49 protein-coding genes (1 of these 49 cut by a window edge) are annotated in these 48,645 nt (G+C 71.6%); 12 read left to right on the top strand and 37 right to left on the bottom strand.

Annotation, left to right across the window (positions count from 1 at the left end; all coding sequences use genetic code 11):
• Nucleotides 1-206: 206 nt before the first annotated feature.
• Nucleotides 207-494 carry a hypothetical protein gene (locus tag FV234_RS05835; protein WP_147813417.1) on the top strand — a complete coding sequence of 96 codons (288 nt, stop codon included), beginning with the start codon at nt 207-209 and terminating at the stop codon, nt 492-494.
• 79 nt (nt 495-573) lie between these two features.
• On the opposite strand, the gene FV234_RS05830 is transcribed toward FV234_RS05835, so the two are convergent.
• The 7 genes from FV234_RS05830 to FV234_RS05800 form a co-directional block, all read right to left on the bottom strand.
• Nucleotides 574-1,908, bottom strand: coding sequence for an IS1182 family transposase (locus FV234_RS05830; RefSeq protein ID WP_147813419.1), 1,335 nt, complete (start codon nt 1,906-1,908; stop codon nt 574-576).
• Between the two features lie 486 nt (nt 1,909-2,394).
• On the bottom strand, nt 2,395-2,574 hold the full coding sequence (locus FV234_RS05825; protein WP_147813421.1) for a hypothetical protein: 180 nt from the start codon (nt 2,572-2,574) through the stop codon (nt 2,395-2,397).
• Nucleotides 2,574-4,718 (bottom strand): AAA family ATPase, encoded by a 2,145-nt coding sequence (locus FV234_RS05820; RefSeq protein ID WP_147813422.1) that lies wholly within the window; start codon nt 4,716-4,718, stop codon nt 2,574-2,576. Before FV234_RS05820 ends, FV234_RS05825 begins: the two co-directional genes overlap by 1 nt.
• A gap of 455 nt (nt 4,719-5,173) precedes the next feature.
• Nucleotides 5,174-5,629, bottom strand: coding sequence for a hypothetical protein (locus FV234_RS05815; RefSeq protein WP_147828355.1), 456 nt, complete (start codon nt 5,627-5,629; stop codon nt 5,174-5,176).
• Between the two features lie 59 nt (nt 5,630-5,688).
• Nucleotides 5,689-6,309, bottom strand: coding sequence for a lysozyme (locus tag FV234_RS05810; RefSeq protein WP_147828354.1), 621 nt, complete (start codon nt 6,307-6,309; stop codon nt 5,689-5,691).
• A gap of 50 nt (nt 6,310-6,359) precedes the next feature.
• Nucleotides 6,360-7,955 (bottom strand): DUF2793 domain-containing protein, encoded by a 1,596-nt coding sequence (locus FV234_RS05805; RefSeq protein ID WP_147828353.1) that lies wholly within the window; start codon nt 7,953-7,955, stop codon nt 6,360-6,362.
• 57 nt (nt 7,956-8,012) lie between these two features.
• Nucleotides 8,013-11,903 carry a glycoside hydrolase/phage tail family protein gene (locus tag FV234_RS05800; protein WP_147828352.1) on the bottom strand — a complete coding sequence of 1,297 codons (3,891 nt, stop codon included), beginning with the start codon at nt 11,901-11,903 and terminating at the stop codon, nt 8,013-8,015.
• Between FV234_RS05800 and FV234_RS05795 the strand changes: the two genes are divergently transcribed.
• Nucleotides 11,902-12,180, top strand: coding sequence for a type II toxin-antitoxin system RelE/ParE family toxin (locus tag FV234_RS05795; protein ID WP_306422406.1), 279 nt, complete (start codon nt 11,902-11,904; stop codon nt 12,178-12,180). The two genes, FV234_RS05800 and FV234_RS05795, sit on opposite strands and share 2 nt — an antisense overlap.
• Nucleotides 12,181-12,284: 104 nt before the next feature.
• Nucleotides 12,285-12,566 (top strand): addiction module antidote protein, encoded by a 282-nt coding sequence (locus FV234_RS05790; RefSeq protein WP_147828351.1) that lies wholly within the window; start codon nt 12,285-12,287, stop codon nt 12,564-12,566.
• A 60-nt stretch (nt 12,567-12,626) separates the two neighbouring features.
• On the opposite strand, the gene FV234_RS05785 is transcribed toward FV234_RS05790, so the two are convergent.
• The 10 genes from FV234_RS05785 to FV234_RS05740 form a co-directional block, all read right to left on the bottom strand.
• Nucleotides 12,627-13,079 carry a peptidase P60 gene (locus FV234_RS05785; protein WP_147761754.1) on the bottom strand — a complete coding sequence of 151 codons (453 nt, stop codon included), beginning with the start codon at nt 13,077-13,079 and terminating at the stop codon, nt 12,627-12,629.
• Nucleotides 13,080-13,090: 11 nt separating this feature from the next.
• A complete protein-coding gene (locus FV234_RS05780) occupies nt 13,091-13,966 on the bottom strand; it encodes a DUF2163 domain-containing protein (RefSeq protein WP_147828350.1) in 876 nt (291 codons plus the stop codon).
• 13 nt (nt 13,967-13,979) lie between these two features.
• Complete coding sequence (locus FV234_RS05775) at nt 13,980-14,621, bottom strand: DUF2460 domain-containing protein (RefSeq protein WP_147761756.1); 642 nt, start codon at nt 14,619-14,621, stop codon at nt 13,980-13,982.
• A 29-nt stretch (nt 14,622-14,650) separates the two neighbouring features.
• Nucleotides 14,651-15,226 carry a phage tail tape measure protein gene (locus FV234_RS05770; protein WP_147761757.1) on the bottom strand — a complete coding sequence of 192 codons (576 nt, stop codon included), beginning with the start codon at nt 15,224-15,226 and terminating at the stop codon, nt 14,651-14,653.
• 28 nt (nt 15,227-15,254) lie between these two features.
• Nucleotides 15,255-15,473 carry a phage tail assembly chaperone gene (locus tag FV234_RS05765; RefSeq protein ID WP_147828349.1) on the bottom strand — a complete coding sequence of 73 codons (219 nt, stop codon included), beginning with the start codon at nt 15,471-15,473 and terminating at the stop codon, nt 15,255-15,257.
• Nucleotides 15,470-15,790 (bottom strand): gene transfer agent family protein, encoded by a 321-nt coding sequence (locus FV234_RS05760; RefSeq protein ID WP_147761759.1) that lies wholly within the window; start codon nt 15,788-15,790, stop codon nt 15,470-15,472. The genes FV234_RS05765 and FV234_RS05760 overlap by 4 nt, the downstream gene beginning before the upstream one ends.
• A 297-nt stretch (nt 15,791-16,087) precedes the next feature.
• Complete coding sequence (locus FV234_RS05755; RefSeq protein WP_147761760.1) at nt 16,088-16,498, bottom strand: phage major tail protein, TP901-1 family; 411 nt, start codon at nt 16,496-16,498, stop codon at nt 16,088-16,090.
• The gene (locus tag FV234_RS05750; protein WP_147828348.1) at nt 16,495-16,941 is read right to left on the bottom strand and encodes a DUF3168 domain-containing protein; all 447 of its coding nucleotides are present in this window, start codon (nt 16,939-16,941) and stop codon (nt 16,495-16,497) included. Before FV234_RS05750 ends, FV234_RS05755 begins: the two co-directional genes overlap by 4 nt.
• Nucleotides 16,938-17,285 carry a head-tail adaptor protein gene (locus FV234_RS05745; protein WP_147754761.1) on the bottom strand — a complete coding sequence of 116 codons (348 nt, stop codon included), beginning with the start codon at nt 17,283-17,285 and terminating at the stop codon, nt 16,938-16,940. The genes FV234_RS05750 and FV234_RS05745 overlap by 4 nt, the downstream gene beginning before the upstream one ends.
• A 55-nt stretch (nt 17,286-17,340) precedes the next feature.
• Entirely contained in the window at nt 17,341-17,898 is a 558-nt protein-coding gene (locus FV234_RS05740) for a phage head-tail connector protein (RefSeq protein WP_147828347.1), read from the bottom strand.
• 52 nt (nt 17,899-17,950) lie between these two features.
• Between FV234_RS05740 and FV234_RS05735 the strand changes: the two genes are divergently transcribed.
• From FV234_RS05735 to FV234_RS05725, 3 genes are all read left to right on the top strand, one after another.
• The gene (locus FV234_RS05735; RefSeq protein WP_147828346.1) at nt 17,951-18,694 is read left to right on the top strand and encodes a S1 family peptidase; all 744 of its coding nucleotides are present in this window, start codon (nt 17,951-17,953) and stop codon (nt 18,692-18,694) included.
• Between the two features lie 103 nt (nt 18,695-18,797).
• A complete protein-coding gene (locus FV234_RS05730) occupies nt 18,798-19,673 on the top strand; it encodes a trypsin-like serine protease (protein WP_147754206.1) in 876 nt (291 codons plus the stop codon).
• 182 nt (nt 19,674-19,855) lie between these two features.
• On the top strand, nt 19,856-20,431 hold the full coding sequence (locus FV234_RS05725; protein ID WP_147761765.1) for a PAS domain-containing protein: 576 nt from the start codon (nt 19,856-19,858) through the stop codon (nt 20,429-20,431).
• 30 nt (nt 20,432-20,461) lie between these two features.
• Here FV234_RS05725 and FV234_RS05720 read toward each other — a convergent pair whose 3' ends face one another.
• The 5 genes from FV234_RS05720 to FV234_RS26595 all read right to left on the bottom strand — a co-directional run bounded on the left by FV234_RS05720 (nt 20,462) and on the right by FV234_RS26595 (nt 25,607).
• The gene (locus tag FV234_RS05720; RefSeq protein WP_147828345.1) at nt 20,462-21,745 is read right to left on the bottom strand and encodes a phage major capsid protein; all 1,284 of its coding nucleotides are present in this window, start codon (nt 21,743-21,745) and stop codon (nt 20,462-20,464) included.
• 7 nt (nt 21,746-21,752) lie between these two features.
• Complete coding sequence (locus tag FV234_RS05715) at nt 21,753-22,247, bottom strand: HK97 family phage prohead protease (protein ID WP_147828344.1); 495 nt, start codon at nt 22,245-22,247, stop codon at nt 21,753-21,755.
• A 50-nt stretch (nt 22,248-22,297) separates the two neighbouring features.
• Nucleotides 22,298-23,458: a phage portal protein gene (locus FV234_RS05710; RefSeq protein ID WP_147828343.1), complete on the bottom strand. Its 1,161-nt coding sequence runs from the start codon at nt 23,456-23,458 to the stop codon at nt 22,298-22,300.
• Between the two features lie 126 nt (nt 23,459-23,584).
• Entirely contained in the window at nt 23,585-24,862 is a 1,278-nt protein-coding gene (locus FV234_RS05705; RefSeq protein ID WP_238270918.1) for a terminase family protein, read from the bottom strand.
• Nucleotides 24,807-25,607 carry a hypothetical protein gene (locus FV234_RS26595; protein WP_238270920.1) on the bottom strand — a complete coding sequence of 267 codons (801 nt, stop codon included), beginning with the start codon at nt 25,605-25,607 and terminating at the stop codon, nt 24,807-24,809. Before FV234_RS26595 ends, FV234_RS05705 begins: the two co-directional genes overlap by 56 nt.
• A 106-nt stretch (nt 25,608-25,713) precedes the next feature.
• On the opposite strand from FV234_RS26595, the gene FV234_RS05695 reads away from it, so the two are divergent.
• A complete protein-coding gene (locus FV234_RS05695) occupies nt 25,714-27,018 on the top strand; it encodes a leucine-rich repeat-containing protein kinase family protein (RefSeq protein WP_147828341.1) in 1,305 nt (434 codons plus the stop codon).
• 355 nt (nt 27,019-27,373) lie between these two features.
• Here FV234_RS05695 and FV234_RS05685 read toward each other — a convergent pair whose 3' ends face one another.
• The 11 genes from FV234_RS05685 to FV234_RS05635 form a co-directional block, all read right to left on the bottom strand.
• A complete protein-coding gene (locus FV234_RS05685; RefSeq protein WP_147761771.1) occupies nt 27,374-28,942 on the bottom strand; it encodes a SpoVR family protein in 1,569 nt (522 codons plus the stop codon).
• A 94-nt stretch (nt 28,943-29,036) separates the two neighbouring features.
• Nucleotides 29,037-30,338 (bottom strand): YeaH/YhbH family protein, encoded by a 1,302-nt coding sequence (locus FV234_RS05680; RefSeq protein ID WP_147828340.1) that lies wholly within the window; start codon nt 30,336-30,338, stop codon nt 29,037-29,039.
• 101 nt (nt 30,339-30,439) lie between these two features.
• Nucleotides 30,440-32,392: a PrkA family serine protein kinase gene (locus tag FV234_RS05675; RefSeq protein ID WP_147828339.1), complete on the bottom strand. Its 1,953-nt coding sequence runs from the start codon at nt 32,390-32,392 to the stop codon at nt 30,440-30,442.
• Between the two features lie 229 nt (nt 32,393-32,621).
• Nucleotides 32,622-33,092, bottom strand: a complete 471-nt coding sequence (locus FV234_RS05670; RefSeq protein ID WP_238270922.1) for a 4-aminobutyrate aminotransferase — start codon at nt 33,090-33,092, stop codon at nt 32,622-32,624.
• Between the two features lie 140 nt (nt 33,093-33,232).
• Nucleotides 33,233-33,652 carry a hypothetical protein gene (locus FV234_RS05665; RefSeq protein WP_238270925.1) on the bottom strand — a complete coding sequence of 140 codons (420 nt, stop codon included), beginning with the start codon at nt 33,650-33,652 and terminating at the stop codon, nt 33,233-33,235.
• Nucleotides 33,653-33,720: 68 nt separating this feature from the next.
• Nucleotides 33,721-34,212, bottom strand: coding sequence for a MerR family transcriptional regulator (locus FV234_RS05660; RefSeq protein WP_147828338.1), 492 nt, complete (start codon nt 34,210-34,212; stop codon nt 33,721-33,723).
• 56 nt (nt 34,213-34,268) lie between these two features.
• Nucleotides 34,269-34,586 carry an integration host factor subunit alpha gene (locus tag FV234_RS05655; RefSeq protein WP_147828337.1) on the bottom strand — a complete coding sequence of 106 codons (318 nt, stop codon included), beginning with the start codon at nt 34,584-34,586 and terminating at the stop codon, nt 34,269-34,271.
• A 119-nt stretch (nt 34,587-34,705) separates the two neighbouring features.
• A complete protein-coding gene (locus tag FV234_RS05650) occupies nt 34,706-35,683 on the bottom strand; it encodes a beta-ketoacyl-ACP synthase III (RefSeq protein ID WP_147828336.1) in 978 nt (325 codons plus the stop codon).
• A 130-nt stretch (nt 35,684-35,813) separates the two neighbouring features.
• The gene (gene plsX / locus FV234_RS05645) at nt 35,814-36,848 is read right to left on the bottom strand and encodes a phosphate acyltransferase PlsX (protein WP_147753190.1); all 1,035 of its coding nucleotides are present in this window, start codon (nt 36,846-36,848) and stop codon (nt 35,814-35,816) included.
• 129 nt (nt 36,849-36,977) lie between these two features.
• Entirely contained in the window at nt 36,978-37,481 is a 504-nt protein-coding gene (locus FV234_RS05640) for a DUF177 domain-containing protein (protein ID WP_147828335.1), read from the bottom strand.
• Nucleotides 37,478-38,038, bottom strand: a complete 561-nt coding sequence (locus tag FV234_RS05635; protein ID WP_147828334.1) for a ubiquinol-cytochrome C chaperone family protein — start codon at nt 38,036-38,038, stop codon at nt 37,478-37,480. The genes FV234_RS05640 and FV234_RS05635 overlap by 4 nt, the downstream gene beginning before the upstream one ends.
• Before the next feature lie 224 nt (nt 38,039-38,262).
• On the opposite strand from FV234_RS05635, the gene bamE reads away from it, so the two are divergent.
• Nucleotides 38,263-38,760, top strand: a complete 498-nt coding sequence (bamE, locus tag FV234_RS05630) for an outer membrane protein assembly factor BamE (RefSeq protein ID WP_147753187.1) — start codon at nt 38,263-38,265, stop codon at nt 38,758-38,760.
• 75 nt (nt 38,761-38,835) lie between these two features.
• On the opposite strand, the gene FV234_RS05625 is transcribed toward bamE, so the two are convergent.
• From FV234_RS05625 to FV234_RS05615, 3 genes are all read right to left on the bottom strand, one after another.
• Nucleotides 38,836-39,486: an HAD hydrolase-like protein gene (locus tag FV234_RS05625; RefSeq protein WP_238270934.1), complete on the bottom strand. Its 651-nt coding sequence runs from the start codon at nt 39,484-39,486 to the stop codon at nt 38,836-38,838.
• Between the two features lie 5 nt (nt 39,487-39,491).
• Nucleotides 39,492-41,348: a PAS domain S-box protein gene (locus FV234_RS05620; RefSeq protein ID WP_246686123.1), complete on the bottom strand. Its 1,857-nt coding sequence runs from the start codon at nt 41,346-41,348 to the stop codon at nt 39,492-39,494.
• 232 nt (nt 41,349-41,580) lie between these two features.
• On the bottom strand, nt 41,581-42,672 hold the full coding sequence (locus FV234_RS05615) for an alkene reductase (protein WP_147761778.1): 1,092 nt from the start codon (nt 42,670-42,672) through the stop codon (nt 41,581-41,583).
• A 255-nt stretch (nt 42,673-42,927) separates the two neighbouring features.
• Here FV234_RS05615 and rlmN point away from each other — a divergent pair, with 255 nt between their 5' ends.
• Entirely contained in the window at nt 42,928-44,247 is a 1,320-nt protein-coding gene (rlmN, locus tag FV234_RS05610; protein ID WP_147761779.1) for a 23S rRNA (adenine(2503)-C(2))-methyltransferase RlmN, read from the top strand.
• Between the two features lie 197 nt (nt 44,248-44,444).
• On the opposite strand, the gene FV234_RS05605 is transcribed toward rlmN, so the two are convergent.
• The gene (locus FV234_RS05605) at nt 44,445-44,843 is read right to left on the bottom strand and encodes a DUF3775 domain-containing protein (RefSeq protein WP_147828332.1); all 399 of its coding nucleotides are present in this window, start codon (nt 44,841-44,843) and stop codon (nt 44,445-44,447) included.
• A 174-nt stretch (nt 44,844-45,017) separates the two neighbouring features.
• Here FV234_RS05605 and FV234_RS05600 point away from each other — a divergent pair, with 174 nt between their 5' ends.
• The 3 genes from FV234_RS05600 to FV234_RS05590 all read left to right on the top strand — a co-directional run.
• Nucleotides 45,018-46,181, top strand: a complete 1,164-nt coding sequence (locus FV234_RS05600) for an MFS transporter (protein WP_147828331.1) — start codon at nt 45,018-45,020, stop codon at nt 46,179-46,181.
• 64 nt (nt 46,182-46,245) lie between these two features.
• The gene (locus FV234_RS05595; RefSeq protein WP_147828330.1) at nt 46,246-48,417 is read left to right on the top strand and encodes a primosomal protein N'; all 2,172 of its coding nucleotides are present in this window, start codon (nt 46,246-46,248) and stop codon (nt 48,415-48,417) included.
• An 80-nt stretch (nt 48,418-48,497) separates the two neighbouring features.
• Nucleotides 48,498-48,645, top strand: the 5' portion of a protein-coding gene (locus FV234_RS05590) for an STAS/SEC14 domain-containing protein (protein WP_147754169.1). The gene runs 212 nt beyond the window's last position; only the first 148 of its 360 coding nucleotides appear in the window; its start codon is at nt 48,498-48,500; its stop codon lies beyond the right edge, outside the window.

The raw sequence follows: 48,645 nt of genomic DNA, 5'->3' as shown, positions 1-48,645 counted from the left end.
GCCTTTAAAAGGTGGGGAGTAACTAGCCTGTGAGGCGAAGGGACGGATAAAGCGCAAAATAGCCAAATATTTAATTAATAAATTAAAATTAAAAGCGAGTATTTTACTTTAGCAATCAAATGTTTATTCGATTGCCTGATCAGGGTTTGTTAGCCACCGTTCTCCGTCGCCGCCGGCTTGGCAGGCTTGCGCGTTCGGAGTTCCCGATGTCGAGACAGCCCATCCGCGTCCTCGCGGCTCTGGCGATCCTTTCGCAATGGGCCACTTCTGCTCTGGCCCGGAACGAACAGCCAGCGGGCGGTGCCTTCATGAGCAGTTACACGAGCGATCCATATTTCGATCCGCGCTCCCGCTATTCGCAGGAACATTCCCTGGGCGACATTGGCGGTCAGCCGATGCTGACGGAGCCCAACGGCGAGAGGCCCCCCTGCGCCCTGTTCGATCAGGCCTGCGAGCAGGCCTTCGAACGGAACCGGCGGCACGCCTATCCTTGAAGACTAGTAGCCCGTCTGAGTAACGGGTTTGCGAATTGAGATTGGGGTTGAGATCAGGGCGATCCAGCCTGTGTCATGCTCAGCGGCCGACCTCGGCCAGCTTGAGGAGGTTGTGGGCGGTGCAGATCATCGCCCATTCGCCCTGGACTTGATCGAGGCCCCGGAGCAAGAACTGCCGGAAGCCTCTGGCCTGCTTGATCTGCCCAAACACCGGCTCCACGACCTGCTTCCTCAGGCGGTAGCGGCTCCGGCGGCCAGCCTGCTTCAGCCGCGCGGCCATCGCACGCATCAGGGGCGTCTTTGTCAGCGTCCGACGACCGGCCGCATCCGCCTCGCCGTGACGCGCCCGTCCCGGAGCCAGATAGGCGGTGATCCGCCGCTGCTTCAGCGCGGCCAGGTTCGCCTCGTTGGCAAAGCCTGCATCGCCCGAGACCTCGCACGGCTTACGCCCGAGATGAGCGCGGACGTCGTCGATGAGCGGCACGAGGGCGCGGGCGTCGGCGGCGTTCGTCACGAGGCGATGCGCCACGATGATCTGATGCGCGGCATCGACGGCGATCTGCCCGTTGTAGCCCTGCACGAACCCGTCGCGCGTGGGCAGGATGCGGCTGTCCGGGTCTGTGAAGTTGCGCTGCGCCCGATCTGGCGGACCGCCGTCCTCACCACGTAGGGGTCGACCCTGCCAGCGCATGCCCGAGGACGCACCCGGCCCGCTCTCGTCCTCCGGGGTGGGCGGATCGACCGCTTCCGCTTCCAACGCGGCCTTCGCGGCGCGGATCGTCTCCAGCCGTCGCTGCTTGTCGGCCATCCAGTCCGGTGTCTCGTCGCCCCGTCGGTTCGCGCCCTGCACCGCATCCTCGGCCGCGTCCGCCTCGCGCGCCTGCTCCAGCCAGGCGTCGACCTCGGCGGCCAGCGCCGGCTCGGCCGTCTTCATGCGTCCGTAGCTCATCGCCTTGTGGCGAGAGGCGTTGGCCTTCACCTTGGTCCCGTCCACCGCCACGTGGGCGAACTGCACCAGACCAGCCGCGCGGCACAGGCGCAGCACCTGCACGAACAGGTCCGACAGGGCCACGAGGTGGCGCTTGCGGAAGTCGGCGATGGTGCGGAAGTCTGGCCGGTTCAGGCCGGTCACCGCCATGACGTTGACCCGTTCCTCGCGGGCCCGAGCGAGTTGACGCGACGAGTACAGGCCGCGGCTGTAGCCGTAGAGCAGCAGTGCCACCATCATCCCCGGATGGTAGGGTGGGTAGCCTCGCTCCTCGGTGTAGGTGTCGAGGATGGCCGAGAGGTCGAGCGCTTCCCGCACCGTGTCGCGAACGAAGTGCGCCATGTGCCCGGGCGGCACGAACTCGTGCAGCGAGGGCGGCAGCAACCAGCCCTGATCCACATTCCAGGATCGAAACACCTTGGACATGAGCCGAGTGAATCACCCTCTGGCCTCGCCGTCGAGAGCATTACTCGGACGGGCTCTTATGAGGGGACGGTCATCGGCATCCAGGCCCTTCGAAGTCTCTCCCAGCGCTCAATGGGTATGAGCCCCTACGCTCACGCGCATCCCCATCTTGCCGGCGAGGTCAGCCCTCATGGATCGAGGAGACTGGTAGAACGGATCTACCTCCGGAGGCCCTGGGAGTAACTCAGCTGGACTTTGGCCAATCAAGCTACTTAGCAGAGGGCTTAGGCCTAAGGTGGCGACAGACTGTGGATCGGCGTCCAAGCTGTCCCCGCGCTCCATTGCCATCCTACATGCTGCAATTTTTTAAGAATTAATCATGCAGCGGGTACCTATTGGGCACCAATCAGTGCAGAGACGGAACCCAAATCGGTCAAATAAATACTGACTGACGCAAATACTTAGCTGCGAATGACGGGTGGGTCCGCCTTGCGCACCGATCTACACCTATGGCGAGCTCATGCGCCGCTTCAAGGCCTCGAACTCGATGCGCCGCCGCAGGATGTCGGCCAAGCCTTCGATGACGGCCTCGCGATCGCCATCCAGGATCTCGCAGAGGTCCGCGATGGCCGCGACCAGAGGCTGGAGGTCCCCGAGATCAGGTTCGTCGGGAGGCAGCGAGAACATCACGCAACTCCTCGGTTTAGGGCCGGAACAGGCATGCGCTCGGTTTGCGCAGAAGCGGCGTGGATCGGCATAATCCGGTCAACGTCCACGACGGAGAGGTATCCGGCTTCCGCAAGCTCCGAGGCGATAGCCCGCAGTTCTATTGCTCGTGCCTCCAGCACAGCGCGGGATCGATCGCGAGCTCGTCGTAGGCGATCGGTTACCGCCTCGAGAAGGCCGTTCACGAGAAAGAGGTGGCTGTCCGAGGGCTCGACGTAGAACGGTCCGAGCCTGCCGAGCCCGAACCGAAGTTCGATGTCCCGCGCGATCGTCGTCGCCTGGGCGAGATCAGAGCCTGGGCCGGATCCACTGCCGATGCAGGCAGCGCCAAGCTCGATCTCCTCGGCAACGCCTCCAGCCAGCAGCATCGCGAGGACCGCCTCGAGCTGCGGCAGCGTCGCGGAGCCATCCATCTCGAACTGAGCTTCCCCTCCGCCATCATGAAGCGACAGGTCGACGATCGCTCCATAGCCGAGCGCCCGACCTACGATCGCATGACCTGCCTCGTGGATCGCGGTGCGCCACCGCGCCTCCGGGGCCATCGTGAGTCGCCCCTGACGAATCTCAGCCAAGACGTCGTCGAGACCGATCCGGCGCCCGGCGCGACGTGCCGAGCCCTTGGCGCGGCGCACGAACGCTTCGACATCGGCGCCCGTCTTGCCGCGAGCGGCCAGGGCGAGCGGCATTAACGATTCGTCGGCAAGTTCGTCGGCACCGAGATGATGCCGGAAGATTTTGGCGAGGCTCGTCGTGTCCGGCCGCTCGATCGCGATCTCCCGATCGAGCCGTCCTGCCCGCTTCACGGCCGGGTCGATCCTGTCGGGATGGTTGGTGGCCGCGACGACGACCACGCCCGGCCGCTCCTCGACGCCGGCGAGCAGCTCGAGGAACAGGTTCACGATCTGTGTCCAGTACTGGACGTGATCGCCGCGGATCTGTGCACGGTCGGAGATGCCATCGAGCTCGTCGATGAACAGGATGCAGGGAGCCTGGGTTCGAGCTTGCGCAAATACCCGGCGGATCGCCTGCAGGGTGCCGGAGAGGTAGTCCGATGCGCACCATTCCGCGACCGATGTCGCCACAAGCGGAATACGGGCGGACTTCGCCAGAGCGCGGGCAAAGCTGGTCTTGCCGACGCCGGGAGGGCCCGACAGCAACAGGCCCCGATTGTCGATGTCGGCCCAGGCGAGGCGACCGACACGATAGGCCTGCAGATCGGTCGCGAGTGCGAGGCCCCAATCCTTGGCCGCACCATACCCGTCGAGGTCTTCCAGCGCAGGCCCCGTCTGGAGGTAGTCGGCCTTGGCTGCCGTCACTCTGGCGAGCGCATCGATACAGGCATCGGGCGAAGCGGCTCCTCGGAATGCGATCGGCAGATCGGCGATGTCGAGGGTGCGAACAAGCTCGGGATCAATGCGCCGGGTCGGGCATCCCCCGGTGACCGCTTCGATGACGAGGTCGAGTGCGCTCTGATCGAGGCAGGGCAGCACGATCCGATGCTCTGCAGCGCGCATAAGATCACGCGGCAGCTGGCGTATCGGATCGGGGGCGCATCCGACGATAGGAACGCGCGCGTGGAGTGCCGAGGCCATCGTGAGGTTCCCGACATCCGGTCTGTGTTCTTTGTACGAGCCGTCTCGGATGAGCAGGCCAGCCTGCGTCGATTTCAGAGCGACAGCCCTGCTGCCGCTCAGGTCCATCGCTTTGACGCCCGGCCGGAAGGCGCACTTCTCGAGGACGTCTCGAACCGGCTCGACGAGATCGGGCAGGTGGGTGGTGATCACCACGACCGGCGCCTCTCGCCGCAGGCGACGAACGAGCCCGACTTCCGCCTCGATCGCCCGAGCGACGAGGACGGCTACCGCCGCGAGATCCGCGGGGATGGGCACGTGCTCAGTTTTCTTCTCGCCCTCAGTCTTGGCGAGGATCCGCTCGACCGGATCGTCGGCCTCATCGTCGTGGCCGAGACCGAACCCGACATCGCGGAGAAGTTTGAGATTTCTGCGCTCTTCCTGGGTGAGGGTTCGAAGGAAGGCGCGCGCGAGCGTGTCTGACGGCTTGGCGTCTCGATGCTGGTCGTTCAAAGTTGTCGAGGTCGGCGACATGGCATGATCTCCCACGGCCGGGCAGCGGCGCCGGCCGTCAGCGTGATGGCTGGATCGGATGCAGCGACGCGGCTGGCTCGACGGAGTCGGAGCGCTCGGCGGGCGTCGGCTTCAGGAGATCGCCTGCTTCATAGGCGATAAAAAAGAGGTAGAACGAATCAGGAACAAACCGCAAGCTCCCTTTCGAATCCTATCGGCTTGCCTGTGGATGAACTCGACGGTCCCCCGCTGGGCTGTCTCACGCCCCAACTTTGGTCAAGGCAGACTGGCAGCCTGATCCTCCCGGCCCGAGCCGATGATCGTGGTGGCTTCCAAAACGCTACACCACGCTGTGGGACACGGCCATCACTCCTCAAAGTGCGCAGCTGTTTGCAGGCAGAAACTGAACCTATAACTCAACCGAAAATCTCGTTTTGAATTATTCGTCGCTGTCACAATCATGGGAGGAAATAGAATTATGGCTCCATTGGAGCAATGAAATTGCGAAAAGAACCAAATTTTTGAGTCATACTACACACGACGAAGCCCGGCGCCTGGTCGGACGCGCGCTGGACGGCGGCCGCGATCACGGCCGAGCCCACCGGCACGGTGAGCACCTGCCCCTTGGCGGCCCCGGATACCGCGTTCAGCGCATAGTCAGTGACCCGCCGGACCATGCCCTCGACCACGGATTTCGACAGCACGTAGCTCAGGAGCGGCGCGAACCGGGCGATCAGGCCGGTCGCCAGGGCGACGAGGAGCGGCATCAGCACCGCCTGCGCCGTGGTGGCGAAGGCGACGACCCACTCGCCCCAGGGCAGGACGACGGCGGGGGCCGCCGCGGCGAGGGCGGGCGACGCGACGAGGCAGGTCGCGAGGCAGGCGGTAAGCGAGACACGCGCGCGCGGGGGCGCCGCAGGGAAGCGGGTCATGGTTTCAAGTCCTCTGGCTGGGGATGCGCGGCGGAGCCCGGCCGGCACGGGAACTCGGATCAGGCTCGGCCGGCGGCCGGCGTCGCGGCGAGCCAGGCGCGGATCGCGTCGCGGAGCCGCGCGAGCCGGGCGGGACGTGGGGCGGTCGGGACCAGGACCGGGGTCGCGACGCGCGGGTCCGCCACCGCCGCGAGGGGGGCCGCGATCCGAATTCGCGCCGCGGCGTCGGTCGGGCGCGGCAGGGCGGCGGCGTAGGGGGTGACGAACTGCTCGGCCTCGGCGCGGCGGCGCCCGAGGATCGTCGCGGGCCTGGCCCACATCAGCATCGCCTCGGCGCCGCCGGCCGCGTCCCCGGCGTTGATCCGCCGCAAGGCGGTCGAGCCGGCGAAGGCCGACGGCCCGATGTTGTAGCAGAGCGAGACCAGGGCATCGAAGGCGTGCGGCCCGACCGGCGCCGTCAGCCCGCTCCGGACGGCGGCGACGTAGGCCGCGACGTCGCGCGCGAAGATCGCGTCGCACTCGGCGGCGGTGATCGCGAGGCCCGGCGCGACCTGCGGCGGCCCGGCGGCGGAGGTGTGGCCGACGCCGATCGTCCAGACCCCGACGGAACCGCGGTAGGCCCGCAGGCGCCGGCCCTCGCGCGCGATGAGGCACGCCTCGCCGATGGGGGAGAGGTTCATGGCAGTCTCCGAGAGGGAAAAGGTCGATCGACGCGGCGGGTGCTCGGGTCTCACCCGAGCTGGTGGGCGCCGAAGAACGAGTCGGCCGCCGCGACGTAGCCGTCGGCACCGGTGAAGCGGACCCAGACCTCGACGCCGTCGCCCGCCGCGAGCTTCAGGGTCGAAGCGAGCGACAGGGCGGTGATCCCGTCCACCAACGCGCCGGTGGCGGCGGCGCGCCCGCGCCCGGCGGCCGCTCCGTTCCGGTAGAACTGGACCTCGAAGGCGGTCGGCGCACTGGCCCCGTTGCGCTTGTAGGTGAGCATCGCCGAGACCCGGTAGAGCCCGGCCTCGGGGGCGGTGAAGCGGTTCGTCCCGGCGGCGAAGGCGCCCTGGTCGTTGCTGTCGGCGACGTTGAACTGCACCTTCGTCCAGGCGCCGGCCGGAACGTAGTTGTCGAAGCTGGTGCCGGCGGCGGCCTTCGCGAAGTTGCTGATCCGCGCCCAGCCCGCGCCGGTGTACCATTTGAGCGCGGTGGCGGTGCTGCTGGCGTAGAGCTGCCCGAGGGCGAGACCGGCCGCGGGGTCCGCCGCCAGCGGCGCGAGCCGCACCGCGCCGTTGGCCTCGACGGCCAAAACCTCGGCGCTGGCCGCGGTGCCGGCGGGCGTCGTGCGCAGGCTGATCCGCGTCGGCTGCGACGCGTCCGACCAGGCATCCGTGGCGAGGAAGGCGAGCTGCGCCCGGGGCGTCGCCGCGTAGCTCGTCGCACCGTAGCCGAAGGCCGAGACCTGGCCGATCATGGAACCCGACTGCAGGGCGACGGGTGCGGCGGCGTTCCCCGCCGCGGCCCGGAAGGCGAGATGCCCCGAGGCGCCGGCGCCGAAGCCGTCGAGGACGAGCCGCGGCGGCGTCCCGTCGGCGCCGGAGACCCGCAGCACCGTCTGGGGCGGCGCGTCGGGCAGCGCGCCGGCGTTGGCGCTGACCTCGAGCGGGCCGGCGACCCGCCCCAGCGCGAGCCGGCCGGTGGCGGCCGAGACCGCGAGCGGGGTCGTGAAGCGCGCGCCGTCCGGGCTGACCTTCAGGGCGAGGTCGTCGGCGCCGAAGGTGCCGAACAGCGCGCGCGTCGAGAACCCGGTCTGGAACGCCAGCCCGGCGTCGCGCGCCGCCGCCTGCTTGTTGAGGGTGAGCCGCACGCTGCCCGAGCCGGGCGTGACGTCGTCCCAGGAGAACAGCGCGGCCTCGGACTTCACCGCGAGGCGGTTCACGGCGTCGGCCGCAGTGCCGATTCCGAGGCGGGCGAGGTTCTGGAGGGTCGTGAAGGCAGCCCGCAGGCTCGTCCAGGCGCCCCCCGCGAAGGTGTAGAGGTCGGCCTCGTCGGCGACGTAGGCGAGCCAGCCCGGCCGGGGCGCGAGCCCGATCCAGACCCCGTCGCGGAAGCAGGCGACCTGACCCGACAGGGCCGCCCAGGCCCCGGTGGGCGCTGCCGCGACGACGAGGTAGCGGTCGCCTTCGGCCGGGGCGGCGGGCGGCGCCGCGAGGTCCTTGTCGAGGCAGGCGAGCTGCACCAGCGCATCGAGCTGCACCAGGGCCTCGTTGTGGGTGACGTGCTTCTGCGCCTGGTTGGCCGCGATCAGCGGCAGCGCGAGGTTGTGCGTGGCGTCCGACATCGTCGGGCTCCTTTCCGAGGTTCTTCCAGTGCGTCTTGCGAACGAGGTTTCCCGGCGTCAGGCCCGGGCGACCGCCAACCGCGCGCGGGCCGCCGCACCCGGCCCGAACGCCGCCCCGACCTGCGCGACGGCCACGTCGAGTATTGCCTGCGGCCCGCCGAAATCCGCGGCCTCGTCGGCGTAGAGCAGGCTCGGCCCGGAGGCGGTCAGCGTGCGCAGGCCGCTCCCGTCGGAGGAAAAGACCGTGACCGCGTAGGCCTCCACCGCCTCGTCGAGGGGGATGTCGGCGGCCTCCCAGCCGTCGGCGTCGCGGCGGGCCCGGCGGATCCACGAGAGGCGCACGCCGCCGGGCTCGCGCCGGGCGCGCAGGTGGACCGGGCGCAGGGGCGCCAGCGCCGACAGGCCGGCCGCGGCGAAGACCTCGACGAAGGACGGGTCGCCCGGATCGCGGGCGGCCGGGCCGATCCGGTAGCGGAACCGGCGGCCGGCCTCGTCGAGGCGGTCGATCAACGGGACCACCGCGCCGTCGTCGAGCCGGACGATCAGGCTGCCGGCCGGAGCCGGGCGCGTCGCCGCCGCCTCGCTGCCGGCGAGACCGCGCAGCAGCCCGCCGAGGCGGAACGTCTCCGGGCCGGTGAGCACGGCGTCCTGCGCCGCAATCATCTCCACGGTGCCGTCCGGCGCGATCACCGCGAACAGGTTGGCGCCGGAAAGCATCGCGGCCAGGCCGACGCTACCCAGCGCGCCGGCGTTGCGGAGGGTCGTATCGAGGCGCGCCGCGCGGTCGAGGCGCCAGAGCGGCCCGGGGGGCAGCGGCGTCAGGGTGCGGCCGAGGCAGGCCGGGTAGTCCACGCTGCCGTGGAGCGCCAGCGGCGCGCCCTCCCCGTCCGAGCGCCAGACCGCCAGCGCGCCGGGCCAGGGCTCGGCGGTGGCCGCGAGAACTTGCAGCGCCGTCGGCGCGCCACGGTCGGCCGGCAGGTCGAGGGCGAGCGCGAAGGGCGCGCCGGCCAGCACCGGCGGCCGGACCGGCCGGGCTACCGGGGCGGGCCGCGCCGGCCGAGAGCCCGGGCCGTGCAGCGGCACGCCGAGGGTCTCCAGCCGGCGGCCGGCCGGCCCGTCGTCGATGCGGACGATGCGCTGGAGGCCGGCCGGGGTGCTGAGCAGGTCGCCGGGCTCGAGGTCGAGGCGGCGCGGGCTGAGCGTCATTCCGGCGGTGTCGCGGCCCGCGATGGCCCGGTCGAGGAGCGCCTCCGCGAGGTTTTCGGCGGTCTCGCGCCGGGTGACGATCGCGGCCTCGATCCGGGTCTCGCGCCGCCGGCCGCCGGCCGGCCGGATCGCGGCGGCCGAGGCGCGGCGGTAATCCGGGTTCTCGACATCGGTGAAGCCGATTTCGACCGAGCGCGGCAGGCCGCTCTCCTCGGCGCGCACCCGGCGCAGCGGCGCCTCGTCGTCCGAGACGCGCACGAGGTCGTCCTCGGCGATGGCCGCCGCCTCGCGCCGCGGCCCGCGCAGCCGCAGGGTGCCGGCGACCGCCGACACGTCGAGGCCGTAGAGCTGCGCCAGCGGCTCGAGGGCGGCGCGGGCCGAGAGCGGCCGGTCGATCACCGTGCCGTCGAGGTAGGCCGCGGCCTCGATCGCCACCGGCACGTCGACGCCGAGGTCGGCGAGAACCCGCAGGATCAGCCGGTCGAGGTCGCAGCCCTCGATCCGGCCGGTGATCCAGTGGCCGACCCGCCAGTTGCCGGCATCCGCCCAGACCGAGCCCTGGTCGGGAAAGGCCGGGTAGGGCCGCGCGTCCCAGGCCCAGACGAAGACCGCGCGCGGATCGACCATCGGCCCGCCGTAGACCGGCGAGCGCGGGTTGTCGGCGGCCGTGAACCCCGCCGCGGCGGGGTTGAACCGGGACAGGATCGCCTCCAGGCCGCGGAGCTGAATCAGCTCGTCGCGCAGGCCCCGCGAGGCCGGCGGGTAGGCGTTCTCGGAGGATTTCGGGTCGGGGAAGACGTTGGGGCCGTTGGTACCCTTGTCCACCGCCGGCACGCCGACCTCGGTGAGCCAGATCGGCTTTCCGCGCGGCACCCAGGCGGTGGCGCGGGTCTCGACCCCGCCGTCGCGCTCGACATGGGCGTTCGACCACCAGCCGACGAGGTCCTTGGCCCGGAACGTCCAGGGTCTGGCGTAGGCGCCGTCGGTGATCGGGGTGCGGACCTGCGCGGCGCGGGCGGCCGCGTCGGCGTAGTACCAGTCGAAGGCCTCGCCGGCCCCGAGGCGGGCCTTGAGATAGCCGCGATCGTCGATCGCGTCGGCCTCCGCGAGGTCGGCGTGGCCGGGGGTGTCGCGAAAGTCCGAGATCGGAGGGTAGTAGTCGATTCCGACCGCGTCGAGGCTCGGGTCGGCGAACAGGGCGTCGAGGGGGAAGCGTACGCGCGCGCCGCCGTCGCGGACGTGGGCGCCGTACTCGGTCCAGTCGGCGGCGTAGACCAGCGTCTCGCCGTGGGTGAGCCGCGTTCGCACCGCGCGGGCGAGGTCGATCAGCGCCGCCACCGCCGGGTAGCCCTCGCCGGCGCCGCGCACGCGGGTGAGGCCGACGAGCTCGCTCGCCAGCACGAAGCCGGCGAGCGGCGTGCCGACGGCCGCCCAGCCGGCCGCGAGGTCGGCATAGTGCAACGCCTGGCGGCGGTAGCCTTCCGCACCCGTGAAGTAGGCCAGCACCTGCGCTTCGGCCGCCGCCGTCCCGTCGGGCGAGCCGGGCAGGTCGGGGGCGGGATCGCAGGTGATGCGGCCGCGCCAGGGGTAGGCCGCCTGGCCGAGCGCACCGGGCCGGTAGGGGTCGGGCAGCGCGTTGCCGACCGCGACGTCCATCATCACGAACGGGTAGAGCACCACCGCGAGGCCGCGGCGGGCGAGTTCCGCCACGAGGCGAGCGAGGCCCGCATCCGAGGGCGTGCCGCCGTAGGCCGGGGTTCCGTCCGGCGCGGTCGAGACCGACCGGGCCTGCGCGCGGTCGAGGCCGGCCACGTGCCAGGTGTCGCCGACGGTCGCCTTGGTGCCGATCTCGACCCGCGGGGCGACCGTGCACTGTCCGGCGCGCAGGTCGTCGCCGAACCACGTCACCACCACCGCGACGCGGACGAGGTTCGGGCACAGCGCCTGAAGCGCGTCCAGCGACGCGACCACGTCGCTCGCCGCCTGCAGCTGGAACCGGTTGGCGGCCTGCGTCCGCCCGAGGCCGAGGTCGACGGTGACGCCGGTGGGATCGAGGCCGAACTCGGACGCGCCGGGGATCAGGTTCACGGCGCGGACCAGCGGCGCGACGCCGTTGACCGGCCGCACCACCTCGAAGGCGAATTGCGGGATGCGGTTGCCGTAATCGGCCAGCGGCAGCCCCTCGAACACCACGTAGGCGAGGCCGCGATAGGCCGGCGCGTCGGCGCCCTCCTTGGCGACGATCAGCGGATCGGGCGCTTGGGTCGCCGCGCCGACGTGGACGCGGCAGGTGATCGCGGTGCGGTCGAGCTCGGTCCCGTCCGCCCAGATCCGCCGGACGAGGGCGATCTCGCCCTCGCACAGGCCGACCGCGAGGTTGGCGAAGTAGGCGTAGCTGGTCCGCACCGTCTTCTGCCCGCCGCCGCCCTTCGACGGGGCGGCGGCGCGCTCGACGGCGGTGTTGGCGACCTCGAGCGGTCGCGTCGCCCAGATCAGGGTGCCGCCGAGCTTCGCCCGGCCGTAGACGCGCGGCACCGGGTCGCCCTCCGTCGAGGACAGGCCGGCGACGTCCGACAGCCGCGGGCCGGCAACGTACCGCGGGCTCGCGCCCGCCCCGAACAGGGCGCCGTCGAGGCCCGCCCCCGCCGCAGCGCCGACCGCCTGTCCGACCACGCTGCCGATCGGCCCGCCGAGCGCGGTCCCGACCGCCGCCCCCGCCGTGGACAGGATCAGCGTGGCCATGGCGGGCTCCGTGGTGGAGATGTGGGGCGGGCACATTCGAAGGCTTGAGGGATCGTATCCGGTCGGATACGATCCAGACTGTGGCGACGATCCTGATGCCGACGCGTTCAGGGGCTGGCTGAGCGGATTGCGAGATGCCCGGGCGAAGGCCCGCATCGCCTCACGCATCCGGTCAGCGACGCTGGGCGATTTCGGAGATGTCGAACCGGTGGGGGATGGCGTCGACGAGATGCGCATCCATCATGGTCCGGGCTACCGCCTCTACTATCTCCGTTGAGGAGCGGCTCTCTACCTGCTCTTGATCGGCGGCGACAAAGCCAGCCAGAGTCTTGATGTTCAGAAGGCGAAGGTGATGGCCGGCGACCTTGATCGGATCTCCTGATGCGCTTCACGCCTTTCGACGCCTCCGAGTTCCTCGACGACGAAGAGGCCATCGCCGAATACCTCGCCGCGGCTCTGGCCGACCCCGATCCCGACTTGTTCGTCGCAGCGCTCGGCGATGTCGCCAAGGCGCGGGGCATGAGGCAGATCGCGCGCGAGGCGGGTGTCGGGCGAGAGAGCCTGTACAAGGCTCTGACACCGGGGTCGAAGCTCCGCTACGAGACGATCCGCAAGGTCATGGATGTCCTCGGTGTCAAGCTGACGGTCGCGTCGCGGGTTTGAGCGCGTCGGAAGTGCCCGCGGCAGCCGAAGCGAGGGCGCGGGGCGCTTCCCGTCGCATCCTCACTCCGCCGGGAACCGGAACACGCCGACGAGGTGCCGCCGCCACCACGGCGTGAAGGCCACCTCCGTCACGGCGGCGTGGTCGTGGGCGTGGATCATGCCGGCACCGGTCGCGATGGCGCAGTGGCGGGCGGGCAGGTGCGCGCGGAAGGCGAAGAGCAACACCTCGCCGGGAGCGGGCGCGTGGCGTGCGAGGTCGGCCGCGACGGGCAGGAGGTGGCGGGACGCGGCCTCCAGGAACGGGTCGGTGCCGGAGGCGGCCGATTCCGCCCAGGTGCCGGCATAGGGCGGGGGCGCCTCGGGCTCGTCGCCCAGAAGGCCGCGCCAGACGCCGCGCAGCAGGCCGAGGCAATCGCAGCCGACGCCGAGCAGCGAGGCCTGGTGCCGGTAGGGCGTGCCGAGCCAGCGCCGGGCCTCGGCCTCGACCGCGGCGCCGTCGAAACGGTTGCGCATCGGAGATTCCTTCAGCGGAACAGCGAGCCGCCGTCGAGGCCGGGGCCCGCGCCGGGGGCGTAGCGCACGACGAAGTCGTTGCCCGGCATGTGCGGAAAGCCCTGGAAGTTCAGAGCGTTCGCGAAGGTGCCGCGGCAGGTGGACAGGCGCTTGTCGCAGCCGGCGACGAGGGTGAAGGCGTCGCCCGGCGCGACGCCGCGCGGCGGCGCCTCCCACAGCTCGACCAGCGCGCCGAGATGCGTGCGCACGTCGCCGGACAGACCAAGGTTGGCGCCGCCGGTCCAGGTCAGGCGACCGCCGGTGAACAGCCCGTCGGCGACGATGCCGGCGAACGACACGGCGAGCGTGCCGGGTTCGGCCAAGCGATCGACCGTGCCGGCCGTGCGGAACCGCGCCACGTCGACGCCGCAGCGGGCGTCGCCGAGGTCCGCGCCGCAGGTGGCGCGGTAGGTGCGGCCGCGCTCGGCGTCGAGCCGGTCGGCGAGGCCGCGGACCTCTGCCACGAAGGCGTCGCCGGCCCGGCGGATTTCGCCCAGCGTGCCCACGTCGAGGAGCAGGCGGGTGTCCGGGTCGGTCCAGTCCACCAGCCAGGTCTCGACGGCGGCGCCGTCGTAGAGCCCGCCGGCGATGTCGGCCTCGGTCAGCCCGAGCCCGGACAGCGCGCCGGAGACATCCCCGCCGGAGACGGCGAAGCCGAGCTCGGCCGCGGCCTCCGCCGCCTCCAGGCCGGTGCGGGCGGCGTAGGTCAGGCCGGCGATCGTCATGTCGCGGTCGTGGTCGGTGAAGCCGAGGGCGACGCCGTCGCGGCGGCGCAGGGCCCAGCAGCGGCAGAGGGTCGTCACGCCGCCGGCGAGATGCGCGGCGAAGGCGGGCGGCAGGTCGCGCATGGTTGCAGTTTCCCTAGGGCACGATCTCGACCAGCGGCACCTTCGGGATCTCGCCCGCGGTGAAGGCTTCGAGGTTGATCACGAGGTCGTCGGCGTCGAACCGGACCGGCACGTCGAAGGCGAAGCCCGCGGTGACGACGGCGCCCGCCGGGGGCACGGCGCCGGCGGCGAAGACGACCTGCCCGGTGGCGGGATCGCAGGCGAAGCGTTGCGCGGGCGTCTCGACGCCGGCCACCGCCACCCGCACGCTGCCGGCCACCGGCTTGGCGATCGCCCGCCGGTAGGGCGTCGGCCCGGTGCCGTAGGTCTTCAGCAGGGCGAACGCCCGGGACGCCCCGTCGCCGATTCCGAGGCGCTGGTCGGTCGGCGCCGGCACCCGGCCCGGCGGCCCGGAGCGGAAGTCGACCCGGTCGCGATAGCGGAAGCCGTAGAGGCGCCCGCGCCGCTCCTCGAAGAAGCTCAGCACCGCGTGGAGCGTGTCGAGCGAGCGGATGCCGAAGCCGGCGTCGTAGCGGCGCCGGGAATCGGCCCAGCGGCTGTTGCGGTGCTCTCGCCCCGAGGCGAGCGTGACGATCTCGGTCAGCCGGGTTGGGCCGCCGCTGCCGCGCAGCGCGACGTCGAGGGGAAAGGACACCTCGTGGAAATCGTCCGGCATCGGTTCTCCTCCGGTCGTGGCGTACGCTCTCACAGCGCGCGCTGGCCGCGGGCCACGGCGCGGGCGAGGCTCGCGGTGACCTGCGCCTCGGACTTGCGGAACGAGGCCGCGTCCGGCGTCGCGATGTTGACGGTGACCGCGACCGGCCGCCCGCCCGGTCCGGCGCCGACCCCGAGGCGGCCGTCGGAGCCTCGCCGGAGCGGCAGGATCGCCTCCGGCCCGGCCTCGCCCATCAGGCCGGTGCCGCCGCTCATCGGGAAGTAGGTCGGGGCCGCGACCACCCCGCCGCCGGCGAAGGCCCGCACCCGGCCGCCCTGGAGCACGCCGCCCCGTGCGAAGGCCGCGTCCGCCCCGACGGCGGAGCCGAGCAGGCTGTTGACCAGGCCGGTGATGCCGGTGCGGACCGGCTTCAGCGCCGCCCGGACCGCGGTTCCGGCCAGGCGCGTCCCGAGGGAGCCGAGCACCCCGTCGAGCTGGCGCCCGGAAGTGAGGCTGCGCGTCAGGGCCGTCGACAGGCTCTGCCCGAAGCGCTGGGCGAGCTTGTCCAGGGTGTCGAGCTGCTTGATGCGGGCGGCGTTCGCCCGGTCGAGGTCGGTCTCCGCCATGGGTCTCTCCTGCAAGCGCGGACCGGCCTCACGCCGTGTCCGGATGGTCCTGGATCAGCCGCGCCAACCCGTCGAGGCCGAGCCCGGCGCCACTGGCTCGGAGCCCGGCGGCGAAGAGCAGCTCGCGCGGCGTGGCGCGCCAGAGGTCGCGCGGCCGCCAGCGCAGGCGCCCGAGCGCCAGCGACAGCGCGTCGTCCCACGGGAAGGCGGGCGTGGTGCCCGGCGCCGTCCCGCCCGTGGCGCTCAAGGGTCCGGCGGCGCTCCGAAGGCGGCGAGCAGGGCCTCGCCAAGGGCCGTGGTGACGGGCTCCAGCCCGCCGGCCAGCGGCAGGGCCGCGACCGCCGCGTCGTCGAGGGCGTGGCCGCCGCCGCGAAGCGCCGCGCCGAGCAGCGCGATCAGGTCGCGTGCCGCGAGCCGGCCGGCGGCGAAGCGCTCGGCGAGGCCGGCGAGGTCGCCCGCCTGCAACGCGTCCTCGAGCTCCGCCAGGGCGCCGAGGGTGAGGCAGAGGGTGTAGCGGGTCCCCCCGAGATCGAGCGGCACCTCGCCGCGCCTGCGGTTGGCCATGGATGGGTGTCTCCTTGGGTGGCCTTCGACCGGCTCGGTCGAAGGCGTCCGCCGCACCGGCGGCGGCGCGCGGTCGCGCTGGCCGACTGCCGTCGGGATGGTTCCTTCCTGGTGGCCTTCGACCGAAACCGGTCGAAGGCGCCCGCCGCACCCGCGGCGGCGCGCGGTCGCGCTGGCCTCCCAAGGTCGGGATGCTCGGCTTGGTGGCCTTCGACCCAAACGGGTCGAAGGCGTCCGCCGCACCGGCGGCGGCGCGCGGTCGCGCTGGCCGACTGCCGTCGGGATGTCCGTGCTGGATCAGAGCGCGGTGAAGGCGACGGCGCCGGCCGATTCCAGGCTCATGTCGAAGGTGACCTCGCCGGCGTGGTCGCCGCGATATTCGAGCGCGGTGATCTGGAACGGACCTTCGAGGGTGCCGAAGGCCGGCACCACCACCTGGAAGGTCTCGATCACCCCGTCGAAGAACACCTGCCGCAGCCGCAGGTCCGAGGCCTCGTCGCGGAACACGCCGGAGCCCGAGATCGCGGCGCGGCGCACGCCGGCGCCGGCGAGCAATTCGCGCCAGCGCCCGGCGGAATCGGCGTTGGTGACGTCCACGGCCTCGGCGTTGAAGGCGACCTGGCGCGCGCGCAGGCCCGCCACGGCGACGAAGCCGCCGGCGCCGTTGCCGGCGCGGATCAGCAGGTCCTTGCCCTTCTGAGCGGTCATGGTGGGTTCCTTTCGGTGACGGCCTGGAGCGTGAGGGTGGCGCGGGCCTCGCCGGTGCGCTCGTCGCGCCGCGCCGCGATGGCCTGGACCCGCAGGGTCACGAGGGCGTGGCCGGTCAGCGCCAGGGCCGGGTCGGCGACCAGCGCCGACATCCGCTCGGCGGCGTCGAGCGCGGTGCGGACCGAGCCCGGCCGGGCGAACACCACGAGGGCGTGGCTGTGCTGGTGGCGGACGGCGCCGTCGACGGAATCGTCGCGGATCTCGGCGTCGCCGAACAGGGCGTAGACCGGCTGCGCGCCGGCCGGCGGCTCGTCGTAGAGGCGGAACGCCCCGCCCATCAGACGGGCGAGCGCCGCGTCGGTGGAGAACCGCGCGATCAGCGCCGCCCGCATGGCGATGAGCGGGCTCGGCGCTGGCGGCATGACGGAGGGGATGCCGCTCATGCGCTCGCCTCCGGCAGGGCCTCGACGTGGCAGACGAGGTCGCGGCCGCGGTCGTCCGGGTCGAGGATCGCCCGGATGGCGAACCGGCGCGGGCCGGCGGCGAGCCGCATCGCCGCGGTGAGGCCTGCCCGCGCCCTCAGGGTGATGCGGTGGGTCGCGACGCCGTCGTCGCGGCCGCCGCGCAGGCGATCGACGATGCCGACCGGCTCGATCGCCCCCCACAGCACCGGCCCGGCGACGTAGCGCCGGAGGGTGCCGCCGAAGCCGTCCGGCTCGTCGATCGGCAGCTCCAGCACGAGCCGGCGGCGGCGCGCGCCGATCGCCGGCGGAACGGTGGCGGGCATGGCGGGCTCCGGAAAACGCGTGCTTGGAAGCGGGAGGCGGATGCGGCGGCGCGGGTCACAGCCGCAGCCGGCGGAAGGGCGCGGCGCAGGCCGCGAGGTCGCCGCCATCCGGGGCGGCGTCGTCGCCGCGGTGCTCGTAGCGGGCGGCGGCCCGGCGCAGGACCGCGAGCCTGAGCGGCGGCGGCAGCGGCGGGCCGTCGCCGCCGTATCCGGCAGCGACCTCGACCAGGAGGGCGCGGCCGGCCGCATCGGGAAGGGCGCCGAGCTGCAGCCCGGGCGCCTCGATCCGGTCGGCGCCGAGGGCGACGAGGCCGGGGCCGAGTGCGACGAAGCCGCCATCCGCGGCGGAGAAGCCCGCGCGTACCAGGTCGACGAGGGGGCTCAGCGGTACCGGCACCCGGCCGTCCGCGGGCGGGCGGTCCAGCACCAGCCGCCAGGTGCCGGGCACGAGGATGCGCCGCGTCTCGGTCTCGAGCTCGGCGCGGGCGGCGGCGATCAGGGCGGCGAGCAGGTCGTCCTCGGCCGCGTCGTCCGGATCGAGGCGGAGGTAGCCGCGCAGCTCGGGCACGGTCACCGGCTCGACGACGGCGCCGGCCACGCGTATCGGCATCATCGCGCATCTCCATGAATCGGGGATCGAGGGGTTGGTGGATCGAGGGGTCTCGATGGTGTTCCGAGCAGGCGTTCCGCGCCCGGCCGCGATCGGCCTGGCGTGGCTCGCGACCGTGGCCTTCGCCGGCGGCCCGGCGGGCGCGGTGGTCGGCGGCGCCGAGGCGACGCCCGAGGGCGCGGTGATGGTCCTGTCCTCGAAGGGCGGCGTCTGCTCGGCCGTGGTCGTGGCCCCCGACGCGGTGCTCACCGCCGGCCATTGCGCGGCCGCGGGGCTGGAGCACCGCGTCCACTTCCGCGACGCCTCCGGGCAGCCGGTCCTCGTCGCGGTCGCGGCCCGGGCGGTCCATCCGGGCTACGATGCCGGGGCGATCGCCGGCCGGCGCCGGTCGATCGACCTCGCGCTCCTGCGCACGGAAACGCCGCTGCCGTCGCGCTTCGCCCCGGCGACGTTCAGCGCCGCGAGCCCGCGGGCCGGCGAGACCCTGACGCTCTCCGGCTACGGCGCCGACACGCCCGGCGACCCACGCTCCACCGGCACCTTCCGCAGCGTCGCGCTGCCGGTGATCGAGCCGCACGGCCCGAGCCGCATCCTGGTCTGGCTGAAGGGCCCGGGCCGCGCCGGCGGCTGCCAGGGCGATTCCGGCGGCCCGGTCTCGGACGGATCGGGCGTCGTCGCCGTCACCGCCTGGATCGGCGGCGCCTGCGGCGGCCTCACGCAAGCCGTGCTCGTCGCGCCGCAGCGGGACTGGCTCGACCGCACGCTCGCCGGCTGGGGCGGCGCGGCGCGCTGGCGCTGAGCGGACCCACTCCCTCAAGGAACGGAACCTTGGCCGACGGATTGGTTTACGTTACGCTTGAGTCCCACCGGGCCGAGTGCGCCTTCGGCCCCCGGAGTGAACGATGCTCGCCACTGTCCTCCGCGGCGCCCTCCTCGGCGGTTTGTCCCTCGGCCTGCTGAGCTTTCTGCCGGCGCCGGCCTCGGCCGTGATCAACGGCGCGGTGACCCGCGACCCCAACGGCACGCGCAACTTCGTCGTCCGGATCGAGAGCACGCTCGGCGAGATCTGCTCGGGCACGTTGATCGCACCCGACCTCGTGCTGACGGCCGCCCACTGCGTGATGCAGCCGGCCGGCTACAGCATCGTGGCGGTCGACCGCGGCTTTCGCCAGCGCCGGGTCTCCGTGATCGCCGCCTCGATGCATCCCGACTTCGTGCCCGGCACCACGCCGGAGGACCAGCCGGGCATCGACCTCGCCCTGCTCAAGCTCGAGCAGCCGCTCGGGGCGGACTACGCCCCCCTCGATCCGCGCGGCGCCGGGACGATCGGCAACGGCGACGCGGTCGACATCGCCGGCTTCGGCGTCGTCGCCGAGAACCGCCGCAACAGCGCACGCACCCTGCGCCAGGCCCACCTTGTCTCGATCGGCTCGCTGCAGGTCGCCAACCGCGTCACCGTCGTCACCGACCGGCGCCGCATGGCCGAGACCGCCGGCGCCGGCGCATGCCTGGGCGATTCGGGCGGCCCGATCCTGTCGGGCGGCCCCGGCGGCTACCAGATCGTCGGCGTCGTGAGCTGGTCCAGCGGCGCGATGCGCCAGGACGCCCGCCACCGTACCGCCTGCGGCGGCTTCACCGCGGTGACGCCGGTGGCCGAGCACACCGGGTGGATCGCCGCCCGCTCGGCGGAACTCGCGCGGATCGAGGTCGGCCAGGCGATGCCGGCCGGCCGCGGCAACCGCTCGGACTGGATGGCCCGGCCCGGCCGCGCCCGCTGAGACCCACCATCTGATCTTGGAATGGCGGCGAAACACACGGTCGTCGTACCGGCTGCGGGTCGATCGCCGGGAGTGGCGGCGCGATTGTATTTTCAATTCAGTGGATGATACCGCTGGCGGCATCGGCATCGGCGCATCCGGGCCCCGCAAACCCGATGCGCCTTCGTGCAAGGGTATCGTTCATGTTCGACGGTTCGACACCCGTCACGCCTTCGCTCGCCTCGGCGCTGAACGCCTTCGGGTTCGTCGGCGTCTGGGAGACGAACGTCGCGTCGGGGCGGTCGGTGCTGGATGCGGGGGCCTCCAGCGTGATGGCGGGCGACGCGTCGTTGGCCGGAAAGCCGCTCACCCTCGACGAGGCGCTGGCCCGCATCCATCCCGAGGATCGCGATTGGGTCTTCGCACAGATCAAGCGGGTGCGCCGGACAGGCGGGACGTTCGCCGCCGAGTTCCGCATCCTGACGCAGGCCGGCGAAATCCGCTGGATCCGGAACCGCGGGCATCTGGTGCCCACGGCAAACGGGATGCACGGCCACGGCGCCTACGTGGACATCACGGACACACGTCCGAATTTCAGCGTGCTGTCCGGGCCGAAGCTTCGCGTGCTGCCTCCGTCCGACCCGCTGGAGCAGGCCGCCGACCAGATCCTCGCCGCGCGCCTGGCGATCGACCGCACCGGGCAGACGCGGCTGCGGACGCTCGTCGACACGCTCCTCCTCGAAGTCGGCCGGGCGCTGGCGAGGCGCCCGGACGCGTGAGGCCGGCGCGAGACCCGCGCCGCCCTGCCCTCAGGCGAACTTCAGCAGCTTGATCGCGGCGAAGTCCTGCACGCCGCCCCCGACGCGCTTGGTCGTGTAGAACAGCACGTAGGGCTTGGCGGAGTACGGGTCGCGCAGCACCCGCAGCCCGGTGCGGTCGACCACGAGGTAGCCGCGGCGGAAGTCGCCGAAGGCGACGGCGAGGCTGGCCGGCCCGATGTCGGGCATCGCCTCGGCCTCCGTCACCGGGAACCCGAGCAGGGTCGCGGCCCGGTCGGAGGCGGTCGGCGGCAGCCATAGGTAGTTGCCGTCCGCGTCCTTGAACTTGCGGATCGCGCTCTGCGTGCGCCGGCTCATGACGAAGCCGGCGTTCTGGCGGTAGCCGGCCTTGAGGCCGTAGACGAGGTCGAACAGCACGTCCGCGGGGTTGGCCGCCGGGAACGCGCCGGCCGCGCCGGTGCCGACGATGCCGACCTTGCCCGGCACCCAGGCGTCGTTGGCCACGGTGTCGTAGCTGAGGAAGCCGCGCGGGCGGCTCACGCCGTTGCCGGTGACGAAGGCGACGCCCTCCTGCTCGGAGAACGCGGTCTCGACCTCGTCGGCGAGCCAGGCGTCGAGGTCGACGACGGCGTCGTCGAGGAGCGTCTGGGTCGCCGCCGGCATGGCGTAGAGCTCCATCGCCGGGAAGTTCAGCTCCGACAGCACCGGCCCGTCGGTGGCCGGTCGCGGCGCGGCTTCGCCGATCCAGCCGGCGGACGGGGCGCCGGTCGCCACCGCGCGCTTGTACTGCCCGCCCGAGATGGTGCGGACGCTGGCGATGGCGCGGATCGGCGACAGGGCGGACAGGCGCTTGAGCACCTCGCGCTCGATCGTCTGCGGCACCAGGTAGCCGCTGTCCGGGCCGGAGCCGGCCGAGAGCGCCTTGGCCTCCAGGCCCTTCAGGCCGCCGCTCTCGCCGGCCCGGACGTAGAGGTCGAAGGCTGCCTTGTGCTCGTCGGTCATCGCGTCCCGCGGCTGCTCGGGGCGGCCGAGCGGCGGGCGGGCGCGGTCCAGGGTGATGCGGTCCAGCCGCGTCCGGGCGCTGTCCAGGGCCGCGTCGATCCGCGCCAGCTTCTCCTCGGTGAGCACGTCCGGCCCAAGGCGGCCCTCGATCTGGCCGAGCCGGATGTCGTTCGTTTCCTTGAACGCCTCGAAGGCCTGGGTCAGCCCGTCGAACGCGTCCCGCGCGGTGCCCGGATCGGAGGCGGGCCGCCCGGCCTTGTTCTCCAGGAGCGCGAAGTCGGACTTGGTCTCGAAGGTATCGTGACGGGTCATGGGAACCTCACCGTTGGAAAGCGAAGGGAAATGGAGGGCGGCGGACGCCGCCGCCGGGTGCCAGCCGCCGGGCGAAGGCGCGCAGCTCCGCCGGCAGCGGCGCTTGCGCGACGCGGGCGCCCGGCTGCAGCGGGAAGGTGACGAGCGAGATCTCCCAGAGGTCGACCGCGTGGAGCTGGCGGAAGCCGCCGCGCGGGCGGGCCGCCACGGTGCGGAAGCCGATCGACAGCCCGTCGAGGGCGCCGTCGCGCATCAGCGCGTCGACCTCGCGCGCCCGCTGCACCGCGAGGTTGAGGCGGCCCTCGACGCGCAGGCCGCGCGCGTCCTCGGCCAGCGCCTGCCAGCGGCCGATCGGCTCGGCGGGATCGTGCTGCCACAGCATCCGCACCCTGGCGGCGCCGCGCTGCCGCAGGCTCGCGGCGAAGGCGCCCGCCTGCACCACGTCGCGCCCGAGGTCGGGCACGCCGAACAGGCTGGCATAGCCGGTGAAATGGCCGTCCATGGGCGGTCTCCGAAGCGAACACGGGCAGAAGGCAGGCGTGGCCCGCCCCGTCAGGCGGGCTCGGGCGGGTAGCCCACCGCCTCGCGCTTCTCGGCCGTCGTCAGGAAGTCCGCCGCCTGCACCCGGCGCCAGAGCGACTCGCGCTCGGTGGCCAGCGCCTCGATCGCGTCGAGGTCGGGTTCGAGGCGGAGGTCGCCGAAGGCCGGCGCGAGCCAGTGGGCGAGCGCCTCCGCGGTGCGGCGGGCGAGCGGCACCAGGGTCTGCCGGTAGAAGGCGCGGTTGGCCTCGGCGTAGTTGGCGTGGGTGTTGTCGCCCGGAAGCCCGAGGAGCAGCGGCGGCACGCCGAAGGCGAGCGCGATCTCGCGTGCGGCCGCGGCCTTGGCCTCGACGAAGTCCATCTCCTTCGGCGAGAGCGCCAGCGGCTTCCAGTCGAGCCCGCCTTCGAGCAGCAGCGGCCGCCCGGCGTTGCCGGCGCCCTGGTAGTTCGCCTCGAGCTCGGCCTTCAGCCGCACGAACTGCGCCTCGCTCAGGGACGCCCCGGCCCCGGCGAAGACCAGCGCGCCGGAGGGGCGCGCGGCGTTGTCGAGCAGCGCCTTGTTCCAGGCGCCGGCCGCGTTGTGGATGTCGAGCGAGACGGCCGCCGCCTCCATCGGCGACAGGCCGTAATGGTCGTCGGTGGGGTGGAACAGCGCGAGGTGCAGGATCGGCGGCACGGCGCCGGACTGGTCGTAGACGACGCGGCGCCCGCCGACCTCGTAGACGTAGCCGGCGGGCCAGCCGTCGGCGCCCGGCACCACCCGCATCCGGTCGGGGCGGAGCGCGAACAGCTCGCGCGGGATCCCGTCCAGCGACACCGCCTCCAGGTAGGCGTTCCCGGACACCATCAGGTGCCCGTACAGCGTCTCCAGCAGCCGGGTGCCGCCCTCGCGCGGGTTCGGCCGCGCCAGCAGCGCGGCGATCGGGTGGTCGACGGCCTCCGCGCCGGTGACGACCAGCGGGATCGTCGCGGCGCCCTCGGCGACGAGGCGCACGGCGCGGTGGACGACGGCGTTGCGCTGGTAGCCCTCGCGGGCGAGCGCGGTGCCGTCGCGGGCGGTCCAGACGGCGCGGGCGTCGCCGTACAAGGCGACGCTCGCCCCCCCGAGGGGCGCGGCCTTCACGGCCGGCACGTAGCCGGCGGCGCGCGCCAGCCGGGTGAGCAGGGTCGGCATAGGCGGCTCCTCGGAATGGAAGTTTTCCTATGTCTCATGGGTCGAAACCCATGAGGTCCGGCGGATCGCCGCCGCCCCGCAGTCGCAGGGGCAAGACCTCGATGAGCCGGGCTCATCGAGGCTTGTTCAAAAGCTTCGGATCCGCGGCTCGGCGCGGGGGGCGAGCAGTAGGTGCGTCACCGCCCAGACCAGGGCGTCGAGGCGGTCGGGCGAGGCGCCGGACGAGAGCCCGTCCGGCCCGAAGTCGCAGAGCTCGTCCTCCAGCGCCGGCAGCGCGCCGACGTGGCGGACGCGGCCCTGCGCATAGAGCAGCGAGACCGGCTCGGCCCGCAGGTATTTCCCGCGGGTGGCGCGCACCGGCGTCACCGGCACCGCGGGATCGCACTGGGCGAGCACCGCGGTCGCCATCTCGCCGCCCTGGTTGACCTCGACCACGAGTCCGTCGGCGCCGAGCCGGTGGTAGAGCGCCAGCGCGGCGTTGGCCCAGGCCTGCGGGCCGGCCCGCGCCAGGGTCGCGTCGGCGAGCACGTAGGCGGTGTCGCCGAGCGCGCCCACCGCGACGATCCCGCAGGCGTCGGCCGAGCGGCCGGAGCTCGCCGGCGGATCGACCGCGACGACGATGCGGGGCAGCTCGGGCGCTGCGGCGACGCGGGTCGCCTCGATGATGTCCCGCGTCCACAGGGCGTCGGGCCGGTCGTCGATCAGTTCGCCGTCGAGTTCCTGCCGCCCGAGGCGGGTGCCGGCGTAGCGCCCCACCACCGCCTCCAGGAAGGCGGGGGCGAGGTTCTGGGCGTTGTCGGCGGTGCGCGCCTGGGTAACCACGGTGCGCGGGTCGGCGATGAGGCGTCGGATCAGCGGGATCGGCCGCGGCGTGGTGGTGACGAGGTTGCGCGGGCGGGCGCCGAGCCGCAGCCCGAATTGCAGCATGTCGAAGGTGGCCTCCGGCCGGCGCCACTTGGCGATCTCGTCGGACCATGCGGCGCCGAATTGCGGGCCGCGCAGGGAATCCGGCTCCTCGGCCGAGAACGCCGTCGCCACCGCGCCGTTGGCCCACTCGACGCGGCGCCGGCTCGGCGACCAGCGCGGGCGGGCGCCGCGTTCGGGCAGGCCGAGGAGGCCCGACGGCCCCTCGACCATCACGTCGCGCACGTCGGCGAAGGTCTCGCCGACCAGCGCGATCCGGCCGATCGCCGCGTCGGTGAAGGCCGGGTCGCCGCGGGCGAGCGCGTCGACCCATTCGGCCCCCGTCCGCGTCTTGCCGCAGCCGCGGCCGCCGATCACCGCCCAGGTGGTCCAGTCGTCCTCCCAGGGCGGCGGAAGCTGGTCGGGCCGGGCCTGGTGGAGCCAGTCAAGCGCCAGCGCCCGCAGGAGCGGCGGCGGCAGGCTCGCCAGGAAGGCCGTCATCCGGCCGCTCGTCGCGGCATCGTCCATAGCGGCCCGCGATCTCCGCGCGGAGGCCCGCAAGGTCGAGGGCGGAAGGGTCGGGTGTGCGGCCATCCCCCTCCCCTTCGATCGTGAGGTCGTCGAGCAGGCGCTTGAGGCCGCCGAGGTCGCGCAGCACCCGTGCCGAATCGATCACCGCGGCGCCCTCGCCCCGCAGCGCCTCGTCGAAGGCCGCGATCTGCCGGCCGATATGGGCGCGCAAGGCCGCCCGCAGCGTCGGCAGGTCGGCGGCGGCCAGGCCATGTTCGGCCAAGGCGTGTTCGGCCAAGGCGTGCTCGTCCAAGGCGTGTTCGTCCAAGGCGTGTTCGGCCCCGGCGTGCTCGACCGCGGGCCGCACGACCGCGTCGGGTTCCGTGCTGGCTGGCGTGACGCCCTTGGGTTGAAGGTCCGGACCGCGCCGTGGGCGGGCGAGACGATGCAGGGCGGCCAGCCTCGGCGGCGACGCGTCCCAGTCCCGCCGCCGCTTCCGTATCGGGCGCCAGTTCTCCGCGCGGTTCCACTTGCACAGCGTACCGAGCGACAGGCCCGTTGTGAGGGCGATCGCGCTGAGGGTGAGGTCGCTCTCGCGCATCAATCGCGCGGCGGCCTCGCGCAGCTCCGGCGGCACCCGGTAGTTCGGACTGCCCATCGCCGCCTCCCGAGCCGTCTCGTCACACTTCTGGAGCGTGCGGTTCTTATGCCGGAGGAGCGTGCCGATGTCAAGCACATAATCCTTTTACCGGCCTTTTATCCTTTATCCGGTGTTTGCCCAGAGCCTGCGCTTCGTGCGACGACCCCGGTTGACCAAGCGGGCTGGAGCGCAGATCCCGAGAATGCCGGACGCGACGCACGACACCCTCGCCGCCCTCCGCCGCGGCGACCTCGCGGGCGCCCGCACCTTGCGCCTGCCGGCCGCCGGACTGACTGCGTTTCCACCCGAGATCTTCGGGTTGGCCGACACGCTGGAGCTGCTCGACCTCTCGGGCAACGCGCTCTCCGCCCTCCCGGACGATCTCGGCCGCCTCAAGCGGCTGGAGGTGTTGTTCTGCTCCGGAAACCCGGTCTCGCAGCTTCCGCCGGGCCTGGGGAATTGCACCGCGCTGAGCCAGGTCGGGTTTCGCGGCTGCGGGCTGACGGACGTGCCGGGCGAGGCGCTGCCGCCGCGCCTGCGCTGGCTGACGCTCACCGACAACCGGATCGCGCACCTGCCGGACGAACTCGGCGCGCGCCCGAGGCTGCAGAAGCTGATGCTCTCGGGCAACCGCCTGCGCACCCTCCCGGACAGCCTGGCGGGTTGCGAAAACCTCGAGCTGATCCGGCTTGCGGCCAACCGCCTCGACGCCCTGCCCGCCTGGCTCACCGCCCTGCCCGGCCTCGCCTGGACCTCGTGGGCCGGCAACGCGTTCGAGGGCGACGCGCCCCGCTCCGCGGCGGCCGCGATCCCGTTCGCCGACCTCGATCTAGGCCCGCTTCTCGGCGAGGGCACGTCGGGCCGGGTCCACCGCGCGCTCTGGCGTTCGGGGGCGACGCAGCAGGCCGTCGCGCTCAAGCTGTTCAAGGGGGCGATGACCAGCGACGGCCTGCCCGAGCGCGAGATGGAGGCGTGCCTCGCGGCCGGCGCGCACCAAAACCTCACCGGGGCGCTTGGGCGGATCACCGACCATCCGGACGGGGCCGACGGCCTCGTGATGCCGCTGCTGCCGCCGGGCTGGCGGGTGCTCGCCGGGCCGCCGAGCCTCGCGAGCTGCAGCCGCGACGTCTACGACCCGGCGCTGCGCATCGCCCCGGCGGCGCTGCTGCGCCTCGTCCGGGACGTCGCCGCCGGCCTCGCCCACCTCCACGCCCGCGGCCTGCTGCACGGCGACGTCTACGGCCACAACATCCTGTGGGACGCCGCCACCGGCGCGGCGGCGCTCAGCGATTTCGGCGCCGCCTCGGTGCTGCCGGACGGCCCGGCCGGCGCCGCCCTGCAACGGATCGAGGTCCGCGCCTTCGGGCTGCTGCTCGGGGAAGCGCTGGACCGGTCGGACGCGGATTTCTCGGACGCGGCGGGCTTGCGCGACCTGGAGCGGGCCTGCGTCCAGGCCGACGTGGGCGCCCGCCCGGCGATGGCGGAAGTTTTGCGCGCGCTGTCGTGAGGCGTGGGGACGGCGCTGCTTTGGACTTCCGGGCGTCCTGACGGCGGCAGCGCATCCCCTCGCCCCGCACGGATCTCGGGCTTGCCCGAGATCCGAACCTGCCTGCCGAAGTCGGGCAGGCCCGACTTCGGTGGGGGAGAGGACTTTGCCGACCTCGTCGTCGGCAAAGCGAGGCGGCAGCCGAAGGTGAGGGGGCGCGAACGGAGGAGCCTCACTCGGCACCTCCCCCTCACCGTCGCTTCGGCTTCGCCTCCCGCACGGACGACGAGGTCCGTGCGGGCCTCTCCCCGCCCGCGGGGAGAGGGGAACTCCGCGGTTCACGGTCGACCGGATTGCGCCTCGCGCGTCGGCGATCTCAGAAGAAGATCGGCCGTGCGCTCGCGTGGTGCTCGCCGAGCACCGTGCCGGTGCCGGGCTCGATCTCCTTGAGCACCACGTCGTAGCCCCAGAGGTCGGCGAGGTGCTGCAGCACGCGGCGGGCGTCGTCCTTCTGCAGGGTGATCTTGTTCAGCGCCTTGTGGTGGAGGATCAGGCGGCGGTCGCCCTCGAGGTCCACGTCCACCACCTCGATGTCGGGATCGAGCCATGCCACGTCGTACTGGCGCGCGAACGACCGGCGCATCTTGCGGTAGCCGCGCTCGTCGTGGATCGCGGCGACGTGCAGTTCCGGCTGGTCGGGGTCGTCGGCCACGTGGAACAGGCGCATGTCCCGCATCAGCTTCGGCGACAGGAACTGGGCGATGAAGCTCTCGTCGCGGTAGTTCTCCCAGCAGTCGCGCAGCACCGCCATGCCGTCGCCGGTGCCGGCGATGTCGGGGAACCATTGCCGGTCCTCTGCGGTCGGCTGCTCCACGATGCGGGCGATGTCCTGCATCATCGCGAAGCCGATCGCGTAGGGGTTGTGGCCGCTATAGCTCCGGTCGTCGTAGTTCGGCTGGCGGATGACGTTGGTGTGCGACTGCAGGAACTCGAGGTAGGCCGCCTCGCCGATGAGGCCCTTCTCGGAGAGCGCGTTCATGATCCGGTAGTGGCAATAGGTGGCGCAGCCCTCGTTCATCACCTTGGTCTGGCGCTGCGGGTAGAAGTACTGCGCCACCAGCCGGACGATACGCAGGATCTCGCGCTGCCAGCGCTGCAGGCGCGGCGCCGCCTTCTCCAGGAAGTAGAGGATGTTCTCCTGCGGCAGCTCGAGCAGCGCCTTGCGCCGCTCGATCGCGAGGTCCGGGCGGGCGGCGCCGGCCTTGGCCGGCAGGGTGCGCCACAGGTCGTTGTAGATCTGCTCGCCGTGCTCGACCCGCTCCCGCTCGCGCCGCTGCTCGGAGGCGAGGTCCGGCCGCTTCTTGCGCGGGTAGCGGTGCACCCCCTGGCTCATCAGGGCATGGGCGGCGTCCAGCACCTGCTCGACGGCCTGGTGCCCGTAGCGCTCCTCGCAGCGCGAGATGTAGGTCTTGGCGAAGTCGAGGTAATCGAGGATGCCCTCGGCGTCGGTCCACTGGCGGAACAGATAGTTGTTCTTGAAAAAATGGTTATGCCCGAACGCAGCATGGGCAATAACCAATGTCTGCATCGTCGCCGAGTTCTCCTCCATGATATAGGAGATGCACGGATCGGAGTTGATGACGATCTCGTAGGCAAGACCCATCATGCCGCGGCGATAGCCAGATTCGTGTTGGGCGAAGTGCTTGCCGAACGACCAGTGTTTGTAGAACAAGGGCATGCCGATCGAAGCATAGGCGTCAAGCATTTGCTCAGCGGTGATGATTTCGATCTGGTTCGGATACCACGACAACCCGAGCGCACGCGCCTCGACCTCGCAGGCGTCGTGGATGCGCCGGATGGTGTCGAAGTCCCAGTCGTTGCCGGTGAAGAGGGGCTTGGCGCCACCGGAGATGGTCTGGGGCGTGCGTGCCTCGACGAGTGTCATGCAACCTCCCGATCGATCGGACGATGTCCCGGATAGGCTCGGGACGGGCATTCCCCTCTCCAGCGATGGAGGGACGGACGCGGCGCGGCGCGCATCAACCCTCCGCCTCCGCCCGCGCGTCCTTGCGGCCGAACAGGTCGCGGAAGACCGCGTAGATCTCGCGGCGGTGGTTGACCTTGCGCATCGCGATCGGGCCGCCGGCTTTGGCAATGGCCTCGTAGGTCCGCCACAGGGTGGTGCGGTGCTCGACGAAGCCGGCGCGCGGGCCGTTCTCGTCGCCCACCTCAAGGTAGGCGAAGTGCTGGCAGGCCGGCAGGATGTGGGCGCGCAGCAGGTCGGTCGAGGTCGGGCCGTCCGAGGAGACGTTGTCGCCGTCCGACGCCTGGGCCGCGTAGATGTTCCAGTCGTCGGGCGAGTAGCGCTCGGCGATGATGCGCTTCATCTCCACAAGTGCCGAGGAGACCAGCGTGCCGCCGGTCTCGCGGGAGCCGAAGAAGGTCTCCTCGTCCACCTCCGTCGCCCGGTCGGTGTGGCGGATGAACACGATCTCCACGTGCCGGTAGCGGCGTGTGAGGAAGATGTGCAGCAAAATGTAGAACCGCTTGGCCAGGTCCTTCATATGCTCGGTCATCGAGCCGGACACGTCCATCAGGCAGAACATCACCGCCTGCGCCACCGGGCGCGGATAGGGCTCGAAGCGGCGGTAGCGCAGGTCGATCGGATCGACGTAAGGGATGCGCCGCGTACGCTCGAGCAGGGCCGCCAGCGCCTCGGAGAGGCCGGGAAACGCCGGGTCGCCCGCGGGCAGTTCGGCGATGCGCGCCTCAAGCGCCGCGACCTCGTCCGGCTTCGGCCGCTTGAGGGCGATGCGCCGCGACATCGAGTTGCGCAGCGTCCGGGTAAGCGCGAGGTTGGCGGGCGAGCCGGTCACCGTGTAGCCCGCCCGGCGAAGCGCCTCCGTCTCGACCACGGCGAGCCGGCGCTTGGCGAGGTCGGGCAGCTCCAGGTCTTCGAGGAAGAGCTCCAGGAACTCCTCGCGGGTCAGGACGAAGCGGAAGGCGTCCTCGTTGTTTTCGCCGCCGTCGCCGCCTTCGCCGGAGCCGCGGCCGCCCCCGCCACCTGGCGGTCGCTCGATGCGGTCGCCCTCCACGTAGGTCTTGTTGCCGGGCAGGATATGGTCCTGGAGGCCGGTGCCCGGCTGCCGGGAGAAGCGCGGCTCGCGCACCCCGTCGGCCGGCACGGCGACGCGGCCGTCCTTGCCCAGGTCCTTGATGTCCTTCTCGCGCGCCGACTCGCGCACGGCCCGCTGGGCCACGTCCTTGACCCGCCTGAGGAAGCGCTGCCGGTTGGCGAGGCTCTTGCCCCCTGGATTCAATCGACGGTCGACGATGTGCATTCGGTGATCAAATCCCCGCCCGCAAGATCCGGCGGCGCTTCCGCGCCGACCGGTCGTCCGAAATCACGGCGGATCCCGATCGCGTCCCCCGAGGGGGCGGATCACCCCGCCTGCTTCACCCGCATGTACCACTCGACCAGGCGGCGCACCTGCCGCTCGGTGTAGCCGCGCGCGACCATCCGATCGACGAACTCGCCGTGCTTCTTCTCGGTCTCGCCGTCCTTCTTCGAGCCGAAGGAGATCACCGGCAGCAGTTCCTCGACTTGCGAGAACATCCGCCGCTCGATGACCTCGCGCAGCTTCTCGTAGGAGGTCCAAGAGGGGTTGCGGCCCCCATGCTGCGCCCGCGAGCGCAGCGCGAACTTCACCACCTCGTTGCGGAAGTCCTTCGGGTTGGCGATGCCGGCCGGCTTCTCGATCTTCGTCAGCTCCTGGTTCAGCAGCTCGCGGTTGAGCAGCTGCCCGGTCTCGGAATCCTTGAAGTCCTGGTCCTCGATCCAGGCGTCCGCATAGTCGATGTAGCGGTCGAACAGGTTTTGGCCGTAATCGTGGTAGGATTCTAGGTAGGCCTTCTGGATCTCGTGGCCGATGAACTCGGCGTAGCGCGGCGCCAGCTCGCCCTTGATGAATTCAAGGTAGCGCTTCTCGGTCTCGGGCGGGAGCTGCTCGCGGCGCAAGCTCTGCTCCAGCACGTACATCAGGTGGACCGGGTCGGCCGAGACTTCGGTGGTGTCGTGGTTGAAGGTCGCGGCCAGCACCTTGAAGGCGAAACGGGTCGAGATCCCGTCCATGCCCTCGTCGACGCCGGCCGAATCCTTGTATTCCTGCATCGAGCGGGCGCGGGGGTCGACCTCGCGCAGGGATTCGCCGTCGTAGACCCGCATCTTCGAGAACGCGTTGGAGTTGGCGTGCTCGCGCAGCCGCGACAGCACCGAGAACCGCGACAGCATCTCGAACGTGCCCGGCGCGCAGGACGCCTCCGAGAGCTCGGAGCTCGAGATCAGCTTCTCGTAGATGTGCTGCTCCTCCTGCACGCGCAGGCAGTAGGGCACCTTGATCACGTAGATGCGGTCGATGAAGGCTTCGTTGTTCTTGTTGGTCTTGAAGGTCTGCCACTCGGACTCGTTCGAGTGCGCCAGGATGATGCCGGTGAAGGGGATCGCACCGATGTTCTCGGTGCCGACGTAGTTGCCCTCCTGCGTCGCCGTCAGCAGCGGATGCAGCATCTTGATCGGCGCCTTGAACATCTCGACGAACTCGAGGACGCCCTGGTTGGCGCGGTTCAGGCCGCCCGAATACGAGTAGGCGTCCGGGTCCGCCTGCGACAGCGTCTCGAGGCGGCGGATGTCGACCTTGCCGACCAGCGAGGAGATGTCCTGGTTGTTCTCGTCGCCGGGCTCGGTCTTGGCGATGGCGATCTGGCGCAGGCGCGACGGCCGGACCTTGATCACCTTGAACTGCGAGATGTCGCCCTCGAACTCGTCGAGGCGCTTCAGCGCCCAGGGGCTCATCAGCCCAGTCAGGCGCCGGCGCGGGATGCCGTAGCGGCTCTGGATCTCGGCGCCCATGGTCTCGGGGTCGAACAGCCCGAGCGGGCTCTCGAACACCGGGGAGACCTCGTTGCCGGCCTTCAGCACGTAGACCGGGTGGACCTCCATCAGCGCCTTGAGGCGCTCGGCCAGCGAAGACTTGCCGCCGCCGACCGGGCCGAGCAGGTAGAGGATCTGCTTGCGCTCCTCCAGTCCCTGCGCGGCGTGGCGGAAGAACGAGACGATCCGCTCGATCGTCTCCTCCATGCCGAAGAATTCATGGAAGGCGGGATAGGTCCGGATCGTCCGGTTCATGAAGATGCGGCCGAGGCGGGCATCCTTCGACGTGTCGATGAATTCCGGCTTGCCGATCGCGTCGAGGATGCGCTCGGCAGCGCTCGCGTACATCAGCGGCTCGTCGCGGCACGCCTCAAGAAATTCGGAGAGCGTCATCTCCGTGTCGCGGCGCGCTTCGTACCCGCGGGCGAAGCTCTGGAAAAGGTCGTTGGTCGCATGCATCGGCATTCGATAACCCTCTCAGACCGTCAACAGCTTCATCCTGTCCTGCCGCGAACGCAACCGACAGACCCGCATTTGTCGCAGTGCGGCGAACGCGGTGACGCTGCGTGTGCCGAATGCAACACCTGTCGGGCCGAATTGCGGCATCCGTCAAGCTTCTCCTCGTTGGCTCGGCCGGACTCGAAGAACGATCCGGCCGAAAAAACATGCACGTAAAGGTTTCGACTGCCTGCGATCAGAGATCGCTGCTGTCTTTCTTGGCATCGCCATCCTTCTTGGCCGAAGCGGCCTCGACGGTTATTTTGATGTTCTGGGTCTGGACTTGGCCGTCTGAATTTTTGATCTCGAACGTCACCTCGTCGGCTCCGGTGTAGCCAACCTTCGGTTGGTAGAACAGACCCTGAACTGCGGTCTCCTTGTTCGGGCAACGATAGGACGCGGGAGTCTTCTGCTTGCCGACCTTGGTGATCAGGGCACCGTTCTTCGGCGCGCCCGAGACCTTGAACTCCGGCATCGGCCCGGCCGAGCAGTCCTTCTTCAGGTTCGGGACGATGGCGATCCGCACGGTCTTGCCCGAGGCGACGGTCTCGCTCTTGGTGATCGTCGTCTGCGCGAAGGCGGGCGCGGCGAGGAGCAGGCCGCCGGCGGCGAGCGCGAGGACAGGGCGCGCGAGGAGAGGACGAAGGGCGGTCAGGTAGGCGCTCACGGGCGTGTCTCCGAAGGTCTTTTGGCGCGGCATCCGGGGCCGTGAGGCCACGTGCCGGCCGAGTCGATGTGGGGACGCCTCGTGTGCGCGTCGAGGCCGCAGGCCGACGACCAGGGCCGGGAACGCGGCTGCGGTGCCGATTATTGCTGGAGCGCGGCCGCCACGACGCCGGTGACGCGGGCGATCTGGGCGGCGTCGAGTTCGCCTTCGAGCGCGGTCGCGAGGCTGCGCTCGACCCGCGCACGCTCGCCCGCATCCGACGTCGGGGTGACCGGGATGTCGCCCTCGTCGAGGCCGCAGACCCGACGGATCGTCTCGGCCGCAGCCAGCAGCGCGGCCCTGTCGGCCGGTCCCATCTCCCAGAGCGGGTTGCGCAGGCGGCTGACCACCCGCCGGGCATCGCGGTAATCCCGGTCGACGTGGGTCGCGGCCTCGATCTGGCTGACGAGAAACATCAGTTCCAGCACTTCCGAGGCGGCTTCCGGGCAGGTCCGCACGATCCGCATCACGCGGCCGATGAGTTCCTGCGTCGGCGTCATCGAACGGCGGGTGGCGCTCATGCGCCGATCAACGCGGATCGGCTCGCAAAGTTCGCCGAAGCTCGAATCACCGGGCGATCAGGCGGCGCTCAGGCCTCGGGCGGAGCGCGGAAGGCCGCCAGCGCGTCGCGGCAGGCGTACAGCTCCTGCAGCGCGCCGGCCAAGGCGTCACGGTCGATGGTATCCCCATCGAGGGTGCGGCCAATGTTGGCCGCATCGGCGGGCGCCGCCGCGAGGCTGGCTTCCTGCACCGCCGGTGCGGCCGCCACCGCCTCGCCGCGGCCGACCGCCTGGACGAACCGGACGCCGTTCTCCTTGAGGACGCGCTGCGCGCCCTCGATCGTGTAGCGCTGGACGTGGAGCAGGTGGCGGATGCCCGCAACGAGGGCGACGTCGCCGGGGCGGTAGTAGCGCCGGCCGCCCGCGCGCTTGACCGGACGGATCTGGCCGAACCGCGTCTCCCAGAACCGCAGAACGTGCTGCGGCACGTCAAGGGATTCAGCCACCTCGGTGATCGTCCGGAACGCGCCCGGTTCCTTGTCGACGTGTCCCGAATCCTCGGTGAGGGCAGCGAGCGCCATGATTCGATCCGGCTACGAGGCGGCGATGAGGGTGCGGTCGGCGGGGCCGGACGTGTTCAGTCCTCGGCGTGGGCGTCGCCGTTCAGGCCGTTGATCCGGGCCTTCAGCACGTTCGAGGGCTTGAACACCATCACCTGCCGCGGCTCGATCGCCACCTCGACGCCGGTCTTTGGGTTGCGGCCGACGCGCTTGCCCTTCGAGCGGACCACAAAGGAGCCGAACGAGGACAGCTTCACGGTCTCGCCCTCGGACAAGCAGGAGCAGATCTCGGACAGGACCGTCTCGACGAGGGCCGCGGATTCGGTGCGGGAGAGGCCGACCTGCTGGTAGACGGCCTCGCTCAAATCGGCGCGCGTCACCGTCTTGCCTGCCATGCCACGACCCCTCGCGAATTTTCTTGCCGAGAGCCGTCGTTTGCGACGTATCTCTATGATCTGCCACGCTAATCCCCGGTCCCGCCCGGGTCAACCGGCGCGGCTGGGGAAATTCCGGGCTACCAGCGGATCAGCGCCGCGCCCCAGCTGAAGCCGCCGCCGATGGCCTCGATCATCACGAGATCGCCCCGGCGGATGCGGCCGTCCCGGCGGGCCACGTCCAGCGCCAGGGGAATCGAGGCGGCCGAGGTGTTGCCGTGGCGGTCGACCGTGAGCACCACCTTGTCGCGCGGGATGCCGAGCTTGTCGGCGGAGGCCTCGATGATGCGTTTGTTGGCCTGGTGCGGCACGAACCAGTCGAGGTCGGCGGCCGTCGCACCCCCCATCTTCAGCGCGTCCTCGATCACGTCCATCACCGAGCCGACGGCGAAGCGGAACACCTCCTTGCCCTCCATCCGGAGCTGGCCGGTGGTGCCGGTCGAGCCCGGGCCGCCATCGACGTAGAGCTTTTCACGGTGGCGCCCGTCCGAGCGCAGGCTCGCGCTGATCACGCCCCGGTCGGCGTTCGTGCCCGCCGCGTCCTGCGCCTCCAGCACGATCGCGCCGGCCCCGTCGCCGAACAGCACGCAGGTGGTGCGGTCCTCCCAGTCGACGATGCGCGAGAAGGTCTCGGCGCCGACGACCAGCGCGCGCCGGGCGGCGCCCGTCGCCAGAAACTTGTCCGCGGTGGAGACGGCGAAGACGAAGCCGGCGCACACCGCCTGCAGGTCGAAGGCCGCGCCCGCGTGGATACCGAGCGCCGCCTGGATCTGGGTCGCGGTGGAGGGAAAGGTATGGTCGGGCGTCGAGGTGGCGCAGATCACGAGGTCGATGTCGTCCCCGGTCAGACCGGCATCGTCGAGGGCCGCGCGCGCCGCGCGGATGCCGAGCACCGAGGTGGTCTCGGAGGCATCCGCCAGGTATCGCTGCCGGATGCCGGTGCGCTGGACGATCCATTCGTCCGAGGTCTCGACCCGCTCGGCGAGTTCGGCGTTGGTCACCACCCGCGCAGGAAGCCCTGAGCCGGTGCCGACGACGACGGAACGCAGGGTTGTCATCGGTTTCCTTCCCGTCGCGAAACGCGTTTCACAACCATCGGCTGCTAGACCCGCATCGCTCCGATCTCCATCGCGTTCAACCGCCGAACCGGGTCCCGGATCGGCGTAAAGGTCGACGCCGGCTAAAAGCTCACGCCGGCGCGAGGGTGGGCGTCTGGTCGAGCATCTCGCGGATCGTGCGCATCAGGTCGTGGCGCGCCATGTCGTGGGCGAGGTCCACCGCCGCGGCGAAGCCTTGCGCGTTCTCCGAGCCGTGGCTCTTGATGACGATGCCCTCGAGCCCGAGGAACACGCCGCCGTTGGCCCGGCTCGGATTCATCTTCTCCCGCAGCGCACGGAACGCCTGGCGGGCGAACAGCGCGCCGATCTTGGCCGACAGCGTCCGCGTCATCGCCGAGCGCAGGTAGGTGCCGATCTGCTTGGCGGTACCTTCGGCGGTCTTCAGGGCGATGTTCCCCGTGAACCCTTCCGTGACCACCACGTCGACGGTGCCGCGGCCGAGGTCGTTGCCCTCGACGAAGCCGTGATAGGCAAAGTTCGGCAGGTCGATCTCGCGCAGCAGGCGCGCGGCCTCCTTCACTGCCTCGTTGCCCTTCATCTCCTCGGTGCCGACGTTGAGCAGGCCCACCGTCGGGCGCTCGAGGTCGAACACGATGCGGGCCATGGCGGAGCCCATCACCGCCATCTCGATGAGGTGCTCGGCATCGGTGCCGATGGTGGCGCCGACGTCGAGCACGACGCTCTCGCCGCGCACCGTCGGCCACAGGCAGGCGATGGCCGGGCGCTCGATGCCGGCCATGGTCTTGAGGCAGATCTTCGACATCGCCATCAGCGCACCGGTGTTGCCAGCCGACACCGCGGCGTCGGCCTCGCCGTCCTTCACCGCCTGGATCGCCTTCCACATCGACGACTTGCCGCGGCCCTGGCGCACCGCCTGGCTCGGTTTGTCGTCCATGGCGACGGCGTAGGTGGTGTGCCGGATCTCGACGGCGCCCTTCAGGCGCGGCTCGGCGGCGACGAGCGGGGCGACCACCGCCTCGTCGCCGAAGATCAGGAAGGTGGTTTCGGGGTGGCGCTCGCGGGCAATCGCGGCGCCAGGCACGACGGTCGACGGTCCGTGGTCGCCGCCCATGGCGTCGAGCGAGATGCGCACGCGTTGGGACATGAGGGGGGTTGTCGCGGCCTTCGATGGGATGCCGTCGCGGGGGCGACGGCCGGGATCGGCGCGGCGGAAAATAGCGATCCCGCCCCGGCGGGCAAACGAATTCTCGCGCGGCGTCGCGCCGGGCGGCGCTCAGGGCTCCTCGAGGCGCAGGGTGCGCAGGACGTCGAAGGGCTTGGCGTCCTCGCCGAGCTGGACCTCCTCGAACACCACGCCGGGCTTGCGCGGGTAGGGATCGATGCCGAGCGCCAGGAACTCGGCGGTCAGCAAACCGAAGTCGATCCGGCCGCCGACGATCGGGTCGGGGATGTCGGCATCCTCGGCATCGGTGCCGGCGAGGCGGTCGGTGTCGGTGAACGCCACCTCGACCGGCTCCGACACCTTCGTCTCGAACGGCTCCAGGCTCACCGTGCAGACCAACGTGACGGTGCCTTCGACCGTGCCGGTGACGACGAGGCGGCTCGTCGGCCCGGCGACGGCGAAGCGTCCGACGAGGTCGCGGATCGCCTGGATCTTGAAGTCGGCGGCGAGGGCCGCGCACTCCGCCGGCGTCGCCTCGACGGTGACGGCGCCGCGGCCCGGCGGCAGCCGCGCCACGCTCACCCATCGGGACAGGGGGGTCTCGCTCGCGCTCATCGGTGTTCCGGGTTGGATGTCGGGGTGGCGTCCGCGGGCGGAAAGGGCGGCCCGGCGCCGAGCAATGCGTCGAGGTCGGCCTCGGCCAAATCGCGGTCGGCGGCGAGGACGTAGGCGGCCAGCCCCGAGGCCGCCCCCGCGTCGTCGCCGCCGAGCACGTTTCGAGACAGCGCCGTGGCGAGCGCGTCGGCGTCGCCCGCGTCGAGCGCCGCATCGTAGTTGGCGGCCCGCCCGTAGAAGGCGGCGCCGAGCTTCTTCATGCGCTTGGGCACGCCGAAATCGCCGACACCGAGCTCGCGCAACGACGCGTCGAGCTGGAGGAAGACCGAGTTGACGAGGTCCTGCGCCACGTCCGCCGCCGGCGCCGGCAGGCGGTTCAGCCGGCGCAGCACCAGGATGACATGGAGGATCAGCGACTCGAAGCGGCCCTCCACGCCGTCGGGCACGCCGAGCCCGGTATAGAGGCCGGGCTGCCGCGAGGCGGCGTTGATGCGCATGTGCAGGGTCTCGATGGACCGCCGCCGCGCGTCGTTGCGGCGAAAGAATCGGGCGATCATGCGGTGCGCCTCGGCCCCATGGGTCGACCCCCGGACGGGGCCCGTCGGAACGATCCGGCGCGCTTCCGCTGCGCTGTGGCCTGTGGCCGAGCTTGCCTTGTCAAAGCCATAACCCCGCGGTACGGCAACCCACGGTCAAGGTGCAAGCACTCTCAGACCGCCCCTGGTGTCGCGCTCCGGCGTGCCTAGCGGCGTCCCGTCCCATCAGCAACATAAGGTGGCCGATGTCGCGCCGTCTCGTTCCGTCCCTCGCGCGTCTCGGCCTCGTCGGCCTGCTGGGCCTCGGCCTGTCCGGCTGCATCGGCGAGGAACTCCGCCACGGCTACCAGATCGACCAGGCCGCGCTCGCGACCGTGAAGCCCGGCATGAGCCCGGAGCAGGTGCTGCAGACGCTCGGCACGCCGTCCACGGTCTCCACCGTCGGCAACAAGTCCTGGTACTATATCTCCCAGAACACCTCGCGCACGGTCCTGTTCCTCGGCGAGCAGGTCGAGGACCAGAAGGTCACGGCGGTGTACTTCACCCCTGGCTTCAAGGTCGAGCGCGTGGCCCTGTACGGCCTGCAGGACGGCAAGGTGTTCGACTTCATCGAGCGCACCACGCCGACGAGCGGCGCCGACCGCGCCTTCCTCAGCCAGCTGTTCAAGGGCCTGACCAAGTACGAGCCCTTCGGCTCCGGCAACGGCGCCAGCGTGGTCCCGGGCGCCCAGCGCGGCATGTGAGGCGTCGGGCAAACGCCCGACGGTATCCCCCTCCCCCCTCTGTGGGGAGGGAAGAACGGAGCGCTTGATCGCTCATCAGCCCCGCGCGGGCAGGACGGCCTCCAAGAGCTGCGCGGGCTCAGAGAGCAGGCGATCCGGGCCGGCCGCCGCCAGCGCCGCTGGGTCGGTGTAGCCCCACGCGACCGCCCAGAAGGCGCAGCCCACGGCCCGCGCGGCGTCGAGATCGCGAAGCTCGTCGCCGATGCAGAGCACTCCGGCCGGCTCGATTCCCATCCGGCGCAAAAGGCCCCTCAGGCGCCGCGCCTTGCCGAACACCGACGCGCCGCAGGCGTAGCGGTCGATCCGCCCGGCGACCTCAGTCCCGAGCACGCGGCGGACGTTCGCCTCGGTATTCGAGCTGAGCACGGCCGTCGCCACCCCCGACTCCGACAGCCCCGCCAGCGCCTCCGCGATCCCCGGGAACAGGTGCAGCTCGGCGGCGTCGCGCGCGGCGAGCCCGTGCATGTGGCGGGCGATCAGCGGCAGCTTCCAGCGCGGCACGCCGAGCCGCGCCATGATCGCGCGCGCAGGAAGTGTGCGGAGTTCGTCGACCTCGTGCGCGGCGATCCGGCGAAAGCGGTAGCGGTCGGCCACCGAGCCGAGCACGCCGCAGAACCACGGGAAGGTGTCGGCGAGCGTCCCATCGAAATCGAGGACGACGAGGCGGTATCCGCCGCCTGGGGCCACGCGCGTCAGAACCGCAGATTCTCCGCGGGCACGTCGAGGCGCAACACCAGGCCGCCGGGGGCCCAATCGTGCTCGAGGCTGCCGTCGAGCTGACCCGCGACGCTGCGCTCGGCGAGTTCCGTGCCGAACCCTTTTCGCGATGGCGCGGCGGCGATGGGCGGACCGCCCTGCTCCGCCCAGGTCAGGCAGTAGCGCGACGCGGTCTGCAGCCCGGTGAGCGTCACGGTCCCGGCCTCGTTGGAGAGCGCGCCGTACTTGACCGCGTTGGTCGCCTGCTCGTGCATGATCAGCGCGAGCGCCGTCGCCGTGCGCTCGCCGACCACAGCGTCGTCGCCGTCGACGGCGACGCGGCAGCGCCCCTCCTCGGCATAGGCCGACAGGATCAGGCGCATCAGCCCGAGGACGGTCTGGCCACCGTCGCGCCGCGCGCTCTCGGTGGAATGCGGGCGGACGTATTCGTGGGCCTGGGCCAGCGCCCCGAGGCGCTCGCGGAACACCTTCGCGAAGGACCGCGCGCCCGGATCGCTGCGGGCGCTGAGCGCGGCGATGCCGCCGACTACGGCGAAGATGTTCTTGATCCGGTGCGACAGCTCCTTGATCAGCAGGTCGCGCGCCTCCTCGGCGCGCTTGCGCTCGCGCAGGTCGCGGGTGACCGTGCCGTAGCCGGCATGGTGGCCGGCCGCATCCCGCACGGCGAACACCGTGAACAGGACGGCGATGGCCTCGCCGGTGGCGAAGTGCCGGAAGGCGAGCTCGCCCTCCCACCAACCGTCGCGCGCGAGGGCCGGCACCACCGTTCCTTCGAAGGCTTCGCGGCTTTCCGGCGTGAAGTAGTCGGCAACTGCGGTCCGCCGCGCCGCTGCGAGGTCGAGCAGCCCGACGAGCCGCAACGCGGCCTCGTTCAGGTGCGCGATCCGGCCGTCCTCGCCGGCCAGGCCGATGAAGTCCTTCGAGGTCTCGACGACGGCCGCGAGCTTGCGCGCGTCGGCGACGGCCTGCTTCAGCTCGTGGATGTCGGTGCAGGTCCCGAACCAGCGCTCGATCCGCCCGTCGGCGCCGCGGATCGGCATCGCGCGCCCGAGCGTCCAGCGATAGGCACCGCTGTGGTGGCGCAGGCGGTACTCGACCTCGTAGGGCTCGCCCGTCGCGAGGCTGTCGCGCCAGCGGCGCCACGCCTCCGGCTGGTCGTCGGGGTGGAACATGTCGGTCCAGCCGGCGCCGTCGGTCGAGCCGTAGGGCACGCCGGTGAACTCGTACCAGCGATCGTTGTAGAAGTCGTGGAAGCCGTCGGGCAGCGTCGTCCAGACCATCTGCGGCATGGCCGAGGTCATCACCCGGAAGCGGCGCTCGCTCGCGGCGAGTTCGGTCTCGCGAGCGTCGACGTCGGCGAGGGTCCGGCGATGTTCGACCAGGGTCGAGACCTGGCGGGCGAGCGCGCCCAGGGTCTCGCCCTGCGCCTTCGTCAGCCCGCCGGGACGAACGGTGCGGTCGAGCACGCACATCGTCCCGATTGGGACGCCCGAGCGGCTGCGGATCACCGCGGCGGCGTAGAAGCGGAACCCGTCCTCGGCCTGGATCGCGGGGTTGTCACGGGTGCGCGGATCGGCGGTCAGGTCTGTGATGACGAAGAGGCCGTCGGCCTGCACGTCGTCGGCATGAAGCGCGTGGACGCAGACCGATCGGTCGATCCCGGTCTCGCGCTCGCCGTAGCCGATCTCGGCCTTGAACCATTGCCGGTGGGCGTCGACGAAGCCGATCAGTGCGACGGGGACGGCGCAGACCAGGGCCGCGATGCGCGCGAGGTCGTCGTAGGCCGGGTCCGGCTCAGTATCGAGGATCCGCAGCGCGCGAAGCTCCGCCAAGCGCTCGGCCTCGTTCCACCGTTCCCGCTCCGTCGCACGCGTCTGGTTCGCAATTGTAATCGGCCGCTCCCGGATTCCGCAGTTACAGATAGGGACACGGAACGGCCACGCCTAGATTCACCGGCAGACGAACCGGCGAATTCGAAGGACCTTCGCTGCAATAGATCGATGATCGATAGGGCTGCGGTTCGCAAAGTAACAAATGATACGATGCGAACCGCGAACGATAGCCTCAGGCGGCCTTCGCGGCGTGGAGAGTCGGATAGTCGACGTAGCCCTCTGGGCCCTGGCTGTACCAGGTCGCGGCCTCGTCCTTCTGGAGCGGGGCGTCGGCGGCGATGCGGGCCGGCAGGTCCGGGTTGGCGATGAACGTCCGGCCGTAGGCGATCGCGTCGGCTGCGCCGGCATCGAGCGCCGCCTGTCCGCTGCGGCCGTCGTAGTCGGCGTTGAGGATCATCGTGCCGGCGAAGACCCGCTTCATCGCCGGAGCGATCGGCGGGTGGTCGGCCTTGCCGAAGGTGCCGTTCGGGCCGGGTTCGCGCATCTCGAGGAAGGCGATGCCGACGTCGGAGAGCGCCTTGGCGGCGGCCACGAACAGCGGCTCGGGGTTCGCATCGTTGGTGCCCTGGATCTCGCCGTTGGGCGACAGGCGCACGCCGGTGCGGTCCTTGCCCGCGATCTCGGCGACCGCCTCGGTGACCTCGCGCAGGAGGCGCACGCGGTTCTCGATCGAGCCGCCGTAGGCGTCGGTGCGGTGGTTGGTGCCGTCGCGGAGGAATTCGTCGATCAGGTAGCCGTTGGCCGCGTGGATCTGCACGCCGTCGAAGCCGGCGGCCATCGCGTTGCGGGTGGCGCGCCGGTAATCCTCGAGCAGCCGCGGGATCTCCTCGGCCGGCAGCGCGCGCGCCTCGGCGTAGGGCTTCTTGCCCTGGTAGGTGTGGGCGGCGTCGGGCGCGGTGGTGGCGGAAGCCGAGATCGGCGGGGCGCCGTCGAGGAAGTCCGGGTGGACGAGCCGGCCCATGTGCCAGATCTGGCAGACGATGCGCCCGCCGCGATCGTGCACCGCCTTCACCACCGGCTTCCAGGCTTCGACCTGCGCGTCGTTCCAGATCCCCGGTGCGAAGGGCCAGCCGAGGCCTTCCTGGCTGATGCCGGTCGCCTCGGTGATGATCACGCCGGCGGTCGCGCGCTGGGCGTAGTACTCGACCATCAGCGGGGTCGGAACGTGCTCGCGGGTGGACCGGCCGCGGGTCAGCGGCGCCATCCAGATGCGGTTCTTCGCGTCGATGGCGCCGACGCGGATCGGATCGAGCAGTGAAGGCATGGCATTCCCTTGTTCTGTCTGCGGCGGGTGCGGAGCGTCGCACCTCGTGCGACGCATAGGTGGCGGGGAGGACGCCCGCCGCAAGGCACCGGGCGCATGGCCAGCGGTGCCCGCGTGCGCGGTCGCACATCGGTCCCCCGCGGCGTCTTTCGCGCTGCCTTGATCACAGGATCCGGGCATGCTGGGCACGCATTCGCGTTCGCGGGGCCGATCGGGTATGATCCGGCCTCTCATTTCCAAGGTCTTTGCAAGAACATGGCGACGGCGTCGTTCGACACCGCCCGGCGCACGGGCAGCGATTTCTCCGACATCGAGAAGGCTCCCGAGTTCCGGCCCGAGCCGACGCCGACGGCCGTGCCGGGTCAGCGCAGCTCGCTCGTCGGCCTGCCGCGGGCCGCTCTGAAGGAGCGCCTGCTCGCGATCGGCGTCACCGAGCGCGAGAGCCGGATGCGCTCGGGCCAGCTCTGGAATTGGTTGAACGTCCGCGGCGCGCAGGACTTCGACCAGATGACCAACGTCGGCAAAGCGCTGCGGGCGCAGCTCGCCGAGGCCTACACCCTCGACCGGCCGGAGGTCGTCAGCCAGCAGGTCTCGCGCGACGGCACCCGCAAGTGGCTGCTGCGCATGGCGCCGACGGGGCGGCACGACCACAACCGCGGCGCCGAGATCGAGTGCGTCTACATTCCGGGGCCGGATCGCGGCACGCTCTGCGTCTCGTCGCAGGTCGGCTGCACGCTGACCTGCTCGTTCTGTCACACGGGCACGCAGCGCCTCGTGCGCAACCTGTCGGCCGCCGAGATCACCGCCCAGCTCGTCGTCGCCCGCGACGCGCTCGGCGACTGGCCCGGCCTGATCCCCTCCCGCGACGCCTCGGGCGGCGGCGAGGTCGGACGGCTCGTCACGAACATCGTGTTCATGGGGATGGGCGAACCGCTCTACAACCTGGAGAACGTCGTCGACGCGGTGGCGACGATGTCGGACCCCGAGGGGCTTGCGCTCTCGCGCCGTCGCATCACGGTCTCGACCTCCGGCGTCGTGCCGCAGATCCGGCGGCTCGGCGAGGAGGCGCACGCGATGCTGGCGATCTCGCTGCACGCCGTGCGCGACGAGCTTCGCGACGAGCTGGTGCCCCTGAACCGCAAATACCCGATCGCCGAGCTGATGCGCGCCTGCCGCGAGTATCCGGGCCTCACCAACGCCCGGCGCATCACCTTCGAATACGTGATGCTGAAGGGCGTCAACGACACCGACGGCGACGCGCGCGAGCTGGTGCGGCTGCTCAAGGGGATCCCTGCCAAGATCAACCTGATCCCGTTCAACCCCTGGCCCGGCAGCAAGTACGAGTGCTCGGACTGGGAGCGGATCGAGCGCTTCTCCGAGATCGTGTTCGACGCCGGCTACGCCTCGCCGGTCCGCACCCCACGCGGCCGCGACATCCTCGCCGCCTGCGGCCAGCTCAAGAGCGAGACCGAGAAGCTGCGCGCCCGCGAGCGGATGCTGCTCGACGCGGGCGGAGACTCCGAAGGCGCGGTTTCGGCGCAGGGCTTCTACGCCCTGCACGACGGCGAGGAATAGGGCCGGTCGCCAATCGGTGGGTCGTCCGGTGGAAGGTGGCCGCCTCTTCCCTCCCCACTCTGCGGGGGAGGGTGGGCCTCGCGTCAGCGAGGGGCGGGAGAGGGATGCACCCTATCCGGATAACGTGCACCCCTCTCCCGACCCACTTCGTGGGCCACTCTCGCCCGCAAAGGGGGGAAGGGAGATCTCCGCCCGCCTCAGCCCTGCGGCAGGTCCGGCGTGATGCCGAGCGCGTCCATGCCCTCCTCCAGGAGGTCGCCGGCGTCGGGCGTGCCGAGAAGCGTCTTCACCGCGCCGTCGCCGGCGCCTTCGCGCTCGCGGGCGAAGCGGACCGCCTCGGCCCACTCTTCGGGCTCCATGTCGCCGCGGCCGACATAGAGCAGCGCCAGCAGGTCGGCGCGCTCGTCGTCGTTGAGGCCGGCGATCATGCCGCGCAGCTCGGATTCGGTGGCGTCGTCGGTGCCGGAGGTGAGCACGTCGGTGGCGCCGTCGTCGATGGCGTTGGAGCCGGCATCCGGATCGGTCGCGCCCTCCTTCACCTCGACCGCGCGCAGGCGCAGGATGATCTCGGTGACCGTATCGGGGGCGATGTCCATGTCGAGCTCCGGTTGGCGGGCCCGTCGAGGCCCTGAAGCAGCGACAACTGGCGAGAGCGGTGCCGGTTCGCCGCGTCCGGCCCCATCATGCGCCGAGCCGCAGGGTTTGCGGCGCCAGCCGGCCCTGCGCGATGCTACGCTGCCGCCCGAACGGGGGCGCGCCGGGGGACACGGATGAAGCGGGACGGGCTCGTCGGCTGCCTCGCGCTCTACGCCGCCCTCTACGGCGCCTACGGCTGCATCTCGCCGATCTTGCCCAACGTGCTCGCCGCAGGGGGGCTCTCGCCGGAGCGGATCGCGGTCCTGCTCGCGGCCGCGACTCTGGTGCGGCTGGTGGCGGGACCGATGGCCGGGCGCTCCGCCGACCGGCACGCGGCGACTCGTCCGATCCTCGCCGCCGCCTGCGGCCTCACCGGACTCGCGGCCCTCGCGCATCTCGCGGCAAGCGGGTTCTGGCCGCTGCTGGCGGTCGGCATCGCCTACGCGGCGGCTACCGCCCCGCTGGCGCCGCTGGCCGACGTGCTGGCGCTCGCCGCCGCGCGGGGCGGGGCGGCGTTTCCCTACGGCTGGGTGCGCGGGGCGGGCTCGGCCGCCTTCATCGCCGGGGTCGGCGCCGCCGGCTGGCTGGTGCAGGGGTTCGGGCTCGCGGCCGGCCTCGTCGCCGGAGCGGTGTTGTTCGTGGGGGCCGGCGCGGCGGCGCTCGCCGGGCGGGCGTCGGGCGGCGCGCGCGCGCAAGCCTCGGAGGCTGGGATCGGCTTTGCCGGCCTGCTGCGCCTCGCCGCCTTCCGCCGCACGGTGCTGGTCGCGGCCCTGGTGGTCGGCGCGCACGCGATGCACGACGCCTTCGCGATGATCCTGTGGCGCGGCGCCGGGATCGGGGCAGGCGCCGCCGGCCTGCTTTGGGCGGAAGCCGTGGCGGCGGAGGTGTTCGTGTTCCTGATCGCCGGGCCGCCGCTGCTGGCGCGGATCGGGCCGGCCGCCGGCCTCGCCGTCGCCGCGGTCGCCGGGGCCGTGCGCTGGGCGGTGCAGGCCGAGACCGTCGCGCTGCCCTGGCTCGTCGCGATCCAGTCCCTGCACGGCCTGAGCTTCGCGCTACTGCACCTCGCCTGCCTCGGCCTGATCGAGCGGGCGGTGCCGCCGACGGCCCGCGCCACGGCGTTGACGCTCTACGGCACCGTCGGGCTCGGGCTCGCGGGCGCGGCGGCGACGCTGGCCTCCGGCCCGCTGTTTTCGGCCTTCCACGGCCGGGCCTTCTGGGCGATGGCTGGGCTCAGCCTAGCGGCCGTGCCGCTCGCCCTGCGCTTGCGCGCCGAGCCCGCGCGCACGACCTCTGCGTGATGGTACGTTTTATGGTACAAAACCGGAACATGCAGCCATTCTCCGAAACCGACGCCCTACGCCCATGCCGCACGTCGCCGAGATCCTGATCCCCCTCGCGATCGACACCGCCTACAGCTACGCGGTGCCGGCGCACCTGACGCTTTCCGTCGGCGACGTGGTGCAGGTGCCGCTGGGCCCGCGTGAGACGGTCGGCGTGGTCTGGGGCGTGGCTGAGACGGCCGGCGGCTCGAACCTGCGCCCGGTCACCGGGCCGCTCGGCGTGGCGCCGCTCTCCGAGCCGGTGCGCAAGCTGGTGGACTGGATCGCGCGTTACACCCTCGCGCCGAAGGGCTCTGCGCTGGCCATGGTGCTGCGCCTGCCCGACGAGGCCGCGGCGGCGGAGGTCGTGCGCGTCGGGGTCCGAACCACCGGCAAAGCGCCGGCCCGCCCGACCAAGGCGCGGGACAAGGTGCTGGCGGTCGCCGCCGACGGCGAGGTCCGGGGCAAGGGCGCGCTGGCGAAAGCGGCCGAGGTCTCGCTTTCGGTGGTCGACGGGCTCGTCGACGACGGCGCACTGGAGGCGGTTGCGCTCGCGCCCGAGCCCGTCGCCCTCCCCCCCGATCCGGAGTTTCCGCGGGTGCCGCTGTCGGAGGCGCAGGCCGCGGCGGTCGCGGAACTGGTCGGGGCGCCCGCCGCGGCGGAGGCGGCTGGCGGCGCGGTCCTGCTGGAAGGCGTCACCGGCTCGGGCAAGACCGAGGTCTACTTCGAGGCGGTCGCCGAGTGCGTCCGCTCAGGCGGGCAGGCCCTGATCCTGATGCCCGAGATCGCGCTGACGGCGCAGTTCCTCGACCGGTTCGCCGCCCGCTTCGGCGTCCGCCCGGCGGCCTGGCACTCGGGCATCGGCGGACGGCGGCGCGAGCGGCTGCGCGCAGGGGTCGCTAACGGCGAGGTGCGGGTGGTGGTCGGCGCCCGCTCGGCCCTGTTCCTGCCGTTCCGAAAGCTCGGCCTGATCGTGGTCGATGAGGAACACGAGAGCGCCTACAAGCAGGAGGACGGCGTCCACTATCACGCCCGCGACATGGCGGTGGTGCGGGGCAAGCTCGAGGGCTGCCCGGTGGTGCTGGCCTCGGCGACGCCCTCGATCGAGACGCGGGTGAACGTCGAACGCGGGCGCTACCGCCGCGTGCGGCTGCCCGAGCGCTTCGGCGGGCGGCGCCTGCCCGACATCCAGGCGATCGACATGCGCCTCGACAAGCCGGAGCGCGGGCGCTTCCTCTCGCCGCCGCTGGTCAACGCGGTGAAGGCCAACCTCGCTGCCGGCGAGCAGGCGCTGCTGTTCCTCAACCGCCGTGGTTATGCGCCGCTGACGCTGTGCCGCGCCTGCGGCCACCGCTATCAGTGCAAGAACTGCTCGACCTGGCTGGTGGAGCACCGCTTCCGCAAGGCGCTCGTCTGCCACCAGTGCGGCTACAGCGAGCGCCGGCCCGAGGCGTGCACGGAATGCGGCACCTTCGACAACCTCACCCCCTGCGGCCCCGGCGTCGAGCGCATCGCGGAGGAGGCGGCCGAGCTGTTTCCGGATAAGCGCATCATCGTGCTGTCGAGCGACTTTCCCGGCGGCGCCGAGCGGCTGCGGCAGGAATTGGAACTGGTCGCGGCCGGCGAATGCGACATCGTCGTCGGCACGCAGCTCGTGGCCAAGGGCCACAACTTCCCGCACCTGACCCTCGTCGGCGTGCTCGACGCCGACATCGGGCTGACCTCGGGCGATCCGCGGGCGGCCGAGCGCACCTTCCAGCTGCTGCAGCAGGTCACCGGCCGGGCGGGCCGCGGCGAGCGGCCGGGCCGCGCCATGGTGCAAACCTACCAGCCCGAGCATCCGGTGATCGCGGCGCTCCTGTCGGGTGATTCCGAGCGCTTCTACGAGGAGGAGATCGCCGCCCGCGAGGCGGCCGGCCTGCCGCCGTTCGGGCGGCTGGCGGCGTTGATCGTCTCGGCCAACGACCGGGCGACGGCCGAGGCCCACGGGCAGGCGCTGGCGCGCGCCGCCGAGCCGCCGGACGGGGTGATGGTGCTCGGGCCGGCCGAGGCGCCTCTGGCGCTGGTGCGCGGGCGTTACCGGTTCCGCCTTCTGGTCAAGACCGAGCGCAACGTCGACCTGCAGAGCTACCTGCGCGACTGGCTGGGGCGCGGGCCGAAGGTGCGCGGCAACGTCCGCGTTGCCGTCGACGTCGACCCGCAGAGCTTTTTGTAGGCGATCCGGGACGCGTTCTGTAGGAGTGTGCGGTGCCGCGAGATACTCGGTCGGCGGCAGGCCTGTCAGGAGCGCGCATCGTGCTGAGCTACACCAAGAAGCCCGAGTCCAGCGTCGCCGAGATCGTGGTCGACGGGAAGATAACCGACGACGAGATGAACGCGGTCATGACCGCGATGAAGGCCGACCTCGACAAGGGCGGCAAGCTCAAGCTGCTGGAGGACATCC

It is taken from the genome of Methylobacterium sp. WL8, assembly GCF_008040045.1.
Classification (GTDB): domain Bacteria; phylum Pseudomonadota; class Alphaproteobacteria; order Rhizobiales; family Beijerinckiaceae; genus Methylobacterium; species Methylobacterium cerastii.
The sequence above is the reverse complement of the archived record's forward strand: the minus strand, read 5'-3'. Positions and strand labels throughout refer to the sequence as shown.

Bases quoted from the DNA above. Each gene is read 5' to 3' on its own strand.
- FV234_RS05635 (WP_147828334.1), bottom strand. From the start codon at position 38,038: ATGATCGCCCGATTCTTTCGCCGCAACGACGCGCGGCGGCGGTCCATC.
- FV234_RS05805 (WP_147828353.1), bottom strand. From the start codon at position 7,955: ATGTCGGACGCCACGCACAACCTCGCGCTGCCGCTGATCGCGGCCAAC.
- FV234_RS05600 (WP_147828331.1), top strand. From the start codon at position 45,018: ATGAAGCGGGACGGGCTCGTCGGCTGCCTCGCGCTCTACGCCGCCCTC.
- FV234_RS05655 (WP_147828337.1), bottom strand. From the start codon at position 34,586: ATGGCAGGCAAGACGGTGACGCGCGCCGATTTGAGCGAGGCCGTCTAC.
- FV234_RS05820 (WP_147813422.1), bottom strand. From the start codon at position 4,718: ATGTCGCCGACCTCGACAACTTTGAACGACCAGCATCGAGACGCCAAG.
- FV234_RS05615 (WP_147761778.1), bottom strand. From the start codon at position 42,672: ATGCCTTCACTGCTCGATCCGATCCGCGTCGGCGCCATCGACGCGAAG.
- FV234_RS05685 (WP_147761771.1), bottom strand. From the start codon at position 28,942: ATGACACTCGTCGAGGCACGCACGCCCCAGACCATCTCCGGTGGCGCC.
- FV234_RS05665 (WP_238270925.1), bottom strand. From the start codon at position 33,652: ATGAGCGCCACCCGCCGTTCGATGACGCCGACGCAGGAACTCATCGGC.
- FV234_RS05640 (WP_147828335.1), bottom strand. From the start codon at position 37,481: ATGAGCGCGAGCGAGACCCCCCTGTCCCGATGGGTGAGCGTGGCGCGG.
- FV234_RS05790 (WP_147828351.1), top strand. From the start codon at position 12,285: ATGCGCTTCACGCCTTTCGACGCCTCCGAGTTCCTCGACGACGAAGAG.
- FV234_RS05660 (WP_147828338.1), bottom strand. From the start codon at position 34,212: ATGGCGCTCGCTGCCCTCACCGAGGATTCGGGACACGTCGACAAGGAA.
- FV234_RS05780 (WP_147828350.1), bottom strand. From the start codon at position 13,966: ATGCGCGACCTGCCGCCCGCCTTCGCCGCGCATCTCGCCGGCGGCGTG.
- FV234_RS05745 (WP_147754761.1), bottom strand. From the start codon at position 17,285: ATGCCCGCCACCGTTCCGCCGGCGATCGGCGCGCGCCGCCGCCGGCTC.
- FV234_RS05815 (WP_147828355.1), bottom strand. From the start codon at position 5,629: ATGACCCGCTTCCCTGCGGCGCCCCCGCGCGCGCGTGTCTCGCTTACC.
- FV234_RS05650 (WP_147828336.1), bottom strand. From the start codon at position 35,683: ATGACAACCCTGCGTTCCGTCGTCGTCGGCACCGGCTCAGGGCTTCCT.
- FV234_RS05675 (WP_147828339.1), bottom strand. From the start codon at position 32,392: ATGCCGATGCATGCGACCAACGACCTTTTCCAGAGCTTCGCCCGCGGG.
- FV234_RS05800 (WP_147828352.1), bottom strand. From the start codon at position 11,903: ATGGCCACGCTGATCCTGTCCACGGCGGGGGCGGCGGTCGGGACCGCG.
- FV234_RS05810 (WP_147828354.1), bottom strand. From the start codon at position 6,309: ATGAACCTCTCCCCCATCGGCGAGGCGTGCCTCATCGCGCGCGAGGGC.
- FV234_RS05795 (WP_306422406.1), top strand. From the start codon at position 11,902: ATGGCGGGCTCCGTGGTGGAGATGTGGGGCGGGCACATTCGAAGGCTT.
- FV234_RS05760 (WP_147761759.1), bottom strand. From the start codon at position 15,790: ATGGCCAACCGCAGGCGCGGCGAGGTGCCGCTCGATCTCGGGGGGACC.
- FV234_RS05715 (WP_147828344.1), bottom strand. From the start codon at position 22,247: ATGGACGGCCATTTCACCGGCTATGCCAGCCTGTTCGGCGTGCCCGAC.
- FV234_RS05720 (WP_147828345.1), bottom strand. From the start codon at position 21,745: ATGACCCGTCACGATACCTTCGAGACCAAGTCCGACTTCGCGCTCCTG.
- FV234_RS05595 (WP_147828330.1), top strand. From the start codon at position 46,246: ATGCCGCACGTCGCCGAGATCCTGATCCCCCTCGCGATCGACACCGCC.
- FV234_RS05785 (WP_147761754.1), bottom strand. From the start codon at position 13,079: ATGCGCAACCGTTTCGACGGCGCCGCGGTCGAGGCCGAGGCCCGGCGC.
- FV234_RS05695 (WP_147828341.1), top strand. From the start codon at position 25,714: ATGCCGGACGCGACGCACGACACCCTCGCCGCCCTCCGCCGCGGCGAC.
- rlmN (WP_147761779.1), top strand. From the start codon at position 42,928: ATGGCGACGGCGTCGTTCGACACCGCCCGGCGCACGGGCAGCGATTTC.
- FV234_RS05730 (WP_147754206.1), top strand. From the start codon at position 18,798: ATGCTCGCCACTGTCCTCCGCGGCGCCCTCCTCGGCGGTTTGTCCCTC.
- FV234_RS05705 (WP_238270918.1), bottom strand. From the start codon at position 24,862: ATGACGGCCTTCCTGGCGAGCCTGCCGCCGCCGCTCCTGCGGGCGCTG.
- FV234_RS05710 (WP_147828343.1), bottom strand. From the start codon at position 23,458: ATGCCGACCCTGCTCACCCGGCTGGCGCGCGCCGCCGGCTACGTGCCG.
- FV234_RS05735 (WP_147828346.1), top strand. From the start codon at position 17,951: ATGGTGTTCCGAGCAGGCGTTCCGCGCCCGGCCGCGATCGGCCTGGCG.
- FV234_RS05750 (WP_147828348.1), bottom strand. From the start codon at position 16,941: ATGAGCGGCATCCCCTCCGTCATGCCGCCAGCGCCGAGCCCGCTCATC.
- FV234_RS05830 (WP_147813419.1), bottom strand. From the start codon at position 1,908: ATGTCCAAGGTGTTTCGATCCTGGAATGTGGATCAGGGCTGGTTGCTG.
- FV234_RS05755 (WP_147761760.1), bottom strand. From the start codon at position 16,498: ATGACCGCTCAGAAGGGCAAGGACCTGCTGATCCGCGCCGGCAACGGC.
- plsX (WP_147753190.1), bottom strand. From the start codon at position 36,848: ATGTCCCAACGCGTGCGCATCTCGCTCGACGCCATGGGCGGCGACCAC.
- FV234_RS05835 (WP_147813417.1), top strand. From the start codon at position 207: ATGTCGAGACAGCCCATCCGCGTCCTCGCGGCTCTGGCGATCCTTTCG.
- FV234_RS05605 (WP_147828332.1), bottom strand. From the start codon at position 44,843: ATGGACATCGCCCCCGATACGGTCACCGAGATCATCCTGCGCCTGCGC.
- FV234_RS05740 (WP_147828347.1), bottom strand. From the start codon at position 17,898: ATGATGCCGATACGCGTGGCCGGCGCCGTCGTCGAGCCGGTGACCGTG.
- FV234_RS05775 (WP_147761756.1), bottom strand. From the start codon at position 14,621: ATGCCGGACGATTTCCACGAGGTGTCCTTTCCCCTCGACGTCGCGCTG.
- FV234_RS05825 (WP_147813421.1), bottom strand. From the start codon at position 2,574: ATGTTCTCGCTGCCTCCCGACGAACCTGATCTCGGGGACCTCCAGCCT.
- FV234_RS05680 (WP_147828340.1), bottom strand. From the start codon at position 30,338: ATGCACATCGTCGACCGTCGATTGAATCCAGGGGGCAAGAGCCTCGCC.
- FV234_RS05725 (WP_147761765.1), top strand. From the start codon at position 19,856: ATGTTCGACGGTTCGACACCCGTCACGCCTTCGCTCGCCTCGGCGCTG.
- FV234_RS05770 (WP_147761757.1), bottom strand. From the start codon at position 15,226: ATGGCGGAGACCGACCTCGACCGGGCGAACGCCGCCCGCATCAAGCAG.
- bamE (WP_147753187.1), top strand. From the start codon at position 38,263: ATGTCGCGCCGTCTCGTTCCGTCCCTCGCGCGTCTCGGCCTCGTCGGC.